48 protein-coding genes (2 of these 48 running past the window's edge) are annotated in these 57,671 nt (G+C 50.9%); 37 read left to right on the top strand and 11 right to left on the bottom strand.

Features of this window, described 5'->3' with window-relative positions:
• The 6 genes from HBA55_RS01370 to HBA55_RS01345 form a co-directional block, all read left to right on the top strand.
• Positions 1-562 carry the final stretch of a DUF4432 family protein gene (locus HBA55_RS01370; protein ID WP_166985946.1) on the top strand. It extends 632 nt beyond the left edge of the window, so only the last 562 of its 1,194 coding nucleotides appear in the window; its start codon lies off the left edge, out of view; the stop codon is at positions 560-562.
• A gap of 47 nt (positions 563-609) precedes the next feature.
• Positions 610-1,632, top strand: a complete 1,023-nt coding sequence (locus tag HBA55_RS01365; RefSeq protein WP_166985943.1) for a LacI family DNA-binding transcriptional regulator — start codon at positions 610-612, stop codon at positions 1,630-1,632.
• 18 nt (positions 1,633-1,650) lie between these two features.
• The gene (locus HBA55_RS01360; RefSeq protein WP_166985940.1) at positions 1,651-2,637 is read left to right on the top strand and encodes an aldo/keto reductase; all 987 of its coding nucleotides are present in this window, start codon (positions 1,651-1,653) and stop codon (positions 2,635-2,637) included.
• Between the two features lie 13 nt (positions 2,638-2,650).
• A complete protein-coding gene (locus HBA55_RS01355; protein ID WP_166985936.1) occupies positions 2,651-3,658 on the top strand; it encodes an alpha/beta hydrolase in 1,008 nt (335 codons plus the stop codon).
• Positions 3,659-3,670: 12 nt separating this feature from the next.
• Positions 3,671-5,923, top strand: a complete 2,253-nt coding sequence (nqrF, locus tag HBA55_RS01350) for an NADH:ubiquinone reductase (Na(+)-transporting) subunit F (protein ID WP_240945850.1) — start codon at positions 3,671-3,673, stop codon at positions 5,921-5,923.
• A 248-nt stretch (positions 5,924-6,171) separates the two neighbouring features.
• The gene (locus HBA55_RS01345; RefSeq protein WP_166985931.1) at positions 6,172-8,490 is read left to right on the top strand and encodes a methyl-accepting chemotaxis protein; all 2,319 of its coding nucleotides are present in this window, start codon (positions 6,172-6,174) and stop codon (positions 8,488-8,490) included.
• 48 nt (positions 8,491-8,538) lie between these two features.
• Here HBA55_RS01345 and HBA55_RS01340 read toward each other — a convergent pair whose 3' ends face one another.
• The 3 genes from HBA55_RS01340 to HBA55_RS01330 form a co-directional block, all read right to left on the bottom strand.
• Complete coding sequence (locus HBA55_RS01340) at positions 8,539-9,693, bottom strand: acyl-CoA dehydrogenase family protein (protein WP_166985927.1); 1,155 nt, start codon at positions 9,691-9,693, stop codon at positions 8,539-8,541.
• Between the two features lie 85 nt (positions 9,694-9,778).
• Complete coding sequence (locus HBA55_RS01335) at positions 9,779-10,399, bottom strand: Crp/Fnr family transcriptional regulator (protein WP_166985922.1); 621 nt, start codon at positions 10,397-10,399, stop codon at positions 9,779-9,781.
• Between the two features lie 212 nt (positions 10,400-10,611).
• The gene (locus HBA55_RS01330) at positions 10,612-11,652 is read right to left on the bottom strand and encodes a helix-turn-helix domain-containing protein (RefSeq protein ID WP_166985916.1); all 1,041 of its coding nucleotides are present in this window, start codon (positions 11,650-11,652) and stop codon (positions 10,612-10,614) included.
• A gap of 510 nt (positions 11,653-12,162) precedes the next feature.
• On the opposite strand from HBA55_RS01330, the gene HBA55_RS01325 reads away from it, so the two are divergent.
• The 16 genes from HBA55_RS01325 (at position 12,163) to HBA55_RS01250 (ending at position 30,950) form a co-directional block, all read left to right on the top strand.
• On the top strand, positions 12,163-14,343 hold the full coding sequence (locus HBA55_RS01325) for a TonB-dependent receptor (RefSeq protein WP_166985911.1): 2,181 nt from the start codon (positions 12,163-12,165) through the stop codon (positions 14,341-14,343).
• A gap of 161 nt (positions 14,344-14,504) precedes the next feature.
• Entirely contained in the window at positions 14,505-15,803 is a 1,299-nt protein-coding gene (locus HBA55_RS01320) for a serine hydrolase domain-containing protein (protein WP_240945881.1), read from the top strand.
• A gap of 52 nt (positions 15,804-15,855) precedes the next feature.
• Positions 15,856-17,043, top strand: a complete 1,188-nt coding sequence (locus tag HBA55_RS01315; RefSeq protein ID WP_166985852.1) for a lipid-transfer protein — start codon at positions 15,856-15,858, stop codon at positions 17,041-17,043.
• Positions 17,044-17,056: 13 nt separating this feature from the next.
• The gene (locus HBA55_RS01310; RefSeq protein ID WP_166985849.1) at positions 17,057-17,500 is read left to right on the top strand and encodes a MaoC family dehydratase N-terminal domain-containing protein; all 444 of its coding nucleotides are present in this window, start codon (positions 17,057-17,059) and stop codon (positions 17,498-17,500) included.
• Positions 17,493-17,933, top strand: coding sequence for a MaoC family dehydratase (locus HBA55_RS01305; RefSeq protein WP_166985845.1), 441 nt, complete (start codon positions 17,493-17,495; stop codon positions 17,931-17,933). The genes HBA55_RS01310 and HBA55_RS01305 overlap by 8 nt, the downstream gene beginning before the upstream one ends.
• Positions 17,934-17,949: 16 nt before the next feature.
• Positions 17,950-18,774: an SDR family NAD(P)-dependent oxidoreductase gene (locus HBA55_RS01300; RefSeq protein ID WP_166985841.1), complete on the top strand. Its 825-nt coding sequence runs from the start codon at positions 17,950-17,952 to the stop codon at positions 18,772-18,774.
• A gap of 37 nt (positions 18,775-18,811) precedes the next feature.
• The gene (locus HBA55_RS01295) at positions 18,812-19,942 is read left to right on the top strand and encodes an acyl-CoA dehydrogenase family protein (protein WP_206019480.1); all 1,131 of its coding nucleotides are present in this window, start codon (positions 18,812-18,814) and stop codon (positions 19,940-19,942) included.
• 59 nt (positions 19,943-20,001) lie between these two features.
• On the top strand, positions 20,002-21,561 hold the full coding sequence (locus HBA55_RS01290; protein WP_166985834.1) for an acyl-CoA synthetase: 1,560 nt from the start codon (positions 20,002-20,004) through the stop codon (positions 21,559-21,561).
• A gap of 91 nt (positions 21,562-21,652) precedes the next feature.
• Positions 21,653-22,399 (top strand): enoyl-CoA hydratase-related protein, encoded by a 747-nt coding sequence (locus HBA55_RS01285; RefSeq protein ID WP_166985829.1) that lies wholly within the window; start codon positions 21,653-21,655, stop codon positions 22,397-22,399.
• A gap of 128 nt (positions 22,400-22,527) precedes the next feature.
• Positions 22,528-24,096, top strand: coding sequence for a class I adenylate-forming enzyme family protein (locus HBA55_RS01280; RefSeq protein ID WP_240945849.1), 1,569 nt, complete (start codon positions 22,528-22,530; stop codon positions 24,094-24,096).
• A gap of 74 nt (positions 24,097-24,170) precedes the next feature.
• Positions 24,171-25,328: an acyl-CoA dehydrogenase family protein gene (locus HBA55_RS01275; protein ID WP_166985820.1), complete on the top strand. Its 1,158-nt coding sequence runs from the start codon at positions 24,171-24,173 to the stop codon at positions 25,326-25,328.
• A gap of 22 nt (positions 25,329-25,350) precedes the next feature.
• On the top strand, positions 25,351-26,754 hold the full coding sequence (locus HBA55_RS01270; protein WP_166985815.1) for an aldehyde dehydrogenase family protein: 1,404 nt from the start codon (positions 25,351-25,353) through the stop codon (positions 26,752-26,754).
• A gap of 82 nt (positions 26,755-26,836) precedes the next feature.
• Positions 26,837-27,211, top strand: a complete 375-nt coding sequence (locus tag HBA55_RS01265; RefSeq protein WP_166985809.1) for a nuclear transport factor 2 family protein — start codon at positions 26,837-26,839, stop codon at positions 27,209-27,211.
• A gap of 42 nt (positions 27,212-27,253) precedes the next feature.
• Complete coding sequence (locus tag HBA55_RS01260; RefSeq protein ID WP_166985806.1) at positions 27,254-28,405, top strand: CaiB/BaiF CoA transferase family protein; 1,152 nt, start codon at positions 27,254-27,256, stop codon at positions 28,403-28,405.
• Positions 28,406-28,492: 87 nt separating this feature from the next.
• A complete protein-coding gene (locus tag HBA55_RS01255) occupies positions 28,493-29,512 on the top strand; it encodes an alpha/beta hydrolase (RefSeq protein WP_166985801.1) in 1,020 nt (339 codons plus the stop codon).
• 274 nt (positions 29,513-29,786) lie between these two features.
• Positions 29,787-30,950, top strand: a complete 1,164-nt coding sequence (locus HBA55_RS01250) for an iron-containing alcohol dehydrogenase (protein WP_166985798.1) — start codon at positions 29,787-29,789, stop codon at positions 30,948-30,950.
• Positions 30,951-31,145: 195 nt separating this feature from the next.
• Here HBA55_RS01250 and HBA55_RS01245 read toward each other — a convergent pair whose 3' ends face one another.
• Complete coding sequence (locus tag HBA55_RS01245; protein WP_166985795.1) at positions 31,146-32,207, bottom strand: helix-turn-helix domain-containing protein; 1,062 nt, start codon at positions 32,205-32,207, stop codon at positions 31,146-31,148.
• Positions 32,208-32,478: 271 nt separating this feature from the next.
• Between HBA55_RS01245 and HBA55_RS01240 the strand changes: the two genes are divergently transcribed.
• The 5 genes from HBA55_RS01240 to HBA55_RS01220 all read left to right on the top strand — a co-directional run bounded on the left by HBA55_RS01240 (position 32,479) and on the right by HBA55_RS01220 (position 38,035).
• A complete protein-coding gene (locus HBA55_RS01240; RefSeq protein WP_166985792.1) occupies positions 32,479-33,039 on the top strand; it encodes a hypothetical protein in 561 nt (186 codons plus the stop codon).
• A gap of 51 nt (positions 33,040-33,090) precedes the next feature.
• On the top strand, positions 33,091-34,056 hold the full coding sequence (locus tag HBA55_RS01235) for an alpha/beta hydrolase (protein WP_166985789.1): 966 nt from the start codon (positions 33,091-33,093) through the stop codon (positions 34,054-34,056).
• A gap of 43 nt (positions 34,057-34,099) precedes the next feature.
• Positions 34,100-35,968, top strand: coding sequence for a CocE/NonD family hydrolase (locus tag HBA55_RS01230; protein ID WP_166985786.1), 1,869 nt, complete (start codon positions 34,100-34,102; stop codon positions 35,966-35,968).
• Between the two features lie 19 nt (positions 35,969-35,987).
• A complete protein-coding gene (locus tag HBA55_RS01225; RefSeq protein WP_166985782.1) occupies positions 35,988-36,872 on the top strand; it encodes an alpha/beta fold hydrolase in 885 nt (294 codons plus the stop codon).
• A gap of 266 nt (positions 36,873-37,138) precedes the next feature.
• The gene (locus tag HBA55_RS01220; RefSeq protein WP_166985779.1) at positions 37,139-38,035 is read left to right on the top strand and encodes an alpha/beta hydrolase; all 897 of its coding nucleotides are present in this window, start codon (positions 37,139-37,141) and stop codon (positions 38,033-38,035) included.
• Here the strand turns inward: HBA55_RS01220 and HBA55_RS01215 are convergent.
• Positions 38,024-39,079: a helix-turn-helix domain-containing protein gene (locus tag HBA55_RS01215; RefSeq protein ID WP_166985776.1), complete on the bottom strand. Its 1,056-nt coding sequence runs from the start codon at positions 39,077-39,079 to the stop codon at positions 38,024-38,026. The two genes, HBA55_RS01220 and HBA55_RS01215, sit on opposite strands and share 12 nt — an antisense overlap.
• A gap of 316 nt (positions 39,080-39,395) precedes the next feature.
• Here HBA55_RS01215 and HBA55_RS01210 point away from each other — a divergent pair, with 316 nt between their 5' ends.
• The 7 genes from HBA55_RS01210 (at position 39,396) to HBA55_RS01180 (ending at position 47,673) form a co-directional block, all read left to right on the top strand.
• Positions 39,396-41,573: a TonB-dependent receptor gene (locus tag HBA55_RS01210; protein ID WP_166985773.1), complete on the top strand. Its 2,178-nt coding sequence runs from the start codon at positions 39,396-39,398 to the stop codon at positions 41,571-41,573.
• Positions 41,574-41,631: 58 nt separating this feature from the next.
• A complete protein-coding gene (locus tag HBA55_RS01205; RefSeq protein WP_166985770.1) occupies positions 41,632-43,179 on the top strand; it encodes a carboxylesterase/lipase family protein in 1,548 nt (515 codons plus the stop codon).
• Positions 43,180-43,206: 27 nt separating this feature from the next.
• Positions 43,207-44,769 carry an acyl-CoA synthetase gene (locus tag HBA55_RS01200; protein WP_166985766.1) on the top strand — a complete coding sequence of 521 codons (1,563 nt, stop codon included), beginning with the start codon at positions 43,207-43,209 and terminating at the stop codon, positions 44,767-44,769.
• Positions 44,770-44,825: 56 nt separating this feature from the next.
• On the top strand, positions 44,826-45,197 hold the full coding sequence (locus HBA55_RS01195; RefSeq protein ID WP_166985764.1) for a nuclear transport factor 2 family protein: 372 nt from the start codon (positions 44,826-44,828) through the stop codon (positions 45,195-45,197).
• A 23-nt stretch (positions 45,198-45,220) separates the two neighbouring features.
• Positions 45,221-46,168 carry an alpha/beta hydrolase gene (locus tag HBA55_RS01190; protein ID WP_166985761.1) on the top strand — a complete coding sequence of 316 codons (948 nt, stop codon included), beginning with the start codon at positions 45,221-45,223 and terminating at the stop codon, positions 46,166-46,168.
• Between the two features lie 130 nt (positions 46,169-46,298).
• Positions 46,299-46,658, top strand: a complete 360-nt coding sequence (locus HBA55_RS01185; RefSeq protein ID WP_166985756.1) for a nuclear transport factor 2 family protein — start codon at positions 46,299-46,301, stop codon at positions 46,656-46,658.
• A gap of 46 nt (positions 46,659-46,704) precedes the next feature.
• Positions 46,705-47,673, top strand: a complete 969-nt coding sequence (locus tag HBA55_RS01180; protein WP_166985751.1) for an alpha/beta hydrolase — start codon at positions 46,705-46,707, stop codon at positions 47,671-47,673.
• Between the two features lie 45 nt (positions 47,674-47,718).
• Here HBA55_RS01180 and HBA55_RS01175 read toward each other — a convergent pair whose 3' ends face one another.
• A complete protein-coding gene (locus HBA55_RS01175) occupies positions 47,719-48,786 on the bottom strand; it encodes a helix-turn-helix domain-containing protein (protein WP_166985747.1) in 1,068 nt (355 codons plus the stop codon).
• A gap of 233 nt (positions 48,787-49,019) precedes the next feature.
• Between HBA55_RS01175 and HBA55_RS01170 the strand changes: the two genes are divergently transcribed.
• Genes HBA55_RS01170 through HBA55_RS01160 form a run of 3 tightly spaced genes read left to right on the top strand, consistent with a single transcriptional unit; the run spans position 49,020 to position 54,205 of the window.
• Positions 49,020-51,209 (top strand): TonB-dependent receptor, encoded by a 2,190-nt coding sequence (locus HBA55_RS01170; RefSeq protein ID WP_166985740.1) that lies wholly within the window; start codon positions 49,020-49,022, stop codon positions 51,207-51,209.
• Between the two features lie 20 nt (positions 51,210-51,229).
• Positions 51,230-52,516 (top strand): serine hydrolase domain-containing protein, encoded by a 1,287-nt coding sequence (locus tag HBA55_RS01165; RefSeq protein WP_166985735.1) that lies wholly within the window; start codon positions 51,230-51,232, stop codon positions 52,514-52,516.
• 48 nt (positions 52,517-52,564) lie between these two features.
• A complete protein-coding gene (locus tag HBA55_RS01160) occupies positions 52,565-54,205 on the top strand; it encodes an AMP-binding protein (protein ID WP_166985728.1) in 1,641 nt (546 codons plus the stop codon).
• A gap of 217 nt (positions 54,206-54,422) precedes the next feature.
• Here HBA55_RS01160 and HBA55_RS01155 read toward each other — a convergent pair whose 3' ends face one another.
• The 5 genes in view from HBA55_RS01155 to glnT are tightly spaced (at most 28 nt apart) and all read right to left on the bottom strand, a layout consistent with a single transcriptional unit that may run on beyond the window.
• The gene (locus HBA55_RS01155; protein WP_206019479.1) at positions 54,423-54,569 is read right to left on the bottom strand and encodes a hypothetical protein; all 147 of its coding nucleotides are present in this window, start codon (positions 54,567-54,569) and stop codon (positions 54,423-54,425) included.
• Between the two features lie 25 nt (positions 54,570-54,594).
• Positions 54,595-55,929, bottom strand: coding sequence for an FMN-binding glutamate synthase family protein (locus tag HBA55_RS01150; protein WP_166985722.1), 1,335 nt, complete (start codon positions 55,927-55,929; stop codon positions 54,595-54,597).
• Positions 55,930-55,950: 21 nt separating this feature from the next.
• Positions 55,951-56,628: a GltB/FmdC/FwdC-like GXGXG domain-containing protein gene (locus HBA55_RS01145; RefSeq protein ID WP_166985717.1), complete on the bottom strand. Its 678-nt coding sequence runs from the start codon at positions 56,626-56,628 to the stop codon at positions 55,951-55,953.
• A gap of 28 nt (positions 56,629-56,656) precedes the next feature.
• Positions 56,657-57,577, bottom strand: a complete 921-nt coding sequence (locus HBA55_RS01140) for a class II glutamine amidotransferase (RefSeq protein WP_166985711.1) — start codon at positions 57,575-57,577, stop codon at positions 56,657-56,659.
• 22 nt (positions 57,578-57,599) lie between these two features.
• Positions 57,600-57,671: the final stretch of a type III glutamate--ammonia ligase gene (glnT, locus tag HBA55_RS01135; protein ID WP_166985705.1), read on the bottom strand. 1,260 nt of this gene lie beyond the right edge of the window; the window shows 72 of its 1,332 coding nt (coding positions 1,261-1,332); its start codon lies off the right edge, out of view — the gene reads right to left on this strand; its stop codon occupies positions 57,600-57,602.

Raw genomic sequence — 57,671 nt, 5'->3', positions numbered from 1 at the left:
GCCTCATATGTTTATGTACCACATCAACCTCGGGTACCCGGTGCTGGACGAAGGCAGTCGCTATCTGGCGCCGGTGACGGATTGCCTTTGGACCGCTCACGAACCAACAGCGCAACGGGTGGGCTATCGCACACAGGCGGCGCCTCAACACCCGTTCGAAGAACAGGTTTATGAGCATCAAGTAGCCGCTGACGCCCAGGGGCGTGTACCGGTGGCGCTGGTTAACGATGGTTTCGATAGCGGGCGCGGCGGTGATCCGGGTCTGGGTTTTGCGGTGGAGTATCAGCACGACATGTTCCCCAGCCTCTACCAGTGGCAATGCCTGCAGTCGGGGTTATACGCCTTTGGTATAGAGCCCAGCACCAATCACGTGCTGGGTCGCCAGTTTGCCAGAGAGCGGCAACAACTGCAGTGGTTGGAACATGGTGACAGGCGGGACTACGAAACCCGTTTTTCGGTGCTGGATGGCAGCAACGAGATAAAGGTATTCGAGCAGCAGGTGGAGAATATTGCCAAGCCACTGGCCAGTGAATTTGTCACGCCAAGCGGCCGCTGGCGCTGATCTGTCCCCGCCCATTGGCGACTTATTGTTGACTGAGAGAGGTAACCATGAAAGTCACTATTGACGAAGTCGCGCGCAAGGCCGGTGTCAGTCGCGCCACCGTAGATCGGGTCATTAACCAGCGCGGGCGTGTGCGCGGCGAAACCGTCGAACGAGTACTCGGCGCCATGCGCAGTACCCGAAACCTGAATGAGGTATCCAGCCAACAGGGCCAGGGAAACAGCTACCGTTTTGACTTTGTGTTACCAATCGCCCGCACCCGTTATTTCGAATACTTTTCAAAGGAAATTCAAACATCCGAAAACATCTTTGCCCTGATGCAAGCGGATGTGCACGTGCATACGGTACCGGGCTTCGACCCTCAGGCGCTGGCGGACAAGCTGATCGAGGTAGGGGAGGAGAGCGATGGCATCGCTTTTGTTGCGCTCGATCACCCTCTGGTGCGGGCGGCGGTAAAAACACTGCGCGCACGCGACCTGGGCGTCATCAGCCTGATCTCGGACGTCTCCTACTCCGAGCGACTGGCCTATGTGGGCATCGACAATCGAGCGGCCGGCCGCACCGCCGGCCTGCTGACTGGCCGTTTTCTTGGTCGCCCCGAGCACGGCGAAGTTGCGGTGTTTTTGGGCAGCCATCGTTACCGTGGCCACGAAGAACGGGAGGCGGGTTTCAAAAGCATGATTCGCGAACGCTTCGGGCAACTGACGATTGTGGAACGCCCCGAAGTGCTCGATGACGACGAGCGCAGCTACCTTATTGCTTCAGAATTGCTGAGTGCTCACCCGCATCTGTTGGGCATTTACAACATCGGTGGTGGCACCTCCGGTATCTCCCGCGCGTTGCAGGAAAAGGAGGGCGGAAAAAAAGTGGTGTTTATTGCGCACGAACTCAACGCCTCCACCCGCAAACTGATGCTGGAGGGCTGGGTGGACGCCATTATCAATCAGGATATTCGCCAGGAAATCTACGCCGTCGTGGAAATGTTGCTGAACCACAACGAGGGTCGGCCCGTGAATCAGGGCATCCAGATGCCCAAGGTGGAAATCTTTATGTCTGAAAATACGTATTAGTTCTTGGGAGAGAAAACCATGCAAACCACGAATTTTGGATCCACGGGAAGACAGGTTTCCCGACTCTGTTTTGGCGCTATGGGGCTTAACTTCGCCTTTGGCAGTTTTGATGAAAATACCTTGATCGACGGCATGAACCAATGTGCTGACCGTGGCATCAATATGATCGACACCGCTCGTATTTATGGTGACTCCGAACGTATTGTGGGGCGCTTTTTGAAACAGTGGCAGGGGGAGCGCCCCTTCATCGCCACCAAGGTCAGTCCTGATGAATCCGGTCCCAACAGCGGCTGGGGCATTCCCAATCCCATGGAGATCGCCTATCCAAAGGGCAGTGTCACTCAGAGTGTCGAAGCCTCATTGCAAGCGCTGGATATCGATTGCATCGACCTGATGCAACTGCATCAGTATTGGGCTCAGTATGAAAACGAATACTGGCTGGAAGAGCTGCTAACCCTGAAAAAACAGGGGAAAATCCGTCATATCGGTGTTTCCATTCCGGACCATCGCCATGATCAGGCCATCGCTATTGTGCGTTCCGGTCTGGTAGACAGCGTGCAAACCATTATCAATATCTTCGATCCGCTGGCGTTTGACAGTTTGATTCCCATTTGCCGGCAGCAGGGTGTCGCGGTGATCGCCCGTTGTGTATTGGATGAAGGCGGATTGACTGGATTGCTGACCCCGGATACCCAATTTGAATCAAGTGATTTTCGTGATGGCTATTTTTCCTCCGGACCCCTGCCTGAATATTTGCGTCGCGTCGAGGCCTTGCGTGCTTATATCCCTGAGTACGCCGAATCCTTGACCGAACTGGCGATTCGCTATGTCCTGAGTCACCCGGGGGTCACCACTGCCACCATCAGTATGCACGTGACCGAACAGGCGATGGAGAACATCGCCATTGCCGACAAGGGTGCCTTGCCGCAGCAGGTGTTTGATGACATTCGCCGTCACCATCGTTGGTTGCTTAACCTCTACGAGCGCAAGTACTTCCCTCGCTGAGGCAGCCAACGCTATGAGCCGATTCAATGTGGAACAAAAGGGCTGGGCCGGTGAACTTGATCACCAGGTCAAAGAGGTACTGGCCCAGGTGGCATCCAGCGCGCAGCAAAGCGATCAACCACCACCCGAAAAAACGCCCGCTTCAGTGCGCAGCGCCCCCGATGCTTTGCAACCGTTTTATCCCCCGGCCGAGCCGCTGGAGGAGGTCACGGATGTTCATATCAAAGGGCCGGACGCTGACCTTCTGCGCTTACGCATCTATCAACCCGATAGTGAAGCCACTTTGCCGGTGCTGTTGTTCCTGCACGGCGGTTGCTGGGTGTTTTGCAGCATCGACAGCCACGACAGTCTTTGTCGCTATATTGCCCGCCACGGCCACTGTGTGGTGGTGTCGGTGGATTATCGCCTGGCACCGGAACACCCGTTTCCGGCCGCGCTCGAAGACGCCTATGCAGCGACTAGTTGGGTGAGGGAAAACATTGGCCGCTACGGTGGCGACGGTTCACGGCTGGCGGTGGGCGGCGACAGCGCCGGGGGTAACCTGGCTGCGGCGCTGACATTACTTTGTCGTCAGCGCCATGGCCACGAACCAGGCCCGCTTATCGCAGCCCAGTGGTTGATGTACCCCATTACCAATCCCGGCGAACTTTCCACCGACAGCCATCGCCGCTTCGCCCGCGATTACTTTTTTGAAACGGAGTTTTACGTCTGGGCACGGGAACATTATCTGGGCGAGGTCGAGGACAGAACACAGCCACTGGTCGCACCGCTGTTGTGTGCCGATTTGTCCGGGTTACCCCCCGCACTGATCCAGACCGCGGAGTTCGACATTCTGCGTGACGAGGGTGAACACTTTGGTCTTGCCTTGCACAACCAAAACATCGACACCCGGGTAGTGAGGTACAACGGCATGGTACACGCCTTTGTGGCTATGGCCGGGCAGGTGGACATGGGGCGGGTCGCGCTGCGCGACGGTATTGAATTTTTGCATAAACACTGGCGCAAGCGTCAAACATCTTAGGGGAGAAAACCTATGGAACGTCCAATGGTGGACTACAGCCTGACTGGAGAGTCCAGTAAGCAGGCACTGGAAAACGGGCTCGCGGATGCGGTTTGGTATGCGACACCCATCGCCAAGGATGAAATGCGTAAACTGCTGGAACGCAAGGACGGCCCCGCGATACGAGACACGCTGATCTGGTTTGCTTTGCTGCTGGGCTCGGGCTGGGCAGGTTATGTATTGTGGGGCACTGTCTGGGCCGTGTTGCCATTTATGTTGTATGGCGTTATCTATGCGTCCTCGTCGGATTCGCGCTGGCATGAAACCAGTCACGGTACGGCGTTTAAGACCGACTGGATGAACAACGTCCTCTATGAAATCGCCTCTTTTATGATCTTCCGGGAGTCCACCACCTGGCGCTGGAGCCATACCCGCCATCACACGGATACCAGTATTGTCGGGCGGGACTCGGAAATTGCTGTCCCTCGTCCGGCTAACTTGCGCAGTGTGGTGCTGGCATTTTTTAAGGTAGAAGCCATGTGGGCGGAAATCCAGCGCATGATTGTGCACGCGCTGGGCAAAAAATCCGAGCGCGCAGCGGCCTTTGTGCCGGACAGTGAATGGCCAAAGATATTTTTTAAAGCGCGAATCTATCTGGCCATATACGGGGCTGTTGTGGTGACGGCGGTGGCGGCAGAAAGCTGGTTGCCACTGATGTATATCGGTTTGCCGTCGCTGTATGGCTCCTGGCTGGGCATTATTTACGGTATGAGTCAGCACGCCGGATTGGCGGAAGACGTCACGGATCACCGTCTAAACAGCCGCACCATTTACATGAACCCAATCAATCGCTACCTCTACTGGAACATGAATTACCATATTGAACACCATATGTTCCCGCTGGTGCCTTACCACGCGTTGCCGCGCCTGCATGAGTTGATGAAGCACGATTGCCCAAAACCCTACAAGGGTTTGGCCGAAGCCTGGAAGGAAATCATTCCGGCGGTGATTCGTCAGTCTGACGACCCCACCTATTTTGTAGAGCGGGAGCTGCCGGGCAAACAGCCCGAACCGCCGCGACACAGCTATGTGTTCAAGTCTTCCGGCCAAGCCGATGCCGAGGGCTGGATCAAAGTCTGTGATGCTGACGTGCTGCAACGTGAGGATGTGATTCGTTTCGATCACGGCGAATTGACGTTCGCGGTTTATTGCACCGAAGACGGAAACTACTACGCCACAGACGGCATCTGTACCCACGGTAATACCCATCTGGTTGATGGACTGGTCAAGGGCAACCTGATCGAATGTTCCAAGCATAACGGTCGCTTCGATGTACGCGACGGCTCGGTTCAGCGCGCACCGGTGTGTGTCAATCTGCACAGCTATGCGGTTGAGCGGCGCGATGGAGTGCTCTATATGGACATCTCTACTGCGGGTCAAGAGGACGATTCGACCGAACACGCCTTCCGTGTGGTGAGCAATGATAATGTGGCGACTTTTATCAAAGAACTGGTATTGGAGCCCGAACGGATTTCTCCTGGATTTGAATTCCAGCCCGGCGACTATATTCAATTGGACATTCCTGAATACCGGGACAAAACCCTGGGTGATATTGAGGTTGGGGAGGAATATAGTGATGCCTGGAAAGAAGGCCATCTGTTCGGTTTAGAAGCCTCCAATGCTGCGGCCAGTCGTCGTAACTATTCCCTGGCCAGCAACCCGGATAGTGACCGTCAATTGCGTTTCAACGTTCGCATCGCATTGCCGCCGCAGGGACAATTGTGCAAAGCGGGGGCGGGTTCCTCCTATGTGTTTGGTCTTAAACCTGGTGACAGGGTAACGGCTAGGGGGCCCTTTGGTGACTTCCGCATCAAGGACAGCGACCGGGAGATGATCTACGTAGGCGGTGGTGCCGGTATGGCCCCGATGAGATCACACATTTCTAACCTGCTAGAGTCCCAGGGCAGCAATCGCAAGATCAGCTTCTGGTATGGTGCACGTTCACGCAAGGAGATGTTCTATCTGGACTATTTCTTGGAGCTGGAAAAGAAATACCCCAACTTCAGCTTTCACTACGCGTTCTCTGAGCCCCTGGACGGGGAGGAGCCTGCGCCGTTTGAAGGGTTCATTCACAACATGGTACGCGAGCAGATACTGGACACACACCCGGACCCGAAAGCGGTGGAGTACTACCTGTGCGGACCGCCCGCGATGATGCAGGCAACCCGTGGTATGTTGGAGGAATTGGCAGTGCCGGAAGGGCAGATTGCTTATGATGAGTTCTGACCGCTAACTATCAGGAAGTAACCGATCAAAGCGTAAAAGAGGCTACCGAGTTACTCATTCGGTAGCCTCTTCCATTTATAAGAACGGAACAACTGTGTCAGATATGATCTCGGCGGCCTGATAAATAAACTTTATTTACGCTGATAGATAAATCAGTTGTGGTGCGCGCGCCAAAGTTCGTCCAAGCTATAGAGACTCCATACAACGGCCTATGGAGACAGCTACAGGGACTCAGGGAGAGGTGGCACATGAAGATCCGTACCAAGTTAACGCTGGGCGCTTTACTTTTGGCGCTTGTACCCGTTGCGGTCGGTTGTTTCGTCGTCGGGCTCGGCGCTATCGAATCAGGCAGAAACACACTGGAGCAGCAGGCGCAACGTCAGTTGGTCTCCATCCGGGATACCACCGCCGCCAATATCACCAGCTATTTTGACACCATCCGCAATCAGGTTCTAACGCTTTCCAATAATCGCATGATCATGGATGCGGCCCGGGAGTTTTCCCAGGCCTACAGAGAGCTGCCACTGAGTGATACTGAGACAAAACGGGAACAACTGGAGAACTACTATATCCAGAATTTTGCTCGACAGTACCGCGAGCAAAATGGCGGAAACCGTCCTCCAGTGCAGTCTATGCTTGATCAGTTGGAACCTCGCGCACTGGAACTCCAATATCAGTATATCCAGGCCAATCCCCATCCACTGGGTGAAAAACATTTGCTCGCTGCCGCCGAAGACGGCAGTGACTACAGTCGGGCCCATCAGCGTTTTCATCCTCACATTCGCGATTTTCTCGAACGCTTCGGTTATTACGACATCTTCATTGTCGAGCCCCACAGTGGCAACATCGTATACAGTGTGTTTAAAGAGGTCGACTATGCGACCTCCCTGATCAGCGGGTCGTTTGCCAACAGCACCCTCGGTGAGGCTTTTCGCAGAGCCAATCGAGCGGACAGGGATTCAGTGGTGCTGACGGACTTTTCTCCCTACACGCCGTCCTACGAGTCGCCGGCGTCATTTATCGCCTCACCTGTTTACGATGGTGATGAAAAGGTGGCAGTGCTGATCTTCCAGATGCCCATCGACCGGATCAATGCGGTCATGACGCACCAGGGTAACTGGATGAAAACTGGCCTGGGCGCCTCCGGCGAGACCTACCTGGTGGGGCAGGATATGACGATGCGCAGCCAGAGTCGGTTCCTGCAGGAGGACCCGGATGGCTATCTTCGTACTATGGAAGAGGTGGGTCTTTCCACGGCGCAGGTGAACGAGTTGGCTGCCAAGGGTACCAGCATTGGTTTGCAAAGGGTGGATACCGAAGGAACCCGGGCGGCCTTGTCTGGCGATGAGGGATTTGCCCGGTTCAGGGACTATCGTGGTGTCGAAGTGATGTCCGCCTATAAGCTCCTGCGTATTGAGGGTTTGAACTGGGCCATTATGAGCGAGATCGATGCCGAAGAGGCTCTGTTGCCTGTGGTGGATTTGCGTAACGACATTATCAGCAAAGGGCTATTTTCCGGACTGATAACCTTGTTCGCTGCCGGAGTCGCCGGTTGGCTGTTTTCCCGCCAGATCGTTAAACCCATTAATCAGACCGTCGCCATGGTCAAAGATATTGCCGAAGGCGAGGGGGATCTGACCCAGCGGCTTGACGCCAGCGGTAAGGATGAACTGTCTGAGATGGCGCACTGGTTTAACGTATTTGTCGGCAAATTGTTGAATATGGTCTCTGAACTGAACGATTCGGTGGCGCATCTGGCGTCCTCCTCCGAGCAATTCTCAGCCGTCTCCAGAGAAACCAAACAGGACATTGAAAATCAGCATCAGCAAACCCAGCAGGTGGCTACTGCACTGACCCAGATGTCGGTGTCGGTGGATGAGGTGGCCCGGGGGGCCAGCAATGCCGCTGAGGCGGCACGCAAGGCTCACGCCAATACCGGCGAAGGTCAGGTTGTGATCGAGGACTGCCGCAACGCCATTGAAGTCATTGCGACGGAAATTGAAAGTGCCTCCACGGTGATTGAGGAACTGCACGCCGAAAGCGAGAAAATTGGCAGTGTACTGGAAGTGATCGAAAGTATTGCCGAGCAGACTAATCTGCTGGCACTCAATGCCGCTATTGAAGCCGCTCGGGCAGGGGATTCCGGTCGCGGCTTTGCCGTGGTTGCAGACGAAGTACGTGGCCTGGCGCAACGAACCCAGGATTCGACCCACCAGATCCATGCCATCATTGAGCAATTGCAGACCAGTGCCAAGAGTGCCGTCTCGGTTATCTCCAACAGTCGGGTAGGTTCACGCTCCAGCGTGGACAAGGCCATGATGGCTAAAGCGGCGTTTGATCAAATAGTTTCCTCCATCAATGCGATAAACGACATGAGCGCGCAGATCGCCAGCGCAGCCGAACAGCAAAGTGCAACCACCAGCGAAATCAGCAACAATGTGGTGGCGATTTCCAGTGTTTCGGCCAAGACCAACGACAATGCGGAAATGATTGCCGGTGGCAGTACTGAATTGTCGGTTCTGGCAAATCAATTGCGGCAGATGCTTGGGGGTTATAAGACGTCGTAAAGAGCCTGCTTTTATTTTCCAGACTATCAAAGCCAACTCTGTCGATATCTATCTGCGTTTAGGCAAAATCCCCATTTTTTTGGCGATAATGCCCAGCATAACCTCATCGGCGCCGCCGCCAATTGACATAATTCGCTGGTCACGATAGGCACGAGATACAGGGTTGTCCCACATAAAACCCATACCGCCCCAGTACTGCAGGCAGGAATCGGCCACCTCCCGCACCAGTCGGCCGCACTTGAGCTTGGCCATGGAGGCCTTCAGAGTGACATCAATGCCGTTGACATAACCTTCTACTGCGTCGTAGGTCAGCGCTCGCAGTGCCTCTACCTCGGTCTGCAATTCAGCCAGACGGAAGTGGATCACCTGCTGCTCCAACAGAGGTTTGCCATAGACATGTCTTTCCCTGGTGTACTCGATGGTGGAACCAATGCAGTGCTCCATGACTTTCAGCACGTTGGCGGCGGCATAAATACGCTCTTCCTGGAATTGGATCATCTGGTAGGTAAAGCCCATCCCTTCTTCACCAATGCGGTTACGTTGCGGTACGCGCACGTTATCGAAGAATATCTGCGCCGTATCCGAAGAGCGCATGCCCAGCTTATCCAGTCGTTCGGAAAAAGAGATGCCAGGGGAGTTGGTGGGAACGATAATCAGAGACTTGTTGCTATGAACGCTACCGTCACTGGTGTTCGCCAGCAGGCAAAGAAAATCAGCCTGGGTTGAATTGGTAATCCACATCTTGGAGCCATTGATGATGTAGTCGTCACCGTCTTTCTTCGCGTTGGTTTTGATCGCCGCTACATCGGAACCGGCATGAGGTTCGCTGACGGCAATGGATGTCACCACGTCGCCAGCGATAGCGGGAGCAAGAAAGTCTCGTTTGAGCTCATCACTGCCATAACGGGCCAGGGCAGGTGTAGACATATCGGTTTGTACCCCAATGCCCATGGAGACACCACCGCTGTGGATGCGGCCCAGCTCTTCCAAAAAGACCGTCTGGTAGCTGTAGTCGAGCCCCATGCCGCCGTACTCTGCGGGTTTGTGAATTCCCAAAAGTCCCAGATCCCCCAATTTCTTGAACAACATATGGGCAGGGAAAATGCCTTCTTTTTCCCACTCATCGCAATAGGGGTTGATCTCCTTATCTACAAAACTCGCGACGGTCTGGCGAATCGCATTGTGTTCTTCGGTAAATTGCATTGAGGGTGTCTCCTTCGGATAAACTACGCAGAATTGCGGTTACATGAGAGACAGGATAGGAATCCACTCAATGCTGCACATTAAACTAGTTTAATGACGTTGATTTTCCCTCCATCCATTGATGCTTGAATTTTGACAGAGCCACAGGTGTAATGCCCAAATAGGAGGCGATATGGTATTGGGGAATGCGGTCAAGATACCCAGGGAAATTGCGGACAAAACGCTGAAAGCGCTGTTGAGCGGACATGGTGAGAAGCTCGGTTTCACGCCTTTCGTGATGAACCAGCATCTTTTCGCAGCAGTATAAATGGAGCCTCTGCCAGGCCGGGCAATGGAAAATATGGGCCCGGACCTTTGCCAGGCTGGCTTCCACGATAACGGAGGGCTCGAGTGTTTCGATACCAAACCCGCTGGGCTCATCGAGAATAAAGGAGCTTAGGCAGAATATGGTGTTGTTTTTCCCGTAAAAACCCTTGTTGTACTCCTTGCCCTCCGGGGTTATGTAGTAAAAGCGAACCATGCCATCGACGAGAAAGTAGAGTTTGCTGGATTTCTTGCCAATGGCTTGCAGGCAATGTTTCTCGTCTACCACCTTCACCGAGAGATAGGGCCGAAGTCTGTCCCAATCCTCCTGCGGAAAGGATACAAGCTCATGGTAGCGCTGCTGCATTGCTTGCAGAGCGGTTTCTTCAATGCTGTGTGTCACTGTCAGATTACGGAGGCCCCTTACGATACGCTCTATGCAAAAAGATTGTGTCCAGTTTAATGGGCTGACCAAGAATTCGTGTTTGAAATTGCGCCATAGACTTAAGAATATACGCCAGCTGGCGTAAAATTGCAGTTGTACGGTGTGAATTAGTCAATACTGGTTTGTCTTAAGGCGTAACTGGATTGGGCCGTGTCTCGTCGTTGTTATGTTTACAGGATCACCTCCAATTTCTGTTTTCTCAGTTCTCGAGGCGTTACTCCAAATTTCTTTTTAAATGCGGTAGTAAAGTTGTTGGGGCTGCTGAATCCCGTCTCTTCAGCAATAAATGCGATGCCATGATTGGTTTGACTCAAAAGCCTGTACGACTCATTGAGTCTTACGTCTCTTTGGTATTCATTAATCGTTATGCCAAAGTGTTGTTTGAATTCTTCGATTAATTTCGTCCTGCCAATACCTACTTCTCTTGCAAGGCTTTCGAGTGTGTATCGAGAAGTCAGGTTTTCAGTAAGCAGCCGTCGTGCGTGTTGCAGTCGGTCAGCATAGATGTCCACTGGTTTCCTTCCGGCATCCAGTGCTCTGATAAAATCAAGTAAGATATTATTTGCCGAAGTTACCAGCTCTCGATATCGTAAATGCGATTGTACAGGAGCATCCAGAGCCTCATGAGCAGCAGCGATCGCAGAATGGGGAAGCTCTACAGGCTGAAGCAGGAAGGAGCTTCTTGCGCTGTTGTAAAATCTCATCAGCTCTTTCGGCAAATCGGTTTTGCTAATCCCCAGGGCGGATTCGATTCTATCCTTATGAAAATAAATAATTACTCCCTGGCTCTTACTAAACTTAATAGGACTTATATTGGTGGTGGTTCCGTCGGGGGCATAAAACATGGATATAAGAGGGGTATTGATCTTAGTTTCAATGATACCCGCAGGCGTCTCTCCCATGGCGCTGAATGTTATGCAAAATCCCATAAGATTACTGCAATCCAAACTGAGCGCAAAGCGGGCCTCTTGATCCATATTTAATACAGTGAGATAAAGGCCATTGGATATTGTACAGGTTTCGTAATAATTGAATCTGTCTGATGGTGTCGGTGTGATTCGAAGAAGGTTATTTCCACAGCTTAATTGGACGTGATCACGAATGTTCCCTTTGTCGATCCCTATCGACTCGGATTCAGGAGTAAGGGCACTGACATCAACTAAATCGCCTCCAAAGAGGCTGGTCGATTGTTCGCGAATAATAGGGCGCATTACAGCACTCTTATTTCATTTGGTTATAAATATCTGCTGTGGATTGCTCTTCGTTATAAACGAAGGTCCAAACCGCTCGACTAGATTATAAATTGGTTATCGCGTTATTCAAGCGCTGCAAACTCGTATGTAGATTCCCAGAGTTGGTTCCGATCATGCCTATCTAAACACTCTTTCGGCGATCGATCGCTTGCTAGAAGTACCGATATGGGATGTCCAATGCATGTTTCCCAACAGTTTTTTGAACTTGCTAAGGCTATTAATTGAGAAATGCATCTTTGATCGGTGGTTCCCAAATTCTGCAAATCAACCGGTATTGCTGTCATCTCCTGTCCAGGTTTAGGGAGCTACTCGTCAAATCTTCCCCGACCTAAAATAGAGATTATCTGGCCAAATCTAAATGTTTGAGTTCTCACTGTGAAGTATATTTCTCGTGTACCTGATTGGTTATTTGCAGTCTTTAAACCAGCAGATAATAACTGAAAGCAATATACGAGGAGAGAGTAAGTAATGACTGAATTCAATGCACTGGTCTCTAAAATGAGCCTACTGGCAGTTACTATCGGACTGCTAAACAGCGGCGTATGTGCTGACAGTGGAGACTTCACGATAGAGGAGATTATAGTTACTGCCGAAAAACGGGGTGAAGGTCGAAACTTGATGGAAGTTGGGCAAGGTATCAGTGCGATGACTGGCGACAGTATTGAAGCAATCGGAGCCGCTTCAATTGCTGACGTGCTTGAATCGACACCTGGTCTTAATCTTGCGCAAACTGCTGACGCCAATTCGGCGAGCATTCAGATAAGGGGTATCTCGTCGGACTTTGGTGACGCGACTGTAGGGTATTATCTTGACGATCTCCCCTTCACTCGAGTCAATACTTCATTCGTGCCAATTATCTGGGCATTCGATCTCAAGCAAATTGAGGTTCTTAGAGGGCCTCAGGGCACGCTTTACGGCGCTGGGTCGTCCAGCGGTGCGGTTATCGTTCATACCACTAACGCGAATACATCAGAATTTGAAGCCAAGGTTGATACTTCAGTATCGACCACCGAAGGATCGGAAAATAATTATGAGATTTCCGGTGCTGTAAATGTACCCGTTGTAGAGGACGTGTTGGGTATCCGCATCGCTGCAGGCTATCAGGATGACTCCGGCTATATTTCTGATCCAGCGCGCGGAAACAGTAACTTTAATGATGCAGAGCGTAAAAACCTTAGAGCAAAGGTTACCTACACACCCGCAGAGAACATGGAGGTGAGAGCTTCTATCTGGGATTCAGAAACTGAAAATGCCCCGATCTATACAAATGAAGACTACGCTTACGAATCTCCTAACTTGGCATTCCCGATAATGCCATCTTTACGAAATCCAATCGACAACAATGAATACACTCTCTATAACCTGACATTCGAGTATGCATTTACCAGTGCCACATTGTATTCTGCTTCCAGCTACATTGATTTCTCATCAGAAAGTGTGACAACAACTACGGCACCTCTAAATGATCTCTTGAATGAGACATCCAATCGTTCATTCAATCAAGAGCTTCGCCTGGCTTCTACCCATGAAGGTAACTGGCAATGGACTCTGGGTGCTTTTTATCAAGAGTCCAAAGAAAGGCTGAATTTCACTTTTCTCCCCCAATTTCCTCCAACTGATCCTGTCATTCGTGCTGTGAGTGAAAGGTATAAAGCGGAACAGTGGGCACTGTTTGGAGAGCTACACTATAGATTCTGGGATGACAAACTGGAGGCGACAATTGGTCTTCGCTATGTTGAAGACGAGCGTGAAGCCAACGAAGTTACACCTCTCAATGTACTAGCTGGATCTTTGGTCGGACTTCCGACATACAGAGAGGCAAGCTCTGATGATGTAACCCCCCGCTTTAATCTGACCGCTCAGTGGACAGATAACTCGATGACTTATCTCAACATTGCAAAGGGATTCAGGCCGGGGGCACACAACGCTTTCTTGTCTCAGCTTACAGCATTTGGTACTACAAACGTTGAAGCTGCCGCGAAACCGGACGAATTATGGACTTATGAAGTTGGCGGTAAATTTCAATCTGAGGATAATCGTTTCAGTTTAGAGCTCGCACTTTACTACAATGACTGGTCGGATACGCAGGCATTTGAAACCATCTTTGCGCCGGTCCCTGGTGTCCCGGGTCTCCAGGCGCCGCTTCTGGTAGGACGTAATGTTGGAGAGGCAGTATCTTATGGCATGGACTTGAATATTGTTTATGTTCCCTTAGAAGGGTTGCGTATTCAAATGGGGGGTAATGTGAATGAATCCGAATATAAAAATTCATTCGGATCGCCTGGCGCTACCATCGAGTCGGGCTCTCAGATTACACAAGTCCCGGAGTATTCTGTTTATGCCTCAATCGATTACAATCGGTCGCTTTCTGGTTGGGATGGATTGGAAGGTGTTCTGCATCTGGGAATTCAACAGACCGATGAAAAGCCAATATATTCTGTAGGTCAGGTTTACAACAGCGATACATCCACAAGTGTAAACTTACGTCTGGGCATTCAAGCGGAACAATGGGGTCTGTTCCTTTTTTCAAATAATCTGCTAAATGAAGATGGTCTGACAAGTGCCGTCGGATCAACTCTTGATCCGAGTGTTCTTGGGCCCCGAGTAAAACCCAGAACTTTCGGTGTAAATCTGAAGTACAGATACTAAATTCGCCACACGCCATTTAGATCCCGATACCAGGAAAATCTCTCTTTATAGCGATTAGGTACTGGAACTGAACTGTTCGTTGAATTAATTACAGTGTTTATCACTTCACCAATCTGTACGGCTGATAAACAGAAAACGTTTGGAGATTAATTGTGACTACAATGAAAAATATGCCATTGCCCTATTGTGATCCGGAAGAAGTAGGAATTTCAGCGGCAAAGCTTGGTAGCATTTCAAATTTAATCAGTAAGGCTATTGATGACAAGATGATACCTGGGGCGGTCACGGTTATCGCGCGCAAGGGGAAAATAGTTCATGCAGAAGCACAGGGCTATAAGGATATGGAAGCCAAGTCACCTCTTGCGTTAGACAGTCTCTTTAGAATGTACTCTCAAACAAAACCTCTTGTGGCTGCGCTGACAATGCGATTGTACGAGAAGGGACTGATCTTATTGGATATGCCAATAACACAATTCTTGCCCGAATTCTCCAACCTCATTGTTAATTCCATTGAGTATAGCGAACCATCCGACCATGTTCGTGGATGTTATGCGCAGATGCTGGAAACCCCCGCGTGTCGAGACATCACGATTCGAGATTTGTTGACAATGTCAAGTGGATTCTCCACGCATTTTCCCATGGTGGCCGCATCTCATCAGGCGACACTAGAGAAAGTTTGGCGTGGTACGGGGTTCCATCCTTCTGACCTATTGTCTGATTCCATAAACAATCCTGACCGCAGTTATGAAGAAATGGTATTAGCGGTTTCACAGCTTCCCTTGGCATCTCATCCAGGAAGAAGATGGCACTATTCTGCTGATTTTGATGTTCTAACTCTGCTTCTTGAGCGGGCAACGGGTTCACCAATTGACGAACTGATTTCAAAGGAATTGCTTGAGCCCCTGGGCATGTTGGACAGTGATTTCTACTGCCATCCGGAAAAGCTGGATCGATTAACCACTGAGTATGGATGGGATACGGATGGAAATATGGTAGTCAGGGATCGCCCCGAAACCTCAGAGAAATCGATTAACCCTGATCGAAAGCTGATGTCCGGGAACGGGCTATTCGGAGGCATAATTTCTACGCCGGGTGACTATCTAAGATATGCTCAGATGATGTTGGATAATGGAATATGGAAAGGCAATCAACTACTAGGGAGAAAGACGGTAGAGCTCATGACAACGGACCATATTCCTGATAGTGAGGTCGATCTATTCAAGGTACCTGGCTATGGGTTTGGATTCGGCGTTGGGGTACGTCGTACTTTGGCAGGCGTTCATATGCCGGGATCTGTGGGGGAATTTGGCTGGGGCGGTGCAGGAGGCACGAGCTATTTCGTGGATCCCAGTGAAGAACTTGTCGGACTATTCTTTACCCACGTATTCTGTTACCAGTTCCATCCGTTGGCTGATCTGTACGATCAATTTCAGGCAAGAGCATACCAATCACTGCTGTAGTTTGACGAACTTCTACCGATCACTTCAGAAACAATTTTAGAGGACGTTACTTTTGAATAGAAAAGTACTGGTCGCCGGTGTCGGCATGATTCCTTTTGCCAAACCAGGGCAGAGCGAAGTTTACAATGTCATGGGCGAAAAAGCCGCCCGTATGGCGCTGGAAGATTCCGGGGTTGACTACAAAGATGTACAACAAGCCTATGCCGGCTACGTTTATGGTGATTCTACCTGTGGGCAGGCAGCACTCTATGGCGTAGGTCTGAGCGGGATACCCATCGTCAACGTCAACAATAATTGCACAACGGGTTCGACGGCACTGTACCTGGCCCGCCAGGCGGTGGAAAGTGGCGCAATTGAATGTGCAATTGCGGTGGGTTTTGAAGAAATGCGACCGGGCGCACTGGCCACTTATTTCACGGACCGCCCCATTGCATTGACACGATTCGTGGACGCGATGGATGACATCGTTGGCTATGACGAGACGCTGCCGCGGGCGCCTCAGTTCTTTGGCGGGGCGGGCAAAGAGTACGCCGAACAGTACGGTATGAAAGCAGAGACGTTCGCTAAAGTGCAGGTCAAGGCTCGTCAGCATGCGGCGAATAACCCGCTGGCGTTATTCAGAGCGCCCTTGTCGGTTGAAGAGATCATGGAGTCGGCGCCTATTTTCGGTCCGTTAACCAAGTTTCAATGTTGTCCACCAACCTGCGGTGCGGCTGCGGCGATCATCTGTAGTGAAGAGTTTGCTCGCAAACACAATGTACGGTCTCCAGTTGCCATTCAAGCTCAGGTGATGACGACCGATACTGAGTCAACCTTCAAAGACAAAAGCATGATGAAGCTGATAGGTTATGACATGGCACAGAGTGCGGCCGATCAGGTGTATGAAAAAGCCGGAATTGGTCCAGAGGATGTGGATGTCGTCGAGCTTCATGATTGCTTTACCGCAAACGAAGTGTTGACCTATGAAGCGTTACGGCTTACGCCGGCAGGCACGGCTGAGAAGTTTATTCTCGATGGCGACAACACCTACGGTGGCAAAGTCGTGACCAATCCATCGGGCGGTTTGCTGTCCAAGGGCCACCCGTTAGGGGCGACGGGACTGGCTCAATGTTATGAACTGACGAATCAACTGCGCGGCACGGCGGATCAGCGTCAGGTCGCGGGGGCAAAACACGCGTTGGCTCATAACCTGGGTCTTGGTGGCGCTTGCGTGGTTACGTTATATGGACAAGTGAATTAGATGGGAGCGAGAGATGTTTAATCGTGCGTGTCTGGGACTTGTTTCAGAAGACAGGATCGTTGATGTTGAACTTGGTCAGATCAAGCTGTTCTCAAAAGCGATAGGCGAAACAAATCCCATCTATTTTGATGAATCTGCGGCAAAAAAGGCCGGACTTCGCGGGGTTAAAGCGCCCCTGACATTCGGGTTCTGCCTCAAGAGTCTTGCGCCGGCGAAGTACCCCAGTAATGAAGACCTGGGTATCGATTTTAGTAGACTTTTACACGCAGAAGAAAAGTTCGATTATTTCCTGCCGATTTATTCCGGTGATCGACTGACGTTCTCCACCGAAGTTGAGGACATGTATGAAAAAAAGGGTGGGGCGTTGGACTTTTTGATCAGAACAACCAAAGTCTTCAATGAGGCGGGGGAACTGGTCCAAACGCAAACCAATACACTGGTGATGAGAAATGGTTGATGATGAAAAGAGAACGCACCTATCTTATGACGCTATAAAAGTGGGTGACTCTTTACCTAAATTGAAGTTTGGTCCCATAAACAGACACACGCTGGCCTTGTATTGCGGAGGGTCAGGTGACCACAATCCTATTCATGTGGATAGTGACTTCGCCAAAAACTCAGGGTTTGAAGACGTCTTTGCACACGGTATGTTGTCGATGGCCGTGTTAGGGCGTTTGCTCACCGGGTGGGTAGAACAGGATCAAATACGGACATATGGCGTCAGATTTACGTCCATCACGCAGGTTCATGATGTGGTAACTGGTTCTGGCGAAGTGACGGAAAAATACGAGGAAGACGGGGAGAAAAGAATTGTGTTGGACGTGATGACAAAAACTCAATATGGCCGACAAACCCTGTCTGGTACAGCCGTAATTTGTTTAACAGCATAATGTAGAGGAAGATGTAATGGGCACTTTAGAAGGTAAAGTTGCAATAGTATCCGGTTCAGGACGAGGTATTGGACGGGCAATTGCACTGAAGTTGGCATCAGAAGGTGCAGCGGTTGTGATTAGCGATATCGACGATGCGCCCGCTCAAGAAGTGGTGAGTGAGATTTCAGCAGCGGGTGGTAAAGCCGCGGCTTGTGTCGGGGACGTCACGGAACCGGATTTCGGACAGCGATTTGTCAACACAGCCATTGAGACCTTTGGCAGCTTGGACATCGTCGTCAATAACGCCGGTTATACCTGGGACTCGGTGATTCAGAAGATGTCCGATGAGCAGTTTCAGGCAATGATCGACATCCATACGGTTGCGCCATTTCGTATTCTTCGGGCGGCCTCCGAGTACTTTCGAGCGCAAGCGAAAAAAGAGGCCGAAGAAGGCACAGAGGTATTCCGTAAGGTAGTCAATATTTCATCGGTTTCAGGAACCCGAGGAAATCCTGGCCAGGTAAACTACTCAGCAGCGAAGAAGGCGGTAATAGGTATTACTGAAACCTTGGCCAAGGAATGGGGACGCTATAAAGTGAACGTCAACTGCGTTGCCTATGGCATGATTGCCACGCGTCTAACTCAGGCGGTCGAAGGCGACAAGCCCGAGGTTAAGGTGGGTGATCGGGATGTCAAAGTGGGCATTCCCGCCAAGCAGGTCGAAGCTGCAAAAGCCATGATTCCGATGGGTCGTCCCGGTACGCCAGAGGAGGCCGCGGGTGCGGTCTATTTGTTCTGCCTGCAAGAAGGAAACTATGTCACTGGCCAAACCATCGTTTGTGGTGGTGGACGGGAGTAAATAGGCAATGACGGGTTCGGAGAAGGTGTCCAATTGGATGACAGAAGAATATTGTCATCTTCAAGACATGGCGCGGCGCTTCTTTGCCGAAGAGCTGACACCAAACATTGATCATTGGTGTGATCAGGGGTTCGTTGATCGATCGTTTTGGTTGAAAGCTGGTGAGTTGGGTCTGTTGGGGGCTTCTGTACCCGTGGAATATGGTGGTTCTGGCGGAGACCATGGTCATGACACGGTAATTTTCCTGGAACAAGGTCGTGCCGCCGACTCCAGTTGGGGCGCCAGCATCCATAGTATCGTTACTCACTACATTGTTAATTTCGGTTCGGTTGAACAAAAGAGAAAGTGGCTCCCCAAAATGGTATCTGGAGAACACGTCGGTGCCATCGCCATGACCGAACCCGGAGCTGGGTCGGACCTGCAAAGCATCCGTACAACAGCCATTAAGGATGGCAGTGACTACATTATCAATGGTTCCAAGACGTTTATTACGAATGGAGTTGTTGCGGATATTATTGTCGTTGTCGTTAAAACTGAACCGGCGTTGGGCTCTAAAGGCGTGTCTCTAATCGTACTCGACAACACAGAATCGACGGGATTCCGACGTGGCAGAAAGTTGGAAAAGATTGGATTAAAGGGACTGGATACTGCGGAGCTCTTCTTCGAGGACGTCCGTATTCCCCAAGAAAACCTCCTGGGCCATCGCGAAGGGCAGGGATTCTACCAGTTGATGAAGGAACTGGCCTATGAGCGTTCCCTTATTGGGGTAAAGGCGTTGGGGTATTGCGATTTTGCGCTTGCTGAGACGCTTCGTTATGTCAAAGAGCGCAACGCCTTTGGACAACGATTGTTCGACTTTCAAAACACGCGATTCAAGCTGGCAGAGTGCAAAACGAAAGTGGAGGCACTGAGAGCATTTGTGGATCGTTGTATCACCGACATGCTGGCCGGGCAACTGTCAGGAGAAACAGCTTCCATGCTGAAGCTATGGGGAAGCGAGATTCAGGGGAAGATAATGGACGAGTGCCTTCAGCTTCACGGGGGTTATGGATTTATGTCTGAGTACCCTATTGCACGTTTATACTGCGACGCCAGGGTGTCAAGAATTTACGCAGGAACTTCCGAGATTCAGAAGGAAATCATAGCCCGTTGCTTGGACAATTCATAGATTTTTTTCAGATTATGAGTGGGAACGTCCCTGCTGAATGTTTTCAAGATGGTTAATACATGAATATTGGCATTACACATTCGTTACATCGATCACTTCAGGTTTCACCCAATCGCGCTGCGACCATATTTGAGGGCCGCCGGACAAGTTGGATGGAGCTGGTAGATAGAGTGGCTCGGATGGCCGCGGCATTGAAGAGCCTAGGTCTCAATGCCGATGACCGTGTCGCCTATTTGGGGCAAAACAGCGATCGAATTGTGGAGTTCTATTTTTCAGCGTTCTGGTCCGGTGGGGTCGCCGTTCCCCTCAATTATCGCTGGTCTGTGCAAGAAAACCTCTATGCACTGAACGATTCTTCGCCTCGCTTTCTGTTCGTCGACGATGGATACATCGATCAAGCTGATACATTGACGAAATCACCAATAGAAAAGGTCATCTATGTTGGCGATGGGGATTGTCCTGCGGGGATGATATCTTCAGAGCAATTGATATCGAGTCACGAACCCATTGTTGACGCCAGAAGATCAGGCGGGGATATTGCCGGTATATTCTACACTGGGGGTACCACGGGCTTTCCCAAAGGTGTGATGATCAGTCACGAAGCGATCTGGATTAACGCCATTAGCAATCTTTCGGAAAAGCGAACTCATCGAGAGTCAGTCATACTGCACTCGGCGCCAATGTTTCATATGGCGGCCTTTACATCGCTCATAAGCGGTACATTGGTGGCGGCAACACACATAGCGCTTAAGAATTTTTCAGCGGGTGACGTTCTACATACCATAGGTCGATACCGCGTAACACAGATGTTCTTTGTGCCCACCATGCTGCAATCGATTTTGGAGCATCCGGAGTTTGATCGCACAGACACCTCTTGCATTCAAATGTTGTCGTATGGTGCGGCCGCCATATCTGAAAAGCTATTGCGTTCTGTCATCGAACGCATACCGACGGCCAACCTTTCTCAATCGTACGGGCAGACAGAGCTGGGCCCCTTTGCAACAACGCTGTCTCCGCAAGATCATCTCCTGGACGGAAGGCATCCTGAGCGATTGCGTTCAGCCGGCCAGACAGTCGCCCATGCAGAGGTTAGGGTGGTGGATGCTAGTCGCATTGAACGCCCCGTGGGCGAGGTCGGTGAAATCATGGTTCGCGGACCTGGCGTCATGACTGGTTATTGGAAGCTGCCGGAAGTCACAGAGAAAACCTTGATTGATGGATGGGTGATGACGGGGGATGCCGGCTACTTCGATCAGTTCGGTTATCTTTATATTGTCGATCGAGTTAAAGATATGATCGTATCTGGAGGCGAGAACATCTACTCCGCCGAAGTCGAAAAAGCACTGAATAAACATCCGAATGTGAAGGAGGCCGCCGTCATCGGTATCCCGGATGATAAGTGGGGGGAGGCGGTTCACGCTATTGTGGTCGTAAAAGACGGTGAAGCAGTATCGAAAGATGACTTGATAAAACATTGTCGTGAATGGATTGCCGACTACAAATGTCCAAAAGATATTTCCTTCAGAGAAGAAAACCTGCCGCTGACCAGTATCGGTAAGGTTTCCAAAGTAGAACTGCGAGAACCCTTTTGGAGGGATGTCGATCGATCCGTAAATTAGCGGGTCCACAAATTTATTCGAAAATTCTGATCAGATAATCAATGACTGATGATGTTTGAGTATGGAAGTAATTGAGAGAGTGATACCGTAGATGTCGACGTTTAAAGATATTATTGCCTCAACGGATCGTAGTGTAGCTTATATTGGCTTAAATCGGTCCGAGAAAAAAAATGCGCTAACCCCCGAAATGTATAAGGCCATTGAGATTGCGCTGGTAGAAGCCGACAGCAACAACGATATTAAGGTCATTGTTCTGTATGGTGTAGACGGTGTGTTCTGTGCGGGAACGGATATCAGCGGGCTTAATCGAGACCCCGGCGAAACATCCCCTCTCTATCCACTGCTGCTGGCGCTTCAGGAGATCAAAAAGCCTATTATAGCAGCGGTTTCGGGACTCGCGGTGGGTATCGGGACGACGATACTGCTGCACTGCGATCTGGTCTATGCCGAAAGGGGAACCCGGTTTCGTATGCCTTTTTCGAACCTGGGGTTGTGTCCCGAAGCCGGATCCAGTTTGTTATTACCGTTGGTGGCCGGGCATCGTCTGGCCGCAGAAGTACTGCTGCTGGGCGAATTCTTCTCCGCCGACCATGCTCGTGAACTGGGTTTGGTCAATGGGGTTGTTGAGGACGGTAGAGCGATGGAACACGCCTCCCAAAAAGCGTTGTTATTGTCAAGCAAGGCGTCTACCGCGCTGATTGAGACCAAGAAGCTGCTTAAAATGGCAGATAAAGTCGCGGTGCGTCGCAGAATTGAGGAGGAGTTTGAGGTGTTCAACCAGCTGCTGCAGACACCGGATTCGATAGCGGTTCGTTCTCGGTTTTTGAACAAAAAATAAAACACAAGGAAGAGTCTGTTGCTTGTGGTTGACTGGCCATAGCATTCAAAGTCTCTCGGAGAGAATAACCCATGTACTCATTGGATTTAGCACAGTCTTATTGCCCCGCACAGCCAGGGCCAGCGCTTTTGCGATCGACGATCGGAGAAGTTCTTGAACAGGCCGCGAAGGACTCGACAGACAAAGCCGCCCTCACGGAAGTGTGCCTTGATGGTTCGATCGGTCGTCGGTGGACCTATGGTGAACTGTATGAAGCTTCATTGCGATTGGCTCGTGCTTTGGCCACCAAATACCCCAAAGAGACGCGTATTGCGGTTTACGCGCATAATATTCCAGAATGGGTCTTTCTTGAGTACGCCGCCGCACTGGCGGGATTAACGTTGGTGACGATAAACCCTTCTTTTCAGCGTTCCGAAGTGAATTATATCGTTCAACAATCGGATTCGGTTGTCTTATATTACGTTCCCGAGTTTCGAGGCAATCCCATTGGTGAGATTGCCCATCAGGTTATGGCGGAAAATTCAGGCCTTAAAGAACTGGTAAACATGTTGGAACCTGAGGTTTTTTGGGGGAGCGCCGAGAAAGAAGTGGCCTTGCCATCCGTGTATCCCGACGATCCGTTTCAGATTCAATACACATCAGGCACCACCGGTTCTCCGAAGGGCGCCAAGTTAAGCCACCATTCTTTACTCAATACCAACCGTCTTATCTTTGACCGGGCAGAAATCGGTGATAGGGATGTTTACTTTAATTTTATGCCCTTGTTTCACACGGGCGGTAGCGGCCAGGGTGTTCTCGGTCCGCTTTCTGCACGAGCCAGTATGATTCTTGGGCCGATATTTGATCCTTCGACCATCAATAACATTATTGAAAAAGAACACGTCAGTTCACTCGCCGCGGTTCCGGCTATGCTGCTGGCGTTGTTGGAAGAAGCACAGAGTACTCGTCGAAACCTGCAATCTCTCAAGAATCTTATCAGCGGCGGGGCGATGGTATCACCCACCTTGATGACTCAAGTGGAGCAGCAATGGGGATGTCGCATTCAAATCGTCTATGGACAAACCGAGTTCTCACCCGTGGCGACCATGGCCTGGAAAGACGATTGTATTCAAGATCAAACGACAACCGTGGGTCAACCGCTACCTCACGTAGAAGTGTCGGTTCGAAACCCCTCAGACAACGCCGTTCTCCCGTTGAATACGGTGGGTGAGGTGTGCATGCGAGGCTACAGCCGAATGCTGGAATACAATAATAACGCCACAGCCAATGCCGAAACGATCGACGAAGACGGTTGGCTCCACAGCGGCGACTTAGGCAGCCTGGACAGTCGAGGTTTCCTGAAGATATCAGGTCGCATTAAGGAGATGATCATCAGAGGCGGGGAGAATTTGTTTCCTGTTGAAATAGAAAACGCCTTGGTAACTCACCCGGCGATTGCTGAGGTGGCGGTCATTGGTGTTCCCGATGAAAAATGGGGTGAATTGGTCTGTTGTTTTTATCGGCTTGATGATGAAAGCAAAGAACTAAATGATGATGCGCTTCGTGATTACTCCCGCGAGATTCTTTCACCGCAAAAGACCCCCAGTTATTGGATTAGTGTCGATGAATGGCCCATGACGGCGTCGGGGAAGATCCAAAAATTCAAACTTAAAGAGGGTATCGATGCCGGCATATATCGATTACCCACCAATGGCTAAGTTCAGCGTGTGAAATATTGGATAAATGCTTTTCTGATCGCAGCGTACAGGTATCGCAGGTAGGAACTTTCTGAATGAATAACTTCGATGATGTACCCAATTGGATGACAGAGGAATATCGTCATCTTCAAGACATGGCTCGTCGTTTCTTTGGAGAGGAGTTGGTCCCCAATATCGAAACCTGGTGCAAAAAAGGGGCCGTCGATCGAAAGTTTTGGCGAAAGGCTGGCGAGCTAGGCTTGCTCGGTGCCTCTGTCCCTGTGCAGTACGGTGGATCAGGAGGCGATCACGGTCACGATATCATTATTTTTCAAGAACAAGGGCGTGTTGCCGATACCAGCTGGGGCGGCCAGGTCCACAATATTGTCACGCACTATATACTGAATTTTGGGTCTGAAAACCAGAAGAAAAAATGGCTGCCAGAGATGGTATCTGGACAGTGCATAGGCGCCATCGCCATGTCTGAACCGGGTGCGGGGTCCGACTTGCAGGGTATGCGCACGACGGCCGTTCGCGATGGCGATGATTACCTAATCCATGGTTCAAAAACCTTTATCACTAATGGTCAACTGGCCGATCTCATTGTCATTGCAGCGAAAACGGATGCGAAGAAAGGTGCAAAAGGTGTATCGCTGATCGTGTTGGATAATACCGAAACAGATGGCTTTAAACGCGGTCGAAACCTGGAAAAGATAGGGATGAAGGGGCAGGACACCTCAGAGCTCTTCTTCGACAATGTGCGAGTGCCCTGTGACAACTTGCTGGGCGAGTCGGAAGGGCAAGGTTTTTATCAGTTGATGAGGGAACTGCCCTATGAGCGCACAGTGATTGGAGCCAAGGCCTTGGGCCACTGTGAGTTCGCGATGGAAAACACTACAAGGTATGTGAAGGAAAGAAACGTCTTTGGAAAACGCCTGATGGATTTTCAAAACACCCGATTTGTACTGGCCGACTGCAAGGCTAATATGGAGGCGCTTCGCGCATTTGTGGATCAGTGCATTACGCAGATGCTCGATGGCACATTGGATGCGGTAATGGCAGCGATGCTCAAGCTGATGGCCACTGAAACACAGGGAGAAATCGTTGATAAGTGCCTTCAATTGCACGGTGGTTATGGGTATATGAGCGAATACCCTATATCGAGATTGTATACAGACGTCAGGGTAACTCGGATCGTGGGAGGGACTTCGGAGATCATGAAAGAGATCATAGGTCGGAGTCTGGATAATTAATTTGTCATCGGAGGTCCATTTTATGGAATATTTTCGTTTACTCATCGGCGGGGAGCTTGTAGAAGGTGATCGTCATTCTGACGTCATAAACCCGTCAACCGAACAGGTTATCGCATCTTGTCCAAGGGCGTCCGAGGAGCAACTTGATCAAGCGGTAGACTCAGCTCTGGCGGCCTTCAAGATGTGGTCAGAGAAAAGTATTGATGAACGTGCTCAGGCTCTAAATGCAATCGCCGACGCACTGCAGAGTAATGTCGAGGGTTTGGCACATCTTCTGACCGAGGAGCAGGGTAAACCCCTTAGTGATGCGACGCGTGAAGTTCAGATAACGGCCGCTTTCTTCCGCTTTTATGCGGCCAAACGATTGACCGTTGAGTTGTTGGAGGACAGTGAAGACAGGCGGGTTGAGCGCCACAGAGTTCCCTTGGGTGTGATTGGGGCCATCGTTCCGTGGAATTTTCCCTTGGCGACAATGGTGTTCAAGATCGCACCAGCACTCATCGCTGGCAATACCGTTGTTCTGAAGCCGGCCCCGACGACACCATTGACCACGCTTAAGTTTGCGCAATTGACTCAGGATATTTTGCCTCCAGGTGTTCTGAACGTCATCGCCGACGACAATGAATTGGGTCATTTGCTGGTGGGTCATCGAGATGTGCGAAAAGTTTCCTTCACCGGATCAATCCCCACTGGCTCTAAGGTGATGGCGACGGCTGCGGCACAGATAAAGCGCATTACCCTCGAGTTGGGCGGGAACGACGCAGCCATTGTACTGGGTGATGTCATCCCGGAAGATATTGTACCAAAATTGTTTCATGCCGCGTTTAATAACAATGGACAGATCTGCGCGGCTATCAAGCGATTATTCGTCCATGAATCGATTTATGACGACGTTTGCAAACAGCTGGAACAGCTGGCTGAGTCGGCTATCGTCGGTGATGGCTTCGATCCAAACACACAGTTTGGACCGCTGCAAAACAAACGGCAGTACGATTTGGTCAAATCCCTGATAGACGCCGCACGCCATGATGGAAATGTTATTTGTGGTGGTGCTATGGAAGATCAGCCCGGGTTCTTTATTAGACCAACGTTGGTACGTGATGTTTCTCCTGGCAGCCGAGTTGTAGACGAAGAGCAGTTCGGGCCGGTGCTCCCGATCATCAAGTTTTCAGATGTACAGGAAGCCATCAAACAAGCCAACGCATCAAGTAACGGTTTGGGCGGATCAATATGGTCATCGGATATAGCTGCAGCTTCGGCATTGGCCGTTAAAATGGAGTCCGGCACAGTCTGGGTTAATAAACACACAGAAATCCTTCCGCATATTCCTTTTGGTGGCGCCAAGATGTCAGGGTTAGGATGCGAACTGGGTGATGATGGACTATTTGAATACACACAGTCAAAAATCATCAATGTAGCGCTTTGACTCTATCTCTAAATCACAAACACAATTTTCAGACAGTCTGAAAATACAGCAAGGTCAAAAATCTTATTTAGGAGATCTGGATATGACTACACGAGAAGAACTGCTCGGTTTAAGTAACGAATTCGTTGAAGCGTTCAACGAGCAGGATATGGAAAAGGTATTGGGGCTCTTTGCAGACGACGGCGTATTCTATCATTGGGATGGCAGCGCACACCAAGGTAAGGACGCCATTCGAGAGTGTTTCAAGGTAATGCTGGACAAAAAGCTCGCGAAAACGCATTTCGAGGAAACCGACGTTTTTGCAGATGCAGAAACCGGAAAGGTAACCACTGCCTGGAACCTGACCATGAGTGTCCAAGGGGCAGAGAAAAAGGTCACTGGCCTTGATCTGTTGCACTGGAAGGATGGCAAATTGGTGTCCAAGAAAACCTACGCCAAGACCGATGCGCCCAAGTAGCGTTGTCAATGTTTGACCCAATAGCAGCAAGGTGACTTTGAAATGAACAATGGGCCGTTAGCCGGTATTAAAGTGGTCGAAATAGCTGGCTTGGGGCCCGCCCCTTGTGCAGGCATGATGCTGGCAGATATGGGCGCGGAAGTCATTCTGATTGAACGCAAAGCAGCTTCAAGCAGCAATAACGGTTCCAATAACGGCGAAAAAGGCCAAATCTTTAATCGCGGAAAAAAGTCCATTGCGCTGAATCTGAAGAAGGCGAAAAGTATTGAGTTGGCTCTTGAGCTGATCGGTGACGCGGATGTTGTGATTGAAGGATTCAGGCCCGGAGTGATGGAGCGTCTCGGACTAGGGCCAGAGATCTGCCTGGAGCGTAATCCTGCACTGATATACGGCCGTATGACAGGTTGGGGGCAAACAGGCCCCCTGGCACAGGCTGCGGGTCATGACCCGAACTACATCGCGCTCTCTGGAGCGTTGTGGTACGGCGGCGGACAAAATCAGGCACCGAGCTCTCCCGTAACACTGGTGGGGGATCTTGGTGGAGGCACCATGGTGATGTTATGGGGAATCATGTGTTCACTTCTTCATGCCCGACACACTGGCAAAGGACAGGTGGTTGATGCGGCGATCACGGACGGGTCGGCCTATTTGTCAACACTGCTTTGGTCAAGCTTTAACAATGGAAAGCTCGAGGGCAATCTTGGGTCCAATTGGCAGGACCGGGGATCCCCCTGGAATGATACCTACGAATGTGCAGACGGAAACTTTATTACCGTCTGCGCGCTTGAAGCTCAATTCTACAAGGAGCTGATAACGCTCCTGGAACTCACAGACGATCCTTCTTTTGCGGATCAGTGGGACAAGTCTCAGTGGCCGGAAGGAAAGAAGAAATTAAGAAAGCTGTTCATGCAACGATCCAGAGATGAGTGGAGTCGTCTGCTTGAGGGTACGGATGTTTGCTTCGGCGCAGTATTGAATTTTGAGGAGGCCCCCCGGCATCCGCACAATAGGGCAAGAGAGACTTTCGTTGATATAAACGGCGCAATTCAACCGGCGCCAGCACCCAATTTGAGCCTGACACCGGGATCGATCGGCGTCCCGCCAAAAAATGCAGAACACACCGAAGAAATTCTGCGACGTATTGGAGTAAATCAAAGCGACGTTCTGGCGTTACAGGAAAAAGGGGAAATATAGAAGGCTATCCGCTTATGTGACCGAGCAATCCAAACGACCGCCAATCTGGAACGATATTGTAAACTGTTGAACGTGGAGTGACTTGTTATGCCATTACATCCTTTTTTCGAAGCGATGACGAAAAGGATCTCTGAAATCATGGAGAGTCAGGATTTGCCGCCTTTTCGAGATAGAAATACCGAAGAAATCCTGGAGGCTCGGAAAAACTACGAGTTACTACAACCGCCAGCACCGCACATCGAAGTTGGCCGTGTTGAAAATATAGAGATCGATGGGCCAGAGTCCAAGATTCCAGTTCGAATATACAGACCAAAGTCCAACTCTGATGATCCCTTACCGATCTTGCTGTATTTTCACGGAGGCGGATTTCATTTTGGCAGCTCGGATACTCATGACGGGTCGAATCGACTTCTTTGTAATTTGGTAGACTGTATCGTCATCTCTCCTGATTACCGGCTAGCTCCGGAACATCTCTACCCGGCGGCTCACGATGATTGTTGGGCGACGCTAAACTGGGTATATGAGCATGCAAAGCAATTGGGAGGCGATAGAGAACGGATTGCTATAGCAGGCGACAGTGCTGGAGGTTCACTGACTATTGGAATGGCGGTAAGGGCAAGAGAAAATGGACATCCCAAGCTTTGTTTTCATGCTCCTATTGTTGCTGGTGATGGAAAGTTCACTGAAATTTCCTCCGATGGGAAGATGCTTGATCCAATGCTGACTATTGATAGCGCGTGTTCAATGGTTGGTCGATATCTCGGTGCATGGAATCCTGACAATCCGGAACTGGAATGCAGTAAAAATTGGTCGACAGATCTTGATATCGTGGACTCGGATGGCAATGTCCAAATACCTAAACGGTATGATCTATTTCCTGAAAGTCTGCAAGATCTATGCCCGGCGATATGTGTAGCCGCCGAGTTTGACGTTTGCACTGAGGGTATGAAACGTTACGCCGAAGGCCTAAAGCACGCCGGGGTTCCAACAGTTTATTACGAAGGAAAGGGAATGATGCACGCATTCACTGCGATGGCACATCTGAACGAAGATCTTAAGAAAGAGCTAGAAAAGGTCGCGGAATTTATGAAAGATGCTTTTAGCTGAATTTTAGGGAGATTCAACGTTTGAAGTCACGCCATTGAATTAAGATTTCGCGCCAACAACTTTGTTGTTCCAATACAGCGGCCAGGAAAAGTCCGAAGCAACTCCTCTTCAGGCGGCTTTTCTTATGGTTTTGGCGTGAAAACTGAAGCTGGCAAAAACCGCTTTCTCTTATACTCAATCCGGAATCAGCCCAATATAAGCCTCGGAATGCATAGTTGTTCTGACACCTTATTGGGCGGGCTAATATCCATTGACCCGGAGAGACGGTGATTCCATGCAATTTTCTTATGTAAATCCGACCGAAATTCACTTTGGCAAGGGGCAAATAGCCTCAGTCAGCAAGCATATTCCCACCCGTCGAAAGGTGTTGGTGATTTACGGTGGGGGCTCCATCAAACGCAATGGCGTTTACAATCAGGTTGCACAGGCCCTGAAAGAGCATAGCTGGCTGGAATTCAGCGGTGTGGAACCCAATCCTACCCTGGAAACCATGGACAAAGCGGTGGCCATTGCCAAGGCTGAGCAAGTTGACTTTATCCTCGCGGTTGGCGGCGGTTCGGTGATAGACGGCTCCAAATATGTCGCAGCAGCAGCCTGCTATGACGGCCCGGGTTGGGATATTCTCTCAGGCAGTCAACCGGTAGATAAGGCACTCCCCATTGGCGCAGTGCTCACCTTGGCCGCCACAGGTTCCGAATCCAATCCCATTTCCGTAATCACCCGCGCCGAAACCCATCACAAGAAATCGTTCAAGTCTCCGCTTGTGCGTCCGCAGTTTGCCGTACTGGATCCGGATGTGATGAAAAGCCTCCCCGAGCATCAACTGATTAATGGCGTTGTGGACGCCTGGGTGCATGTTTGTGAGCAGTACATCAATACGCCTACCGGGGCGATGGTGCAGGACGGTTACGCTGAAGCGTTGCTGAAAACCCTTCTTACGCTCGGTCAGCAATTTCATGAGCGTGATACCACTGAACAATCGGGTGATCAATGGCGAGCCAACCTGATGTGGAGCGCCAACCAGGCCCTCAATGGTTTGATCGGCGCCGGTGTACCCCAGGACTGGGCTACCCATATGATCGGCCATGAAGTCACCACACTCTATGGCGTAGATCACGGTCGTTCACTGGCCATTATCCAACCCTCGCTGCTGCGCCATCAAATGGCGGATAAACGCGCCAAGCTCGAACAGATGGGCAGGAATGTATTTGGCCTGGATGGAGAGGATGCGCTGGCGGAGCGTACGGTGGATAAAATTGAAGCCTTCTACCAGAGCCTGGGTGTGGCTACCAAGCTGACCGAACATACGGAGGGTAAGGAGCGGGCGATTGACGATATACTCGGCCAACTTGAAGCCCACAGCTTGGTAAGACTGGGCGAGAAGCAAACCATTACCCTTGATCAAAGCCGTGAGATTTTGGAGATGGCGGTACTCTGAAACAGAACACAATACAGAATCCCAATCCCCTGCGGGCAAGATGTCAGTTGATCGTAGCGCCGCTGTCTGCCTTGCAGAGCGGTTTCTTCAATGGTTAACGCTTGAGACCGATTCACTGTCACTATGTTAATGGAATGATAATGAATCAACGCTTGGAGTCACGCCAACGAGTCAAGAATTTACGCCAACAAGGAGTTAATAGCTCCACAGTTCTATTTTCGATTTCCTCACCTCGGACGGCGACTTATGCCACCGCTTCTTAAAGGCAGTGGCAAAGTGGTTAGAGCTGGAAAATCCGGTTTCCTCTGCAACACTGGCGACGGTAGCAGCAGTTTGGGTGATGAGGCGGTAGGCTTCCTGTAGCCTGACTTCCCTGTGGTAGTCCGTAACGGTGGTGCCGTATTGCTCCTTAAAACCGGCGATAAGCCTTGTTCTGCATAGCCCAACCTCCCTGGCCAGATCACTCAGCGAATATTGCGCTGCCAGGTTCTGGTCCAGAAAATTCTTTGCTCTAGCCAGTAGTCTGCCATCTTTACTCGGGGGATTAGTATCTTTGCGATCCAGTGACTGCAGGAACTCAAACATCATGGTGTTGGCCAGCGACAACAGCTGAATGTAACGGAAGTTGCTGTGCTCTTGGGAATTCAACATGTCACTGGCAAGATCAATACAGCGATAGGGAAGATTCAAAGGCCGCAACATACAGTCTTTGTGCGCACTGGACCAGAAATCGAGCAGCTGCTCTGGCAGCTCTTGCTTGCTCATGCCCAGGGATTGTTCTATCAGGTCGCGATTAAACAAAATTGACACCGACTGATAGTCGACTTTTTCGGTTGATTCGATGGTGACCAGGGCCTCTGGCGGTGCGTAGGTCAAAGACCCAAAAGGACTGCGGTCTTCAAGGGAGACTGGCCCTATCGAAGGAAAAATCCCCCGTCCGCTGATAGAAACCGAAAAGCTCATCAGGTTATTGCCATCAAAGCACATTTTGAAATCGGAGTGTGCGGAGAGCTTGATAATTGAGCAGCTGGCGTAGGGGGATATGCGAAATGCCTCAATATAGCTATGTTGATCATTCGGGGTGGGGCTAAGTTTGACGAGGTTACCTCCGCAGCTGAACTGACAGTGTTGGGTATCCTCTTGCAAGTGAGTGATCTTGGCACTGCTGCCATCCAGACCTGAACCGGCGACAAAAGGTTTACCCTGGAAAATCTCCAAAGCCGTTGGGATGTGTGAGCTTGTGTCTGCATTTATCATGGGGTCACGCAAAATATCAAAATCTTATTAGGAGTAATTCCGTTAGTCTTCTCGGGAATAACGTCTCGGGGTCGGCTCGCCTTTTCCAGCAACGTTAACTGAATTCGACATTGCTGGTCAATTACGACCGCTGACAAAGGGATTGTGACCTTCGCCGAACACGCTGGCTGATTCTCCTCGATACAATGAAACTTGCTGATAAATAACAGCTGCACCGACAGGCAGGGTTCTAATCGAACATGCTGACGAAAAACCCCAGAGGAGAGCAGAGGTGAAAACGAGTGCCTTGGGTACTGCGCATTCTTCTAGCGCATCGATGCATGATTGCCATCAAATCATTGAACGCAACGTATTGAATCTGATTGGGCACAACAGTGTCTGGATCAACTGTCCTGTGGAAGAAGTGTGGCCTTATATCATGAGCCCCAATTCCTGGAAACATGGACTGAAACTTTATCACCGTGCCGGTAACAAGAACGAAGCAGGTGAGATCTTTGCGGCCTTGCTATCGGCGGAGGATGACTTGCCAAAGCTCTATGTTGAAACTGTCGAGGTTGTACCCAATTCAACGCGAAGCATCAAAATATACTGTCCTGAGGACTGGTCGCTGTCGGGTCATTCATCGTGGATGTTGTATGAAAAGGATGGTGGTACACTTCTAGAGTACCACGTCTATAGTGAGCATGGAGTAGTAAAATCGGAATGGGATCAAATGAATCAACACCAAAAGATCGAAATGCAGCGACAGTTCTCTGAAGAGAACAATAGGCGTTTCAGGGACGAATTGGCAGGCCTGAAATCTGTTATCGAGCACAATTATCAGCAAAGCTGATTGCTGACGTCTGAACAATCTAATGAATACCCATTTGGGATATCTGAAAATATGAAACGAGTCAATCCTGCACAAACTGAACCCTTGGCACCAGTCAACAAACGCCATCACCATTTTGAGGTGATGGCTGATGGATTAGGGCGTTATACAATCGATATTTCACTGCCACAGGGCTATGAACTCAGTAATCAGAATTATCCGGTAGTGCTGACCACCGACGGTAATCTGCTGTTTGACAGGGTGGCGGTAGAACTCCATAGCGGCAGCGCAGCCCTTATTCCTCTTATGCCTGAAGTAATCATTGTTGGAGTAGGCTACCCTGCCGATGAGGGCTACGCATCTTTTTACGCCCGACGCAATTTTGACTTTCATGGTGAGTGGGATATGCAAGATCCTCTGGGTCAATCACTGCATAAGATCTTTAATGGAATAAAACAGGCAGAGGGTAAACCGGACATGCAAATGTCTGCCGGCGGTGCACCGAGGTTCTCAGCATTTTTGCGTGAAGAGCTGTTGCCGCATTTGGCTGCGAGTTATCCTATCGATCTCGGAGCTCGCCACACCCTTATTGGGGACTCCTCTGGTGGTCACTACGTACTGCGTGATCTGTACGACGATCAATCACTGTTTTCGCGTTATGTCTGCATCAGCCCTGGTTTCAGTTCTGCCCGGGGCGCCATTCGCATGTTGGATGAGGCCTATGCCGCCAGGCACAAGGATATGGAAGTCGATCTCTTTATTTGCTGTGGTGACCAGGAAGTGGGGAAAGACCCTCTGATGGGATTGATTAATTTTGGCAGCGGCGTCACTTGGGTAGCGGAGCAGTTTTCTGTGCGAGGCTATCCCAGCGCGAACGTGCATTGGGAAATCATGAATAACGAAGACCATGGGTCTATATTATCGCGTGCCATCAGTGCCGGGCTGCGTTCGGTATTCCGGCTCCGTCCCGGGGTTCATCCGATGGAATCTCATGAAGAAATGGCAGCAAGATTAGGTCAAGAGAAAAAAAGACCGTGAGGTCGAAAATTATTATCACTTTTGAACAAGATCAGGTTTGTATATGAGCAAGAGTTCTCTTATCGGCACTTATTCAGGCTACAGCAATATCGAGACAAATGGCTATGTACGTACCTCGGAGTACGTAAGCGTGCGCGATGGCACGCGTATCGCCGTGGACATCCTTCATCCCGCCAGGGATGGAAAGGCTTTGGGCGGAGCGCGGCCAACTGTGGTTCGAGGCACCGGATATCGGCGTTCTTTCAAAAAAGGAGAATCCAACTTCTATGATGTCGGACGCTTGAAGATCCTGGAAAGATACGAAGTCGGATCGATCATAACACCCTATGAACTTGCCCCCAACGCCAAGATTCTTGTCGATCATGGTTACAACTTCGTATCCGTTGATTTTCGTGGTACAGGGGCATCTTTCGGCAAGAATACCGGCGTCGAAATGGGCCGGGACCTGGCAGACGTGATCGACTGGATCAGCAAACAACCATGGTCGACTGATAAGGTGGGTATGTGGGGGCGATCGTGGGAGGCATTTGTACAGATTGAGACTGCGGCAGCTGCCGCTGAGTCCAACACGGTGCCTCCAGCTTGCTTGATGCCCATGGCGTTGACAACCTCCAGAAATGCTCAGTTCTACAATGGTGTCAGACTCTCTGGCTTTCTCAAGGGTTGGAGCTTGATGCGCCAGGGACAGGATCGATCCGAACCCGCCTCGCCCGTCGATGGTCCCGATGGCGAGCTGCTGCGAGACCAGGCGCGGGCCGAAGCGGCAGAATACTATCCGGATGATGAAGTCAGTGAAGATGGCGCTCCATCACTTTCTGAGTTTCTGGATGAAGACATAGAGAATTTGAAGAAGTCGTTTCCTCATCTGATCGACTCGACTTGTGGAGAATTGCAAAGCCACTGGCAAAAGATTGACCAGGTCAATGCGGCAGGTTGCCCCATTTACATTGTGGGTGGATGGTGGGATATGACGTTTGTTAACGACCAATGGAGTCTTTATCAAGCGCTGAAGGTGCCCAAGAAGATCCTGATTGGCCCCTGGACACATAGCCAGTTCGAATTTGGCTTTGAACCGCTGCGATGGTTCGACTATTGGTTGAAGGGTATTGACAATGGCATCATGGATGAATCTCCCATTCATTACAGTACCGACGCTTCCGACGGCTACAAAGAATGGCATAAGGCATCATCATGGCCGCTGGTAGACACAGAGGACATGCTGCTGTTTGCACAGCCGGACGGAACCTTGACACCGCAGTGTCCTGAGCCCAGCCGACGGGACCATAAGGTCAATCATGTTCTCAGTAACGGATTGGCAACCAGAACGCCTTATATGTTCCATGCCATGCGTCTGAACTATCCACACCTGGATGAGCGTGCGGAACAAGCCTTGAGTTTTACCAGTGAAGCGATGAAGGAAGCAGTTGACATAACGGGAGTGCCATCTGTCGAGCTTCGACTAAGTTGTGATCAAACGGATCTGGCGATTATCGTCACTCTGGAAGAGATCGATTCGGCCGGAAAAGCACACTATTTGACTGAGGGTTTACTGAATCTAAAACACCGTAAAGTGAGCAAGCCAGCATGGCCGAATATTGAAACCCACTGGCACTCCGAAAACAAGGTTGATAGCCTGCCTGTTAAGCCAGGGGAAGAGATGAAAGTGGAGCTGGACATGTTTGCCATCAGCCGTCGAATAGAAGCCGGTCACCGAATTCGGATGACGCTATCCTGCTCCGATAGGGAGAGCTACGATATGCCTGCGTATGATCCCTCTGCAAATGTATCCTTGTCACTGGGAGGGGATGACGCCTTTAGAATCAGCTTGCCGATCATCAGCTCAAGTTCTGCTCCTACTCCTTTAAACGATGCGTTTAAAGACGATCGAGCCGATTACGCCTTCGAGATGTAAGATACAGGAGACAAGCCATATGCCATACGTGACAGCTTCAGACGGCTGCCGCCTGTATTATGAAGTTAAAGGCAAGCAAGATGGACCAGCGATTTTCATTGGTTATCCATGGATAGATTCCTTAAAAGCAATAATGCTCTCAACAGGGGCATATGAAAATAAAGCAGAATATGAAGCAGGGTTAAGTTCCAACAAGATAGTCATTGATGCGTTCGTCGACCGCTACAAAGTCGTTTGCATTGATTTTCCGAGAGGATACGGAAAGACTGATGTTGGGTCATTTACTCCAGATAAAGTCGCTTCTGACTTGGTTGCAATAGCGGACGGAGCCGGCGTCGATAAGTTTGTTTTGTTGGGGTTCTCATTGAGTGCAGGCTATTCGTTGAAAGCGGCTTATCGAACAAGCCGTTGCGCTGGCTTGGTCATTGGAGGGTGGGCTCCGCTGGAAGGTGGCTTTGTTGACATGATAAACGGGTTAACCAACAAAAAGACCAATAGATTATTAATGCTATTGAGAATAACCCTGAAAATAAAGATGGTTAAGCTGTTCATGAATAAGGAAAAATACAGAGTTCTTAGCGAACAGCTTTCTATGTTTGAGAGTACCAAAGAGTACTATTATTCCATTATAAACAGTCAATTTAATGATGAAGTAGAAACCCCAAAGCTGAAACAGAAGATTAAATACCTTTTCTATGGATCTGAGGACTTGGGTGTTCCAGAAATGGACCTTGCAACAGAAATAGCACCGACTATTCGCAGGCGCCAAAAGGAATTGGAAGAGCTTGGCTGGACCGTTGTAGAACATAAAGGCTTCGACCATAAAGGTGTATCGGAAACGTCCGAAGGTGTCAAAATATTCTTGTCAAGTGCACTAAGTTACCTGGAAGAATACAGCTGGTGATTGCACATATTCTTGAAGATACTCGGCCAACTTGAAGCCCACAGCTTGGTAAAACTGGGCGAGAAGCAAACCATTACCCTTGATCAAAGCCGTGAGATCTTGGAGATGGCCGTGCAGTAACGGGCAATGCAATCGTGGCCAGAAACATACAATTTCTGGCCGTATCTTAACCTGTTTTCCCATAACTTAGCTAAAATCAGGAAACACGGTCAATCTACCGAAGGTAGAAATAAGGCTAGAGTTTCTGCACAAAATCAGGATAAGTTATGAGTTCCCGCGAAAAAACGCAACCTAAGAAGCATCTGGAGATCAACCCGTTACCAGCGGTATTCTCAAACGCGGAGCAGTTCGAGCTGCACTCTGAAAAAATAGGAGAAGAGTATCTGATCCAGGTTGGGCTGCCAGGCTCCTATGCAACGGGGGACCGACATTACCCCGTTGTGTATGCACTGGATGGCAATTTGTTCTTCGGTATGTATAACGACACCATTCGCCTGCTGCAAATGGATATGATCGAACCCGGGATACCGGAACTGATTGTTGTCAGCATCGGTTATGTAAAGGCTGCGCAATGCGGCTTCTTGCGAAACCGGGACTATACACCCAAAGGGTCTGTCCCGGACAGCTTCTTTCAATATTTCGATAGCAAGCTGGAATCTGAATCCTTTAAACATCTGGAAATCGTAAAAGTAGAGCCTGGCGGCGCCGACAATTTTCTGAAATTTATTGAGCACACTCTCGATCCTGTGATTCGCCAGAACTACCGAGTGGATGACAATAAAGCGAGTATACTGGGTGACTCCTTCGGCGGTCTTTTTACCTACTATGCTTTTCTCAAGCAAAGCCCTTTATTTGATAAGTACTGGATCGGCAGTCCTGGTCTGTTGCAGGAGGACTGCAAACTGGTCGAAGAATTGCCCGGATTGTTGTTGGATACCGACTTCGACGGGCAGCGGGTCTATATCTCCTTAGGGGAAGGAGAGCTGAGCCACAGTTTCTATGGCACTATGGGCCGCAATTACACTAAAATAACTACTCACATCAAAACAACGCCGGGCAAGAATCTTTCGGCCAAATGTGACGTTCATCCAGGTCAGACCCATGCTTCTGTCGTTCCAGCCGCATTGATGCAGGCCATCCGTTTCCTGTATTCAGAGAACTGATCCGGACTTCATTTTTCTGATTTCGCTTGGGGTTCGCTTAAACCGCCTCTTAAATGCGGTGGCGAAGTGGTTTGAACTGGAAAAACCGGTCTCCTCGGCGATCAGGGCTACCGATTTGTCGGTTTGTGTGATCAGCCGATGGGCCTCGTTGAGACGAAGGTCTCGGTGGTAGTCCGCAACAGTTGTACCGTATTGATCTTTAAAGCCAGCAGTCAGTTTGCTCCTGCACAGCCCCACATCCCTGGCGAGCTCATTAAGAGAGTAATGGCCCGCCAGATTCTGTTCCAGCAGTGTCTTCGCCCTCGCCAACAGTTTGTTGTCTTTGTTGATGGCACCGGTCTCAATCTGGGAAAAAGACTGCATAAATTCAAACATCATGGTATTAGCCAGGGACAATAACCGCAGGTAGCGCAGGTTATTGTGTTCGGGGCTGTTCAACATTTGTCCGGCGAGTTCGACTGCGTGGTAAGGAAGGTTAAGTGATTGCAGCTGATAGTTGTTGTTGGCGTTCGACCAAAATTCCATCAGCTGTTCGGGCAGTTCCTGTTTGCTCATCCCAAGAGCCTGTTCGATTAGTGCCTTCTTAAACAAAAAGTTAACGGATTGATTGTCACGGTCCTGATCCGGGGCAATGGACACCTGGGAGTTTGATGGTGCGAAGAACAGTGAGACGAATGGGTTACCCTCTTCAACGGCGATGGGACCGATCGACGGGAATTCACCTCGTCCGCTTAGGCCAATAGAAAACCCCATCAGATCATTGCCATCAAAGTTCATCTCGAAACCGGAATCAACGGAAAGTCTGACGATGGAACAAGACGCGTAGGGTGACAAGCGAAATGACTCAATGTAGTTGTCCTGGTTTTCCGGCGTTGGGCTTATCTTGACCAGATTGCCACCACAGCTGATCTGGCAACAGGGGGAACTGTTTTCAATAATCGTCGACCCGGTGTTGGCGCTATCCAGCAATGTTCCCGCAACAAGGGGCTTGCCATGGAAGAGCTCTAGTGGTGTCGCTTGATAGAGACTGGTGCTGAGACTCATGGTTATCCGGCTCTAATGTGACTTCAGAAAGACATCCGTGGTACAAAACATAACAAAAGCCTATATACAGCGAGTGCTATTAGCTCGAACAGTAATAATCCAGGTAGTCCCTGTTTACCCACGCGTGTCAAATTACCTGAAACCTACCGCAGCGGTCAATGACGGCCGTTTTCAAAGACTTTATGGCTGCTAGTGTACATCACCGACAAACGCTCTCGATACAATTAAGCTTCCTTGACTCAACAAGCACAGAGAGCACAACTCTCAGTGAGCTGTTCAGGTTGTATGCACTAAAATAAGAGGACTGGAGAGACAAATGTTGACAACTCAGACAAGCAGCCGACTCAAACAGGGTCTGCTATTCATGGCCATAAGCACAGCCACGAGCACGCTTTGGGCCAACGACAATGACTGGATGCTTGAGGAAATTATAGTCACGGCAGAGAAACGGTCAGAAGGGGCTTCGGTCGCAGATACCCCGCTTGCCATATCGGCCGTAGGCGGCGCGGAGCTGGAAGCGCGTGGCTACACCTCACTGTTCGAAGCTATTTCAGTCAATCCCGGTGTCAGTTCTTCGAAGGTGGGCGGGCAGGGGGAATCTGTCCAGATCAGAGGCATCTCATCCACCATTGGCGATTCTCCGGTGGGCTATTACTTGGACGATATGCCCTTTACGCGGGTGGGGCAGAACGTTTCCCCGGAACTCAATCCCTACGACTTAAACCGTGTTGAGGTATTGCGCGGTCCCCAGGGAACCCTCTACGGCTCCGGATCTTCCGGTGGTACGGTTCGTATCATCACCCAGGATCCTTATCTAAATGAGTTTTCCGGGAAAACCACTGTCGCTACCTCCTTTACCGAAAGCGGTGGCAACAACTGGAAGGTGCAGGGCGCGGTAAATATACCGCTGCTGGAAGATACTCTGGCGCTCAGGGTGGTCGGCTCCCAGATTGAGCAGGCGGGTTATATCGACCGCCCGCTTGAGGGTATCGATAACTTCAATGATATGGAGGATTCCTCCTATCGAGCGAAACTGCTCTACACGCCAACGGAAAAGCTGTCCATCAAGGCGTCTGTCTGGCACACAGAAAACAGCCAGCCGGCGCCCTTTGCGGACGAAGAATTGAATTACAGCGCCGTTTTTTTTGAACTCGATCCTGTTACCTTTATGCCGTCGGGTAGCGTACGCCCTGCAGAGGCAGCCTTTTCTTCGACGGAAAACGAGTCTGATCTCTATGGTGTCAGTGTCGAATATGTGTCCGACAACTTCGTATTCGTCAGCACTACCTCCTATCTTGAGGGGGATTCTGTACAGGGGTATGACTCGCTGGGGACACCATTCGTTCTGCAAAACACATCCGAAAGCTTTTCCCAGGAATTTCGCGTTAGCACCAGTCTGGAAGGACGATTAAACTGGACGGCAGGTTTGATGTACCAGGACATGGAAACCACAGCCGCCTCTGATGCCGGATTCGTTTTTCAGGGCGTACCCACCATTTCAATGACTGAGTTCACCAATGGCACCTCGTCATCACAGCAGTGGGCGTTGTATGGCGAGCTGCATTATCAACTGGCGAACACCTGGACAATGACGCTTGGTGCCCGTTACTTTGAGGACGAGCGAGAAGCGAGGGATGAGGGGCCTTCGGCACCATTCCTGGGGTTATTTGGTATTGCTAATCCACGCAAGGATACCTTTGAAAAGCCCACGGGACGACTGAATCTGGCCTGGACGCCCGATGAAGACTCTCTTTATTATCTTAACGTGGCGCAAGGGTTCCGCAGTGGTTATATGAATCTGGGTTACAGCATTGTGTCGGGTGCCGGTGTGGGTGTTGTGGTGCCGGAAGTCGCCGATGAGGAGCTGGTGACCAGCTACGAGTTGGGGGCCAAGGTCAGCTTTTTGGAAGGTGACCTGTCACTGGAGGCGGTTGCCTATTACCTCGAATGGGATGACATTCAGACCTTCGTCACCTTTATCGATGCCCAGGGCGCTCCGGGTACCTACGGTGAGAATGCTGCCTCTGCGGAGGGCACCGGCTTTGAGTTGGGTCTGGTCTATCGTGGCATCGAGGGGCTGATCCTTTCCATGTCGGGCAATATCAATGAAACCGAGTATCAGGACGACGGCGCGGGTACGGGCACTCAGAAAGGGGATCAGGTGAGTATGGCACCGGAAGCGACTCTCTCAGCGTCAGCCGCGTACCGCTGGCAGCTGGGAGATATGATGGCTTCAGCCTTTCTCAATGCCGTTTATACCGATGAACGCACCGACTATGCCCTGTTTTCATCCTTTACGTCTGATGCGACCACCGTTATCAACGCCAGGATCGGTATAGAGTTGAATGATCAGACGGGTGTTTTCCTGACCGTCGAGAATCTCTCCAATGAAGATGGTGCCTTGTCCCAGTTGGCCGTCTTCGATGGTTATGGTGTTCCGGCAGTGAGGCTTAAACCTCGCACGGTCGGCGTCGAAGTAAACTACAACTTTTGAGGGACGCAGGGGTGTTCGGCCCCCTGTCCCGGTCCCAATCATCGTAGTGGAGTAAAACATGCAGTCTGTGGTAAAGACAGCCAATGGCAGGATTGCCGGTGTCGAGGAAAACGGTGTCGCGGTTTTTCGGGGAATACCCTATGCCCAACCGCCGTTTGGTGGGAATTTGTTTAAGCCTCCGGTTTTGCCAGAACCTTGGGAGGGGGAGTTCGTCGCTGACAGCTATGGCGCGACTGTGCCGCAGGTCAAAGCCCACGGCTATTTTGGTGACCTGTGTTCTCCCAAATACCCTGCAGGGGACGACTGCCTGAATCTCAATATCTACACACCGGATACAGAGGCCAGGAATTTGCCGGTGTATGTGTGGATTCATGGTGGCGGTTTCTTTATGGGCTGCAACTCCGACGAGGTATACGACGGCTCCTCGTTTGCGAGAGATGGCATAGTGACGGTGACCATCAATTATCGGCTGGGCGCGTTGGGCTATATGCATCTGGCAGACTATTTTCCGTCTTTGAATGGTTCGGACAATCTGGGCCAGAGGGATCAAATTGCCGCACTGCAATGGGTGCGAGACAATATTAGAGCCTTCGGGGGCGACCCGGATAACGTCACCATTGGTGGTGAGTCCGCCGGGGGAATGGCGGTGGCCACGCTGTTGGCCATGCCGGAGGCGAAAGGTCTCTTCAAGCGGGCCATCCTTCAGAGTCAGGCTCTGCCAAATTCTCTTTCCAGAGATGAAGCCAACAACATTACGTCCTTGATGATGGAACGACTGGGCATTGAGCGCGGTGATACCGAAGCTCTCTGCAAGTTACAGATAGAGGATATTCTTCAGACTCAGACCGAACTCTCGGAGGAGCTGCTGGATCCGGCGGGGGATGGAAAACTCGAGAAGTTCGGGGTCAAGTGCGCTGTTGGATATATGGCCTTCTTGCCAGTGCATGGCACGGACTCCTTGCCCGTCTCACCCAACACCGCAGTCCAGCAGGGTTTCTGCAAAGACATTGATGTCTTGATTGGCTATACCAAGGACGAGAGCAGTCTGTTTATGGTGGATACCTCAACGGCGTTTTTTAACCCCGAGGTGGCCAGACTTTCGCTGCAGGCTGCTCTGGGGGAGGAGTCGGAGTCTCTCCTGCATCGGTATCAGTCGAATCATCAGGGTATTAGTGACTTTGAATTTTGCATTCGCATTGAATCGGACAAGATGTTCTCCGCCATCACTCATATCTTTACCGAGTACCAGGCTGCAAACAGCGACAATGTTTGGATGTATCGGTTCGACTGGGAAACTCCCCAGATGGAGGGGCGCCTGGGTGCGCATCATTTTCTGGAGGTTCCGTTTACATTTAATCGTATGGATAACTGGCAGGCCGACAGCCTGATTGGTGACTGCAAACCCTACGATGTCTCCACAACGATTCACAACTACTGGGTAGCTTTTATCAAAACGGGAGATCCGAACAATACAAGCTGCCCCACATGGCCAAGATACAACAATCAACGTGGTGAGGTGATGCTGTTTAATACCACATTCGAGGTGAAACCCTGGCCCATGGAGCGGGAAGTCATTGATATCTGGAAACACAGCGTTCTGATGTAACCTCAGAGAGAAAAAACAAGGTGAGAGATGTATAACCTGACACAACCTTTAAAAACGGTGGCAATGGCCAAGCCCAACAAATTGGCGACAATAATGGGAGAGCGACAACATACCTGGTCCGAGATGCAGGACCGGGTATCCAGGTTGGCAAAAGGGCTTCGCGATCTGGGTGTCAACCAGGGTGACCGTGTTGCCATGCTGTCGCTAAATTCCGATCGATATCTGGAGTACTACTATGCCGTCTGGTGGAGCGGCGGCCTGGTCGTACCTCTTAATACCCGCTGGTCCGCGACAGAAAACGCTTATGCGCTTAATGACTCAGGTGCGAAGATCCTGTTGGTTGACCGGGCTTTTTCACTTCAGTTGGACGATATTCAGAAAGAGGCCAATGGGGTCAAAAGCGTCATCTTCTGTGATGACGGTGAGGTTCCGGCGGGGATGCTGGACTACGAAGCATTGATCAGAGGCTACCAACCCTGTGATGATGCCGAGCGCAGTGGAGACGATCTGGCTGGAATCTATTATACCGGCGGCACCACCGGTTTTCCCAAAGGCGTAATGTTGTCTCACCAGGCCATCTGGTACAACAACGTCGTTAACAGTGTCAATGTCAACTACAATCGCGGCGGCGCCTATCTGCATGCGGCACCCATGTTTCACCTGGCGGACGGCGCTTATTCGGGTGCAACCATGAGCAGTGGTATGACGCACGTGTTTCTGCCAACATTCGATCCCCAGCGCGCAATGGACATGGTCGAACAATATTCTGTGACCCATACCATCCTGGTTCCCACCATGTGGGGAATGGTGCTGTCTCATCCACAATTTGACCCCGAAAAGCTTAAATCCTTGCACACCTGTATCTATGGCGCATCACCCATGCCAGAAGGGTTGTTGAGTCAGCTGCTGGAGTATTTTCCAAACCTCAATATCATTCAGGGTTATGGTCAAACCGAAATGGGCCCCGTGATCACCAATCTTAATGCAGAGGATCACCGGGAAGGATTTAAACAGGGAGGAAAGCTCCGCTCCGCCGGAGTAGCGGTACCAGGGGTGGAGGTCAGGATTTGTGACGAAAATGGCCACGACCTTGCTAATGGAGAAGTGGGAGAAATCTACGCCCGCTCTCCCGGGGCAATGTCGGGCTACTGGAATCTGCCAAAACAGACCGAGCAAACGCTGATCAATGGCTGGGTGAAAACCGGCGATGGCGCTTACCGTGATGAAGATGGTTTTATCTTTATCGTTGATCGCGTCAAAGACATGATTGTTTCCGGTGGTGAAAACGTTTTTTCGGCGGAGGTGGAAAACGCCATTTCTACGCACCCCGATGTCGAAGCGGTAGCGGTTATTGGTATTCCGTCGGATAAATGGGGCGAAGCGGTGCATGCGATTGTGATTCCCAAACGCGATGCCAACCTGACGGAAGACAGCATCTTTTCGCACACCAAAGGTAAGATCGCCAACTATAAACAGCCCCGCAGCGTTTCGTTTCGAGAGGAAGCCTTTCCACTTTCCGGGGCAGGAAAAGTCTTGAAGCGGGAACTGAGAGAACCCTATTGGCAGGATAAAACATCTGCTGTCAATTGAATTACCGTCAAGTACCACTCAAAAGTACAACTAAAAATTTGAAACCAGGATAAACCATGTCTGTAGTGAATGAAAAAATCGCCATCCGAAAAGTAGTCCAGAAATATATAGACGCATGGGTAGAAAAAGACGTCAGTATTTTTGACAGCCTGTTTCATCCCGATTTTATTATGACAACCATTAAGGAAGGCAAACCCGTTGTCACCGGTGTTGACGTGATGATCAAAGTCATGAGTGAATCAGCTGCATCCTGGCAGGACTATATAGCGGACATCACTCACATCCAAATCGCGGGCCCGGTTGCCACAGTCGAAGTTGAGGAATTTGGATTTAACGACATCAACTTACTGGCTACCGATTTCTTTCAACTGATGAAAATCGATGGCGAATGGATCTTCACCGCGAAAACCTATCATTTCCACAGTTAGAAAATGTCGGTGAGGATGCTTCCATGAAAAACGTACACCCCGAGCTTATTCACTATTTAAAGCGATTCTACCCCGCGGGTTCCGGTACCAAGCCGTCGCCCTACGACGTCTCTGTAGAGGATACCCGAGCTTTCTACACCGCTTTTCACCCTTCCACACCCGAGATCGGCGTCGGTTCAGTGAAGCAGTGTCACATTCCCAGTGGTGACCACCAGCTGAAGGGGAGAATCTATACCCCAGGGGGCAATGGGCCCTTTCCAGTGATTGTGCACTACCATGGCGGCGGATATTGCTTTGGTTCGCTGGACACCCACGATGCCCAGTGCAGACACCTTTGCCGGGTATCGGAGTGTATCGTGGTTGCCGTCGACTATCGACTGGCACCGGAACACAAGTTCCCCGCCTCCCAGGACGATGCCTACAACACCCTGGTCTGGGCGCATGACAATGCCGGTTCTCTTAATGGCATTGCGGAACGTATAGCCCTCGCTGGTGACAGCGCCGGCGGCAACCTGACTCTGATTACCGCTTGTCGCAGCCGAGACTTGCATGGACCCAAGGTTTCCTTTTTGTTGCCTGTTGTCCCTGCAGTGAAATCCACCTTTGAAGAGGACGACATTGCTGCCGGAGATGGCATGACGCTGGATATCGCAAGACTGGATTGGTTTATTGATCAGACTTTCGAGGACAAGAGAGATCTGGAACACCCGGAAGTGAATATTCTGGGCCGGCAGAACCTTGAGAATCTGCCTCCGTCGCTGGTGGTCACCGCTGAATTCGATATTCTTCGTCCGGCTGGAGAGCAGCTGGCAGTAAAATTGCGGGAGGCGGGTAACCGGGTGGAGTATATGTGTGCAGATCGTATGATTCACTCATTTTTCACCATGTCTAATGTGGTACCTGCGACACGGCCGTTTGTAACGCGGGCGGCGGAGGCGGTCCGGGCTGCGCTTTATGGGGCTTGCCACTGAGGTCCCTCTAATTACGGCATTCCCGGTCTGCCGAACAGACTGGGAAGTAATCCGATTATTTCGGGAATTTATTCCGCAATATATCCACTAACATAGCCTTTCGACGACTAAATGAAGGCAGCATATGTTTGTGGATGACAAAATCGAGATTAAGAAAGCTATCCAGTCTTACATCGACTCATGGGTTGAGCGCGATGTCGAGAAATTCAAATCACTTTTCCACCCGGAATTTATTATGGTTGGTCCTGGTAAGGATGGCCCCGAGTACTATGATATCGAGAAGATGATCCCGAGATTTTCAAGTGCGGATACGGATTGGAGTCAATACCGGGCAATAGTCAGTTTTGTGGATGCAGCCGGTGATGTGGCCAGTGTTATTGTTGAAGAATTTGGCTTCGCGGGCTTGATGCAGCCTGCTACCAGTTACTTTCATCTGGCCAAAACAAAGGGTAAATGGCTGATTACGGCCAAATCCTATCACTTCCACTGAGTCGTTTAGCGGAATGCCAAAGTCGGTTATTCAGGATACGCCACCCATGATTGAGAAACCTGCATTGCACCCGGAGTTTCAACCTCTGGAAGATTTCATCGCCAAGAGAAACAGTCAGTTAACAACCAAACTTTCAGATATTCCCGTATCGCAATACCGTGGCATGTATGCCATGGCCCAACCGGCGGCTCCCGAAATTGAAGTAGGCCGCGTTGAGGAAGTATCCTTCCCGGGGCCGGACTCTGTTCTGCGGGTACGAATATACACTCCCAAAGGCAGTGGTCCCTTTCCTGTTGTTGTCTACTATCACGGCGGAGGTTTTACATTGGGCGGATTGGATACACACGATGCGCCTTGTCGCTTGATGTGCCAATTGACTGGCTGCATGGTGGTATCTGTAGACTATCGCCTGGTGCCAGAACACCCTTATCCGGCCTTTAGGGATGATTGTTACGCCGCCTTGGTTTGGATCGCTGAAAACGCACAGTGTTTCGGCGGTGATCCTGAGCGACTAGCCGTGGCCGGGGACAGTGCGGGGGGATTGATTAGCGCAAATGTCGCTATTGAAGCCAGAGACAAAGGCGGTCCGAGGATATCATTCCAGCTGATTATTGTGGGGGCCTTGGACTCTGATTTGTCCTCTGAGTCGTGTCAGCTGCGCCAATACGCAATGTTGACGTTGGAGAGTGCGAAGTTCTTCAATAAATATATATTCTCTGATCCCAGCATCCTGGAAGAGGAAGGAAAGCCAAGACTTCCATTGTACTTCAGGCCAGCGGATAATGATCTAAAGGGTTTGCCGCCAGCGATGGTGCTTGTGGCGGAATGTGACTTTCTGTTTGAGGTGGGAAAAATCTATGCAGAAAAGCTCGACAGCGCCGGAGTGGCGGTCGAGTTCTTAGTTGGCGAAGGAATGCCGCATCAGTTTACCTCGCTGGCTCATAAATTCCCGTCTGCTCGGGTCTATTTTGAGCGAGCATGCGCGGCGTTATCGCGAGCACTCGCCGAAGAGTGAAAATATCCTGCTGAGGCGTCCAAGGGCGCCTTTCCCACAGTGCCCTTAAGGTTTAATGTTATTAACCAGTGTTTTCAACTGGCCGGTTTTTCTCGCGTCTCTGGGCGATACACCAAAGCGTTTCTTAAACAGAGTAGAAAGCTTGTTGTTGCCACTGAAGCCTGTTTCCTCGGCGATAATGGCAATGGGTTTGTTGGTGTGCCTGAGTAGCCGGAAAGCTTCTTTCAGTCTGACTTCCCGCCGGAAATCCGTTGCGGTGAGACCGTATTTTTCTCTAAAGTCCAAAGCGAACTTTGTCTTGCCGATACCTACCTTGCTGGCAATCTGCTCCAGAGTGTATTGGGATTGCAGATCTTCCATCAGCAAACGCCTCGCAAAGTCGAGTCTATCTGAGTAGGTATCCACCTTGCTGTCCAAATCCGCCAGAGCCTGCAGAAGCTGCAATAACAGGTAGTTACAGCCGGCCGAAAATTGACGATAACGTAATGGACCTTTCATGGGGGACAGCAACAGTTCCTCTGCAAGAACTTTCGCTCCGTGTGAAAGGGATATTGGCATATACATGCATTTATCGCTTGACGTCTCATAAAACTCAGTGAGCGAGCTCGGGAATCCCTCTCTATTCATGCCGAGAGATTTTTCAATGCAATCTCTATCAAAATAGATACATATCAGCTTGTGTTCAGTGAAGAGATTGGGCTGATAAATGCCGGTTTCAAAATCGGGGTAGCTGCACAGATAAGCGATTGGTTCTTCAGTAGAGCAGCCGATCAGCCCAGCAGGGGTAATTGACTCAAAGTTGTAGCCGATAACGAATCCCATCAGGTTTTTCAGCTGTCTTGGGACAGAGAAATCCCTGCCGGGAGTTAGGTAAACAGCCCCGGAATAGAGCTCCTCAGATAATTGAAAGACCTGAAAATAATCGTTGCCGTGCTGGTCATTCAGAAGGTTCTGGCCCGAACGCCCTTGAGAGCGGCAAGGGAACTCATATGACAACATGGCCGGGCCCTGGAACTCCAGCGTTGCACCGGTATGACGGTTGGAGCTGTATGCAATAACTTCCCTGTGAATTTGATTGATCAGGCTTGAATCACTGCTGGGCAAATCCTGCATGATAAACTCATTCTATATAGGCAATTGTTATATTAAAAGGCGCTTAACCATAATACACCTGAACGAATGACCACTCAATGTATACCAATACCGGCCTATGAACGATACGGGAAATTGTTCGTCCGCGGAGGGAAATGGGGAAGTTGTATCTGCACTAACATGGATCTGAACACAATTGGTGCAGTTTAGTGTCTGTCCCATTTTATATAAGCGGTACATTGAGGAGTTCAGCTATGAATAATCATAACAAGTGTTTTTTTCCATCGTGGTATCTCGCCACGGCTATCGCGACCGTGGTTGCCGCACAAGCAGGTGCACAGGAAGCGGATAGCGCTATTGATGACGCATTTGTTCTCGAAGAAATTGTTATTTTGGCTGAAAAACGCGGTGAAGGCCGATCGGTGATGGATACCGGTTTCGCCATTACAGGCGTATCAGGCGACCAGCTTGAACACATGGGGGCTGACTCAATTCAGGATGCCCTGGCCGGAGCGCCAGGAGTTAATTTTACCCAGACAACAGGCGCCAACGAGATGAGCATCCAGATACGTGGTATCTCCTCTGACTTTGGCGATGCTACGGTAGGTTACTACTTTGACGACCTGCCTTTCACGCTGATCAATACCTCACATGTGCCGGACATCAATCCATTTGACTTGCAGCAAGTGGAGATACTGCGTGGCCCGCAAGGAACCCTGTATGGCGCGGGTTCTTCGAGCGGCGCGGTTATTGTGCGAACGCAACCTGCTGATACCTCCGATTATGAAGTTAAGCTGGATATCAGCGGATCCAATACGGAAGGGGGAGGGAGTAACTATGGCGTTAATGCCGCCCTCAATGTGCCGGTGATTGATGAGGTTCTGGGTTTGAGGTTTGTTGTCGGTCATGAAGACAATGGAGGTTACGTTGACAATGTGGTTACGGCGGAGAATGACTTTAATGATTCAGAGCGGACTACGGTACGTGCAAGACTGACCTACACCCCGACGGACAACCTGGAAGTTCGGGGTTCTGTCTGGCACTCGGAAGCGGATGCCGCTCCGGGATTCTCCAATGCTGATTACGTGAATACTTCAATCAATCTTTTGATCCCACAGGGAAATTCCGGTCTGGATTATTTCGATAATTCCCAATTCTCACTTTATAACACGGTGATTGAGTATAGCTTTGATGGCTTTGACCTGTACTCAACAACCAGTTATATCGAATCAGAACAACAACGGGTCGATGGCTTGACCACTACCCTGGTTGATCTTGCGATCGATCGAAAAAATGAGGCCATCAGTCAGGAAATCCGACTGTCTTCAACGGGCGACGGTGCGTTTTCCTGGAACGGTGGTCTGTTTTACCTGAAGGGAGAGCAGGATGATGATGCGACGTTATTCACCCAGCCACCAGCACCATCACAGGCAATTGTCGGATTTTCTGAACACTATGAAGACGAACAGTGGGCGGTATTCGCAGAAGTTCATTGGACTGGATTTTCCGATATTCTGGAGTTAACCGCAGGGCTGCGTTATGTCGAAGACGAACGAACAGCTGTTGAATCTGCGCCGGCTAACGCAGCGGCCGCTGCTTTTCTTGGCGTTGATAACCCTCGCAAGGAAGAGAACAATGATATCACTCCCCGTTTTAATGCCACGGCGCGCTGGTCTGAGGATTTTCTGACCTATATCAATCTGGCCAAGGGGTTTCGGCCGGGTGCTCATAACTATCTGGCTTCGGAACTCTCTGCATTTCCAAATGGGATTTCTGCGGCGGATCCGGAAGAGCTGTGGACCTACGAAGTTGGTACCAAGGTCACTCTACTGGATGGTGATTTTTCCTTTGAGGGCGCACTCTATTTCAATGACTGGAGTGATGTTCAGGTTTTTCAGACATTTATCGTGAATTTTGGAGGAATACCAACGCCTGTACTGGTTGGTGTTAACGGTGGAAACGCTGAATCCTATGGTGTAGATGCCAATTTTGTTTACACGGGTATTTCGGGACTAAGGCTGCAGGTCGGGGGTAATGTAAATTCCTCCGAATATCTGGACACGGTCGGGACGGCTCCAGCACAAATTCCTTCGGGTTCAAGGATTCAGCAAGTCCCCAAATATACCCTTTCAGCGGCTGCTGACTACCAATGGTCGATTGCGTCGGACGATTCAGGCCTGCAAGGTGTCTTCCATCTCGATATTCAGCATGTTGACGAAAAACCGAGTTACAGCGTCGGTTCGGCCTATTCAAGCGACAAAATTACCCTGCTGAATGCTCGAATCGGTGTTGAAGGCGATAACTGGGGTGTATTCCTGTTCGGCGAGAACCTCCTGGGAGAGGATGGTCTACTGACTTCCGTACCAACCAGCATAGATCCAGGTATTCTGGGCCCGCGTTCTCGACCAGCTACTTTTGGGCTTAATGTCAAATATCAGTATTAGTCTCAACAGGCGAACCAGTTATGAAATACAGTGATCTTTTGACGAACAAAAATCCGGAAGAGCTGGGCTTTTCACCCGACCGGTTACATAGAATAGCCACCACCTTGGAAAAAGCGGTCAAAGACGAAGTTGTACCGGGCTCAGTAGCGATCGTAGGGCGCAAGGGACACATCGCCCATTGTTCAGTCCATGGCTGGCAAAGTGTCGAGGAGTCGATGCCTTTAGGGGTCGCCAGCCGCTTCCGGCTGTACTCACAAACCAAACCGGTTATCGCCGTACTGGCACTGCGATTATTCGAGGAGGGTCTGTTCTTTCTCGACGATCCCGTTTCCAGGTATTTGCCCGAGTTTTCCAACAGGCAAGTACTGGTCCCCCCTGTCCCCGGTGGTGTACGCAGCGATGTAACAATGGCTCACACCGTTCCAGCAGAGCGTGAGATCACGGTATTCGATCTGCTGACAATGACATCTGGGCTGCCGCATTTCAGTACTATGCCGGCAACCTATGCATCCGCTGTTACGGCACCGTTTCTGGGCACGGGCATGCTGCCCGGTCTGGTCGACGATAAACTCAACAATCCTCCGCAACCGTTTGAGCAGATGATTTTGTCCCTGGCCAATCTGCCGCTTCAGTCGCAACCGGGTGAATGCTGGAGTTATGGTCATGATTTCGACGTGCTTGGCCTGCTGTTGGAGCGGGTCACCGGTCAGAGTCTGGAGACACTCTGTGACACGCATATTTTTCAACCGCTGGGAATGGGCGACACGGGATTTTATTGCCCCGAGTCAGACGTCGATACGCTGACGGCGGAGTACCAATGGGATGACAGCGGCGCATTTGTATTGCGGGATGCTCCATCGACAGCAGAGAAGCTGGACGGCAAGGACCGAAAACTGATCTCGGCCAATGGTATGTTTGGGGGGCTGCTGTCATCACCGAGGGATTTTTCACTGTTTGCGCAAATGCTGCTGAATTCCGGAGAGCTTAACGGAGAGAGAATTCTCGGCCGCAAAACCATCGATCTGATGACAGCCAATCATATCGGGGGTAAGTCAGTGAATATAATGGAGGGGCCACACCATGGTTTCGGATTTGGCGTGTCTGTTCGTAAGCAATTGGGTGGTACATTTATGCCCGTGTCCGCAGGCGCCTATGGTTGGAGCGGAGCGGGTGGCACCTACTTTGTTATAGACCCGATAGAAGATATGTTCTGTCTGTTCTTCACTCATGTATTTCTCTATCCGATGGCGGCGAGAGAACACTTGCAGGACCGGGTTGTAAAGATGGCTTATGAGGCGCTTACCTGAGCGCCGTACCTACCCCACCAAAACTATCACAGCAGGAATACCGAAAAGATGTCTGCTCCTCAGTCACCCTTGGAATTGTTTTACCAATGGGAAAAAGAAACCCCCAACCGGATTTACTTACGCCAACCGAAAAACCTGCAATGGAGGGAATATACCTGGGCAGAGGTCGCCGATCAGGTTCGACGAATCGCCGCCTTTCTGATCAACAAGCATTACCCGCCAGCAAGCCGTATCGCTATCTGGTCATCAAACAGCAAAGATTGGCCCATATGTGATCTGGCGATTATGTTGGCCGGACATATCTCCGTACCCATATACCCTGGACAGGATTGCCAGTCCGCAAACTATATACTCAGGCACTCGGAAACAAAGTTGATTTTTTGTGGGGCTTTCGATCAGTCGGCAAAGGTCAAGGATGCTTTGGTAGAGGGGGTGGAAACCGTGGCAATGCTGGGTTGTGGTTTCGAATTCGATACCAGTCTCGAAGAGATTGTTGCCATCCATCAGCCATTTAGAGATTCTCCGATCCCGGAACCCGATGATGTCTTTACCACCATCTATACATCGGGTACCACCGGCAACCCCAAGGGCGTGATGCATATGCACAAAACCCCGGGATTGGTCGTACCCAGGATGTTGAAAGTATTAAAAATGGATCATGATGAAAACCGGCTGTTTTCCTTTCTACCCATGTCTCATGCGGCGGAGCGTATCGTGGTAGAGATGATGAGCCTTTACACGAATTCGCCCGTCTCTTTCTCCGAAGGCCTGGAGACCTTCGCCGATGAATTGCGTTCTGTCCAGCCGACGGTGTTCTTTGCTGTGCCTCGCCTATGGATGAAGTTCAAGGAAGGCATCGATGCCAAGATCCCGCCCGCCTCTCAGCCCTATCTGACCGAGGATCAAAAGGCAGAGATTATTCAACATTTGGGCTTAGGCAAGGCTCGTACCGTATTGACAGGTTCCGCTTCTTGCCCGGATGAGGTGCATGAGTGGTATTTGAACTTGGGGATTGTACTGCGAGAAGGTTACGCCATGACAGAGACTTTTGCTCACGGGTGTAGCTGGCACCATAATGATACGCCTTTGCTCGGGTCAGTAGGGATCCCCAATGATGACTCTGTACAGGTCAGAATCACAGATGCTGGCGAGATTCAGTTTAAGACGCCGGGTCTCATGAAGGGCTACTACCTGGAACCCGATGAAACGGCAGAAGTGATCGAGGATGGGTGGTATAACACCGGTGATTCCGGAAAAATGGATGACAACGGTAACCTTTGGCTCACGGGTCGCATCAGTGAAGTGTTCAAGACAAGCAAGGGCAAGTTTATCCAACCGGCGCGTTTGGAAAATCTTTTTGCGAGATGCCATCTACTGGCGCAATTCTGCGTGATCGGCCATGGATTTGATCAGCCGGTTTTGCTGACAACGTTATCGGAAGCAGGTGTTAATACATCGGAAGAAGTTTTACGACACGAGTTGGAAGATCTGCTTAATCAAGTTAACAGCGAGACAGCCGCTCATGAAAAGGTCGCTAACACAATCGTTGTTCCTGAATGGACCATTGAGAACGGCGGGCTTACGCCAACCTTGAAAATCAAGCGGCGGCAGATCGAGGAGCGTTACCGCTGCGCGATCAAAGAGAGTTTGGCAGGTCCTGCAGGCGGTCGCGTCCTGTTCTTGACTTGACTCCTGTCAAGTGTCAATTCCGGAACCACTCCCTATGGCCTTTCTCCAGTCGCAATAATCGCTGGATTTCTACGCCAAAGGGTGGTCGAGCGGTGGTCACTCCAGTCTGGGTCACCGTTCGACCGCTCGCCCAACTGCGGCCACGACTATATCGGCGTTAGCCACATTGGACTCAATATCCCGTGAACATTGATGGCATTGAAGCCCTCCACCTGTTTTAGAAGCGGTCGCCGAAGTGATTAAGCTCGCTAATGTGACAACCGCGGTCTGCCAAGTATCTGGTCACGCCGGCGACGATGCCGCATGCCGCCGGGCAGGTGGCCTTAAGGGCAAATTCAGGCACATTACCCGTTTCAGTCTTCAAGGTATTAACCTTTGAAATTCATTAATCAGAAGGACTGACCCGGAACCCAATTGGTGCCTGCCAGAGGGACGCGTGCCATCGCGGCAGATTCCACCGTCAGTGCCACCAGGTCTTCGGGTTCGAGATTGCGCAAGTCGTTTTTACCACAGGCCCGGGCCAGGGTCTGCGCTTCCAAGGTGAGCACGCGCAGATAGTTGGCCAAACGGCGACCGCCTTCTACAGGATCCAGTCGTTGAGCTAACTCAGGGTCCTGGGTGGAAATTCCCGCAGGGTCCTTACCCTCGTGGTAATCGTCGTAAAAGCCTGCAGCGGAGCCGATTTTTTTAAAGTCGTTATCCCACTTTGGATGGTTACAACCCAGGGCCACCAGTGCGGCAGTGCCAATGGCGACCGCATCGGCACCGAGAGCCATGCACTTGGCCACGTCGGCACCGTTGCGAATACCACCGGAGACGATCAACTGTACTTCACGGTGCATGCCCATTTCCTGCAGCGCCTGCACCGCTTGCGGAATGGCGGCGAGGGTGGGAACACCCACGTGTTCAATAAACACTTCCTGGGTGGCGGCGGTACCGCCCTGCATACCGTCCACTACGATCACATCGGCACCGGCTTTTACTGCCAGTTTGGTGTCATAGTAGGTGCGGGTGGCGCCGACCTTGATATAGATAGGCACCCGCCAGTCGGTGATCTCGCGCAGTTCCTGAATCTTGATGGCCAGATCGTCGGGGCCGGTCCAGTCCGGGTGACGGCAGGCGGAGCGCTGGTCCACCCCCTTGGGCAAGGTGCGCATCTCTGCCACACGGTCGGTAATTTTCTGACCCAGCAGCATGCCGCCACCGCCGGGTTTGGCGCCCTGGCCCAACACCACTTCGATGGCGTCGGCTTTGCGCAGATCGTCGGGATTCATGCCGTAGCGCGAGGGCAGGTACTGATACACCAGCTTGCTGGACTGGCCGCGTTCCTCGGGCGTCATGCCGCCGTCACCGGTGGTGGTGGAAGTGCCCGCCGCTGAGGCGCCACGTCCCAGGGCTTCTTTGGCATTGGCCGAGAGGGCGCCAAAGCTCATGCCGGCGATGGTAACCGGGGTGTCGATCACCACCGGTTTCTTGGCAAAGCGGGTACCCAGGGTGACCTGGGTATTGCAAGCCTCGCGATAACCTTCCAGCGGATAGCGGGACATACTGGCGCCCAGAAATAAAAGGTCGTCAAAGTGGGGTACTTTGCGCTTGGCCCCAAAGCCGCGGATATCATAAATACCGGTTTCCGCCGCGCGGCGAATTTCGTTCATGGTAACACGATCAAAGGTGGCCGATTCACGCAGGCCGTCCTGCACATTCAGGTCCTGTTCTTCACTCATATCACTTTCCTCCAGGGCGGCTCAGTAGGCGTTGTCAATCTTAAAGTTGTAGAGCTCACGGGCGGAGCCGTAGCGCTTAAAGTCGGCCGGGTTGTCATCAAAACCGGCGCGATTGAGCAGTTCGGTCAATTCCGTCAAATGCTCTTCACGCATCTCTTTTTCGACGCAGTCAGCGCCCAGGGACTTGACGCTGCCCTTGACGTAAATTCGGGTTTCGTAGAGGGAGTCGCCCAGGGCTTCCCCGGCATCGCCGCACACCACCAGGGTGCCGGCCTGGGCCATAAAACAGCTCATGTGGCCGACGTTGCCACCCACCACAATATCCGCGCCTTTCAGCGAAATGCCGCAACGGGAGCCAGCGTTGCCGTCGATGACCAGGAGTCCGCCATGGGCGGTAGCACCGGCGGCGGCCGAGGCGTCTCCCTTGACGCGCACAGAACCGGACATCATATTTTCCGCCAGACCCGGGCCGGCATTGCCATGCACGGTGACGCTGGCGGACTTGTTCATGCCGGCGCAAAAATAGCCGGCGTGGCCGTGAATATCCACGGCGACACTGGCGTCGAGACCACAGGCAATGTTGTGGGCGCCCTTGGGATTGGTAACAACGAATTCACGCTCACTGCAATGTTCAGCCTGATCGTGAAGAGCCTGATTGAGCTCGCGAACACTGCCAGCGGCAATATCAATGGTTTTCATGGTGATCCTCCAGATTACAAGGCGCTTATCAGGCCGGTTGCCCGGTTGGCTGTGAGCGCTCCCAGACATAGATGGTGGCGGGTTCCGGCTCCCAGACGCGGGCGTTTTCAATTCCAGGCAGCGTGGTTAAGGCCTGGTATTCCGAGGCCATGGCAACGTAGTCGTCTGTCTCGGCCAGCACCGCGGGTTTGCAGGCGATTGGATCGCGCACCACGGCGAAACCGTCACGGGTACCAATGGTGAGGGTGTAAAAGCCGTCAAAGTCTTTGAGGCCGTTTTCGAGTGCCTGGTTGAGACTGTCACCTTCTCTTAATCGCCAGGTCAGATAACCTGCGGCCACTTCGGTGTCGTTTTCCGTTTCGAAGTGAATGCCACGTCGTCGGAGTTCCTCACGCATGCGGTTATGATTGGAAAAAGAACCGTTGTGAACCAGGCACAAATCCTCGCCGGTGGAAAAGGGGTGGGAGCCCTCCATGGTGACCGCCGATTCCGTTGCCATTCGGGTGTGGCCGATGATATGGCTGCCTTTCATACCCTGCAGATCAAAGGTCTGGGCAATATTCTCGGGCAGGCCCACTTCTTTTAGAATTTCGATGGAACGGCCGGCACTCAGCTGCAGAACCTCTGGAGTCTGTTCGCTGATCAACGCCGTGGCGCTGTCAACATCCGAGTGTATTTTGAATACGGCGACGTTGTTGTTTTGAAAGAACTGGACGCCGGTGCCCAAATCCGTCTCAACGCGGCTGGCCAGCGCCGCCCAATCATAGTTGACATCCGGGTGCCGCAACGTCAGCTTGATCGCCTCGTCGCTTACTTCATCGCCATAGATGGCAAAGCCGGCGCTGTCCGGCCCACGGTCAGTCATGGCAACCAGCATGGGTGCAAACAGCTCACCAATGCGGCTTTCCAGGGCAGGGTTCTTCAGATAGAGTCCAACGATTCCACACATAGGATTTAACCTCTTAATTCCATCAAAACAGTTCCAGGTAGCGCTCGCGCTCCCAGTCGGAGACGTGGCGACAGTAGTCAATCCACTCATTGCG

It is taken from the genome of Pseudomaricurvus alkylphenolicus (genome assembly GCF_011683955.1).
Taxonomy (GTDB): Bacteria; Pseudomonadota; Gammaproteobacteria; order Pseudomonadales; family Cellvibrionaceae; genus Pseudomaricurvus; species Pseudomaricurvus alkylphenolicus.
Note: the sequence above shows the minus strand (reverse complement) of the source record. Positions and strands in the feature narration are given on the sequence as shown.

Excerpts from the sequence above, each read along its gene's own strand:
- HBA55_RS01200 (WP_166985766.1), top strand. The coding sequence starts at position 43,207 with ATGTATAACCTGACACAACCTTTAAAAACGGTGGCAATGGCCAAGCCC.
- HBA55_RS01220 (WP_166985779.1), top strand. The coding sequence starts at position 37,139 with ATGAGTTCCCGCGAAAAAACGCAACCTAAGAAGCATCTGGAGATCAAC.
- HBA55_RS01175 (WP_166985747.1), bottom strand. The coding sequence starts at position 48,786 with ATGCAGGATTTGCCCAGCAGTGATTCAAGCCTGATCAATCAAATTCAC.
- HBA55_RS01300 (WP_166985841.1), top strand. The coding sequence starts at position 17,950 with ATGGGCACTTTAGAAGGTAAAGTTGCAATAGTATCCGGTTCAGGACGA.
- HBA55_RS01290 (WP_166985834.1), top strand. The coding sequence starts at position 20,002 with ATGAATATTGGCATTACACATTCGTTACATCGATCACTTCAGGTTTCA.
- HBA55_RS01215 (WP_166985776.1), bottom strand. The coding sequence starts at position 39,079 with ATGAGTCTCAGCACCAGTCTCTATCAAGCGACACCACTAGAGCTCTTC.
- HBA55_RS01270 (WP_166985815.1), top strand. The coding sequence starts at position 25,351 with ATGGAATATTTTCGTTTACTCATCGGCGGGGAGCTTGTAGAAGGTGAT.
- HBA55_RS01365 (WP_166985943.1), top strand. The coding sequence starts at position 610 with ATGAAAGTCACTATTGACGAAGTCGCGCGCAAGGCCGGTGTCAGTCGC.
- HBA55_RS01265 (WP_166985809.1), top strand. The coding sequence starts at position 26,837 with ATGACTACACGAGAAGAACTGCTCGGTTTAAGTAACGAATTCGTTGAA.
- HBA55_RS01295 (WP_206019480.1), top strand. The coding sequence starts at position 18,812 with ATGACAGAAGAATATTGTCATCTTCAAGACATGGCGCGGCGCTTCTTT.
- HBA55_RS01260 (WP_166985806.1), top strand. The coding sequence starts at position 27,254 with ATGAACAATGGGCCGTTAGCCGGTATTAAAGTGGTCGAAATAGCTGGC.
- HBA55_RS01340 (WP_166985927.1), bottom strand. The coding sequence starts at position 9,693 with ATGCAATTTACCGAAGAACACAATGCGATTCGCCAGACCGTCGCGAGT.
- HBA55_RS01345 (WP_166985931.1), top strand. The coding sequence starts at position 6,172 with ATGAAGATCCGTACCAAGTTAACGCTGGGCGCTTTACTTTTGGCGCTT.
- HBA55_RS01190 (WP_166985761.1), top strand. The coding sequence starts at position 45,221 with ATGAAAAACGTACACCCCGAGCTTATTCACTATTTAAAGCGATTCTAC.
- HBA55_RS01250 (WP_166985798.1), top strand. The coding sequence starts at position 29,787 with ATGCAATTTTCTTATGTAAATCCGACCGAAATTCACTTTGGCAAGGGG.
- HBA55_RS01150 (WP_166985722.1), bottom strand. The coding sequence starts at position 55,929 with ATGAGTGAAGAACAGGACCTGAATGTGCAGGACGGCCTGCGTGAATCG.
- HBA55_RS01160 (WP_166985728.1), top strand. The coding sequence starts at position 52,565 with ATGTCTGCTCCTCAGTCACCCTTGGAATTGTTTTACCAATGGGAAAAA.
- HBA55_RS01325 (WP_166985911.1), top strand. The coding sequence starts at position 12,163 with ATGACTGAATTCAATGCACTGGTCTCTAAAATGAGCCTACTGGCAGTT.
- HBA55_RS01320 (WP_240945881.1), top strand. The coding sequence starts at position 14,505 with ATGAAAAATATGCCATTGCCCTATTGTGATCCGGAAGAAGTAGGAATT.
- HBA55_RS01255 (WP_166985801.1), top strand. The coding sequence starts at position 28,493 with ATGCCATTACATCCTTTTTTCGAAGCGATGACGAAAAGGATCTCTGAA.
- HBA55_RS01165 (WP_166985735.1), top strand. The coding sequence starts at position 51,230 with ATGAAATACAGTGATCTTTTGACGAACAAAAATCCGGAAGAGCTGGGC.
- HBA55_RS01275 (WP_166985820.1), top strand. The coding sequence starts at position 24,171 with ATGAATAACTTCGATGATGTACCCAATTGGATGACAGAGGAATATCGT.
- HBA55_RS01305 (WP_166985845.1), top strand. The coding sequence starts at position 17,493 with ATGGTTGATGATGAAAAGAGAACGCACCTATCTTATGACGCTATAAAA.
- HBA55_RS01205 (WP_166985770.1), top strand. The coding sequence starts at position 41,632 with ATGCAGTCTGTGGTAAAGACAGCCAATGGCAGGATTGCCGGTGTCGAG.
- nqrF (WP_240945850.1), top strand. The coding sequence starts at position 3,671 with ATGGAACGTCCAATGGTGGACTACAGCCTGACTGGAGAGTCCAGTAAG.
- HBA55_RS01210 (WP_166985773.1), top strand. The coding sequence starts at position 39,396 with ATGTTGACAACTCAGACAAGCAGCCGACTCAAACAGGGTCTGCTATTC.
- HBA55_RS01310 (WP_166985849.1), top strand. The coding sequence starts at position 17,057 with ATGTTTAATCGTGCGTGTCTGGGACTTGTTTCAGAAGACAGGATCGTT.
- HBA55_RS01195 (WP_166985764.1), top strand. The coding sequence starts at position 44,826 with ATGTCTGTAGTGAATGAAAAAATCGCCATCCGAAAAGTAGTCCAGAAA.
- HBA55_RS01245 (WP_166985795.1), bottom strand. The coding sequence starts at position 32,207 with ATGATAAATGCAGACACAAGCTCACACATCCCAACGGCTTTGGAGATT.
- HBA55_RS01235 (WP_166985789.1), top strand. The coding sequence starts at position 33,091 with ATGAAACGAGTCAATCCTGCACAAACTGAACCCTTGGCACCAGTCAAC.
- HBA55_RS01145 (WP_166985717.1), bottom strand. The coding sequence starts at position 56,628 with ATGAAAACCATTGATATTGCCGCTGGCAGTGTTCGCGAGCTCAATCAG.
- HBA55_RS01225 (WP_166985782.1), top strand. The coding sequence starts at position 35,988 with ATGCCATACGTGACAGCTTCAGACGGCTGCCGCCTGTATTATGAAGTT.
- HBA55_RS01230 (WP_166985786.1), top strand. The coding sequence starts at position 34,100 with ATGAGCAAGAGTTCTCTTATCGGCACTTATTCAGGCTACAGCAATATC.
- HBA55_RS01170 (WP_166985740.1), top strand. The coding sequence starts at position 49,020 with ATGAATAATCATAACAAGTGTTTTTTTCCATCGTGGTATCTCGCCACG.
- HBA55_RS01330 (WP_166985916.1), bottom strand. The coding sequence starts at position 11,652 with ATGCGCCCTATTATTCGCGAACAATCGACCAGCCTCTTTGGAGGCGAT.
- HBA55_RS01180 (WP_166985751.1), top strand. The coding sequence starts at position 46,705 with ATGATTGAGAAACCTGCATTGCACCCGGAGTTTCAACCTCTGGAAGAT.
- HBA55_RS01140 (WP_166985711.1), bottom strand. The coding sequence starts at position 57,577 with ATGTGTGGAATCGTTGGACTCTATCTGAAGAACCCTGCCCTGGAAAGC.
- HBA55_RS01360 (WP_166985940.1), top strand. The coding sequence starts at position 1,651 with ATGCAAACCACGAATTTTGGATCCACGGGAAGACAGGTTTCCCGACTC.
- HBA55_RS01285 (WP_166985829.1), top strand. The coding sequence starts at position 21,653 with ATGTCGACGTTTAAAGATATTATTGCCTCAACGGATCGTAGTGTAGCT.
- HBA55_RS01355 (WP_166985936.1), top strand. The coding sequence starts at position 2,651 with ATGAGCCGATTCAATGTGGAACAAAAGGGCTGGGCCGGTGAACTTGAT.